The following is a 55,044-nucleotide window of genomic DNA, read 5'->3' on the forward strand; positions in this document are numbered from 1 at the left end:
GAGGTCAGCCAGCAGATCTCCACCGCCGGCAAGGAGGCCAGCGGCACCGGCAACATGAAGTTCATGATGAACGGCGCTCTGACGATTGGAACCCTGGACGGTGCCAACGTGGAGATGCACGGCGTGCTGGGCGACGAGAATATGTTCCTGTTCGGTCTCCACGCCGACGAGGTGACCCAGCTGAAACGGGAGGGCTATGTGCCTCAGCGGCTGTATAACCGCAACGAGACGCTGCGCCGCTGTCTGGACGCACTGCGCCGCGGCTTCCGGGACGGCGTCAGCTACGACGACCTGTACCAGCGCCTGCTGTACGGTGCCGGCGGCAGCCCCGCCGACGAGTATCTGTTGCTGGCGGATTTCCAGGCCTACTGCGACGCGGAGAAGCGGATGGCGGCCACCTATGCCGATGCGGAGAAGTGGAACCGCATGAGCCTCCACAACATTGCCCGCAGCGGCATCTTTGCCGCCGACCGGGCCGTGGCGGAGTATGCCGACAATATCTGGCATGTGCCCCATAAGTGAATTGTTCAAAAAGGTTCCCGGCGTTCAGCTGGGAACCTTTTTGGCAAAAATCAGAATTTTGTGAGATATTTTTCCGCTCCAATGGATATTTTCTATAGAAAGGTATCATCGCTGGTGTAGGCGGAGGTATAGGTATCGCCGTCCTCATCTGTCACTGTCTCCGTCAGGGTCCACTCCTCTGGCGTCCCGGCAACATCCACCGCTACAATGTGGTGCTTCAGGGCCTTTTCATAGTGATAGGCACCTGTTTCCGCCAGCTCGTCGGTGATGTCGATATCTTCGCCGGCGGCGTGGAGCATCAACCGGCCATCTTCCTCCGTCAGGACGGCTCCTTTCCGAGTGGAGAGCTCATACTGGACGCCGTCCCCGTCCACGGCCTCATAGCGGGTCTCATAACCGTCGGTCCACACCTGCCGCAGGCTTCGGAAAAACGCGCCGCCGGCGGCCAGATCAGCCGCCCCGGCACTGACGGCCAGGGGATGCACACCATGGCCGCCGCGATGGCCGACGTCTGCAGGAACTTGGGCATTTTCCGCTGGGTATTCTTCTCTTGCATGTTTTGAAAGACCTCCTTTTTGGCTTCCTCGGAGGCATGCAGCTGGGAAAAGGTCTCACAATATAAATTTTTGTCGATCATAGGCTCTCCGCCTCCTTCAAATTTGTTTTCAGCTGTCCCCTGGCCCGCATGAGCCAGGTCTGGATGGTGGCCGGATTGGCCCCATGAGGGCCGCGGCCTCCTGGACGGCATTGCTTTCGTGGTGACCGATGTGAATGTAGCAGGCATAGATATGGGAACTGTTTTCGTCAAAGAGGATGGCGAGGATGGCGGCGAGGAGATCGTAACGGTCACCACCACGGAAAACAGCATGGAATCCGCTGTTATGACGGCGCAGGACGTGGAATAAGCGCCCGGAGCCTGCCATGGAATGGGCCTTTTTGTCCAGCCAGGACTGGTAAAAAAACACGGACAGGAATGATTCCTGTCCGTGTTTACCGTTCTTTGCTGAGACCCAGCAAATAGTCCGTAGTGACACTATAATACTTGCTGAGGGTTATCAGATGATGGATGGGCAATTCATTGGCACCGCGTTCATACCTGGCATACATGGTTTGGGATGTGCCCAGCACCTCAGCGATCTGGGTCTGGGTTTTGTCCGCGTCCTCTCGTAGATCACGCAAAATGCGTACATACTCCATTTCACCCATATTTGACACCTCCACGCTTCAAGTGGTTTCCGCAGAAATAATTTAGCATAAATTTGGAAATCCAATGTTGACACAATAAACAATTTTACTACAAATATACAGAAATTTTACAAAAATCGTGAAAAAATGGACAAATTAACCAAAAATTTACTAAATTCTAAAACTTCTGAGTGAACACTCCGGCTGGAAAATATCCTGAAAAGATTTGGCTGGGGCTACGGGCCGATCATTATTTTTGACATTTCCTTTATCGATGTGCTGAGGTAATGATTTGGCACATAAAACGCTCTCGTGGTTTCTCTGATACGCAGCCGCACAGATGTATACTGTGCGCATATGAGGGTCCGCATTCATCTATAAAAATTGTACCACATTTTCCAACTTTATACAAGTCCGGAAAACAGGCTAGAGACGGCTGGAGTGTTTTCAATGGCCGCCGGCTGCCGTGCTTATAATTTTTAAGAGGGGTGACTGGCGGTGCTTTACAAGTGAACGATTTCCGGGTATAATGAAAAAAATGTAAGCTGGCGGATCCCCGGCGGGGAGGACGCCGGCTGGCGATATTACGACAGAAGAGGAAACAAGCTATGGAATATACAGAAGGCGTCCGGTTCGACAGCCTGGAGCTGTCTCCGGAGATCATGCGGGCCGTCGCGGAGCGGGGGATACAGGTGTCCACGCCTGTGCAGGCAGGCTGCATCCCTCCCATGATGGCGTGGCAGGATGTGATCGCAAAAGCCCCCACCGGCACCGGCAAGACCTTTGCCTACGGCATCCCCATCGTGGAGCACGTCGATCCTCAGGACGAGAGTGTCCAGGCGGTGATCCTGGCACCGACCCGAGAGCTGGCTATCCAGATCACCGAGGAGCTGCGGGCCTTGGCGGCCTACAAACCCGGCGTGCGCAGCGTATGCCTGTACGGCGGCGCTCCTATCGGGCGGCAGATCGAAACGCTGAAAAAGCATCCACAGATCGTGGTGGCGACCCCCGGCCGCCTCAGCGACCACATGAAGCGGCGCACCGTCCGGGTGGACACTGCTCAGACCGTGGTGCTGGACGAGGCGGACCGGATGCTGGACATGGGCTTCATCCATGACGTGACCCGGCTGCTGGACCGGATGAATAAGCGGAAGAACCTGGGCCTGTTTTCCGCCACCATCTCCCGGGAGGTGATGGACATCGCCTGGGTCTACCAGCGGGACGCGGAGGAGATCACCGTTCGGGAGGATGAGCAGAACAAGCCGGACATCAAGCAGTTTCGCATGGATGTCAGCTATGATGGCAAGGCCGACGCCATCGAGAAGATCCTGAACGAAACCGGCTTTGACCGCTGCATGGCCTTCTGCAACACCAAGGGCACCACGGAGCGCATCACGAAATTCCTCCAGATGCGGGGCATCGACGCGGAGTGTATCCACGGCGACATTCCCCAGAAGAAGCGGGAGCAGGTGATGGACAAGTTCCGGCAGGGCAGGCTGCGGGTATTCGTCTCCACGGATGTGGCGGCCCGGGGCATCGACGTGGATGACGTGGATATCGTATTCAACTGTGATATCCCTGACGAGAATCAGGATTACATCCACCGCATCGGCCGCACTGGCCGGGCCAAGCGGCAGGGTGTGGCGGTGAGCTTTGTGGCGGATTTCCCCTCGAAGATCCGCATAGATGACATTGCCCAAAAGACCCGGAATGAGATCGTCCCGGTGAAATTTGGCGACGATGGGAAGCTGACCCCGGCTTGAATCAAAGTGTGAGCACGCAGACCAGATCTGGTCCGCGTGCTTTTCCGTCTGCGTGGTCCCATAGTATCCGACGCGGCCAAGGTCCCACGTGGGCGGAACGATCCTCGCGGATAGGGCGTGCATTGGGGAAGTTTGTCACTTTTTCGTCTGGGAGCCTTTACAAAAAGGGGGCGATTCAGTATAATAAATGTGCATTTACGTGATTTGCGGTGCTGCATCCCGGCGGCGCCGGTTTTTTAACCCTGAAAGGAGCGGGCTTGATATGCTGCGATGGAAACGACTGACGGCTCTGCTGCTGGCGATGCTGCTGTGCGTGTCCCTGGCGGGCTGCGCGAAAGACGGCGAGGGCGTGGCCCTGTCCGTATGCGCGGGACCGGCGGTGGAGACGCTGGACCCGATCTATGCTGAAAATACCGCCGATCAGACCATTTTAGTCCACCTGTATGAGAATCTGATGCGTGTGGCGGCGGATGCCTCCGGCGGCGCCGCGGTGGTGCCTGGAATGGCCAAAAGCGTGGACCGGGAGGAAAACCACGACGGGACCGTGACCTTTACTTTCCGCCTCCGGGCGGCAAAATGGTCGGATGGGGAGCCGGTAAAGGCTGGGGACTTTGTGTACGCGTGGCGGCGGCTGGCGGACCCGGCCAGCTATTCCCCCTATGCGGAGCTGCTGTCGGTGGTCAGCGGTTACGCCGAGGCCCGTTCCAGCGGCGACATGGAGCAGCTCCAGGTCAGCGCCAAGAACGACGATACCCTGGTGGTGGTGCTGAATGGCAATTATGACTGGTTTTTGACGGAGGTGTGCACCTCGCCTGCCACCATGCCTCTGCGGCAGGATGTGGTGCAGCGGTTAAAGACCGCTGCCCAGGAGGCAAAACAGAGCGGCGCCGAGGCTGGCGCGTGGTGGGAGGACCCCACAGCCCTGGTGACCAACGGGGCCTATCAAGCCACGGCCTATGAGGAGGGATCGTCTCTGACGGCGGCCTCTAACGAGCGGTATCATGGCGACTCCAATGGCCCTCGGGAGATCGTTTTCCGCTTCGCCGGTACGGCGGAGGAGGCTGCGGCGCTGTATGACAGCAAGGCGGTGGACGCTGTGTGGACCATGACGGAGGAGCAGCTTGCCGCCCTGTCAGCGGAGGAAGAGTGGACGGCTCTGCCGGAGCTGGGAGTCTATACCGTGGTGTTCAACTGCGCCCAGGAGCCTTTTTCCGATGCCATGATCCGCCAGGCCATGAGTTTGGCGGTGGACAGGAACGCGCTGGCCCAGGCGGCGGGCATCACTACCCAGGCGGCGGAGGGATTGGTGCCTCCCGGCGTGCCGGAGAATGAGGAGGGTGATTTCCGCACAGTGGGCGGCGCACTGCTGGACAACGACCCGGAGACCTATCAGCTGCGCTGCGACCAGGCCAAAGCCCTGCTGGAGGAAGCGGGCTATGGCAGCGGCGCCGACCTGGGCGAGCTGGAATACCTTTATGTGGACGAGGGGACCAACGGCCTGGTGGCCCAGACCCTGTGCCAGCAGTGGCGTGATACGCTGGGGACACGGGTGACTCCAGTGGGCGTTACGCTGCGGGAGCTGTGGAAAGCCCTGCGGACTGGAGCGTATACCCTGGCAGGGGTCGATCTGGACGCGGCCGGCAACGACGCAGAGTGCTTCCTGATGGACTGGACCTCCGGCAGTCAGGACAATGTGGCTGCCTATGCGAATACCGCTTACGATACCCTGATGGCGATCATTGCCAGCGCTGCCGACGGCACTGCCCGCATGGGCTGTCTCCACGATGCGGAGGAGCTGCTGCTGATGGACTATGCCCTATGTCCGCTGTATACCCGAGGCACCGCCTGGGAACTGCGGGACACGCTCACCGGCGCCTGCCGGGATCCCCGGGGATGGTTCAGCTTTGCCGGAGTCATGACTAGGGCCACTTGAAAAACAGCAGGAAGGCCAGACCCTGAAAAGGGTCTGGCCTTTTGTTCGGCTTACCGGCGCTTTTGCCGTTTTCTGCGCCGGATCAGAACTGTGAGCAGCACGGCCAGGACCAGCAAAAGGAGCAGCGCGCCCAGTACCGCCAGGGTCGAAGGGCCTGGGGAGGCCAGCAGCGCCAGCGGGCTCCAGCTGGCTGCCATGACTTTCCGGCTCCCACCGGGGGACACGGTCTCCTGCTCCTCCAAATAAGAGGCCAGGGCGTACCAGGCTTTTACCTCCCCGCCGCCATCGTCCTTCACGATACAGTCCTCCAGATCTGTTACTGGCGCGCCGGCCTCATCCCGGGGCGTTACGCTCAGCAGGCCCATGCTCTGACTTTCCACCGCGCCCAGCATCTGTCCGCTGTACAGGTCCGCCACGACCCGGTAGAGCCGGTCCGGCTGGATCTCCGCCGTGCCGCCGTCCGGCAGCAGCTGAGCGCAGCCAGTGACCCGGTCCAGGAACATCCGGTGAGGATTCCAGGTCCAGGTCATGCCCGCGCCGTACAGGGCGGCCGCCGGCATCAGACCTGAGATGGAGGCGTCCACCTCAAAGGCGTTTTTCAAATCACTGCCGGTGAGATACACCGACACCAGGGGATAGCCCGGCGTTCCGTCGGCACCGGAGCCAAGGGAGAGAATGTCAAAGGCGTTGGCCGTGGTGACGCCGCCCTGCCGCAGCACGTCTCGAATGACCCCGGCGGGGGCCACCGCAAAGTCCACTGGCGGCGCGTCGGGACCCTCCAGTCGCCGGATGGCGGCGGTGTAGGCGTCGCCGATCAGCTCCCCGGTCTCCGGCGTGGTGAAATCGCTGGACGCCTGGCAGAGCACTTGGTCATAGGCCAATCCGTAGGCTGCGAGATAGCTCCCGTCCACCTCTGCCTGGAAAGCCTCCGTCAGGGCTTCCAGCTCAGGGTCTGAGGGGCTGGATCTGTCAATGGGCAGCAACCGGTAGTCTGCCAGAGCCACGATGCCGTCCGTCTGGCTGACGGTCAGGACTCCCAGGTTCTGCGTATACTCTCCGCAGGAGACGATCAGGGTATCGTTGACCTGGATCGGCTCCAGCGTGGTGGAGTGGGTGTGGCCGGAGATGATGACGTCGATGCCATCCACCGCCTTTGCCAGAGCGTAGTCCTCACCCTTCCCGTCCTCGGTGCCGCTGTGGGACAGACAGATGATATAGTCTGCCTGTTCACGGGCCTCGATCTCCGCCACTACCCGCCGGGCGGCCGCTTCAATGGGCTGATAGGCCATGCCGGACATGGGGGCGCAGTCGTGAGCGTCCAAACCCAGCAGGCCGAATACGGCGATCCGCAGGCCCTGGCGCTCCAGCACCACATAGTCGGTCACCGGGTAGTCCGCCATGGCCTGGATCAGGTCCTGGCCCGCTTCGGCGTCCAGAGGCGTGGTGTAATTGGCCTGGACCAGGGCGGGCAGGGGATCGCCGCAGGCCCTGGCCGTCCGCAGCATTTCCGCCAGGCCACGCTGGCGGTAGTCGAATTCGTGGTTGCCCAGGGTCGTCACGTCATAGCCCATGGCTCCCAGGGCGCGCAGCTCCGGGGCACTGGAGGCGTAGATGGTCTGAAACAGCGATCCCATGGAGAAGTCGCCGCCGTCTACCGTCACCACGGCCCGGCCCGCTGATGCCGCTTCCGCCCGCTGCTCATCCAGCAGCGCCGAAAGGCGGCTGTATCCGCCTTTCCCGGCGGCGTCGGGATAGAAGTGGTCGTGGGTGTCATGAGTAAAGAGGATCGTCAGCGGCGGCGCTTCTCCCACCGCCGCGGCGGCAGGCGTACCCACCAGCACCAGCAGCAGGGCGCACAGCGCCCCCGCGCAGAGTCGTTTGCAGGATGTCATCCCTTGTTCTCCTCACTTTGCTTGAATAATTTGCCCAGATAAAACGATTATATCAAAAGCCGAACGATTTGCAAGGAACGAATACAGATAGAGAGCCGTCTATGACAGCTCTCTATCTGCTGAATGTATGGCGGTGTGGAGGATTAAACTGGATCGCTGATCCGCCCTTTCGATCATTTATGCCCAGGGGCGGATCAGACGGAGTACATCCCGCAGCGTGCGCCGGTAATTGACGGCGCTGTTGGGGGCCAGCTGTTCAAAGGTCTGCACCTCCCGGTCGATGTTGAACATCGCAGTAACGCCCAGGTCATAGGCCGCCTCCGCGCTGGGGTCGATGCAGCCCACAATGGCCACCAGAGGCACGTTCCGCGGGGAGGTGCGCCGGGCGATGCCGGAAATGACCTTGCCATGAACGCTTTGGGAGTCGATGCGCCCCTCACCCGTGATCACCAGGTCCGCTTCCTCCAGCAGACTGTCAAAGCCCACGATATCCAGCACAGCCTCGATGCCGCTTTTCAGTGTGCCGCTGAAAAACGCCATACAGCCGGCGCCCATACCGCCAGCGGCGCCAGCCCCGGGACAGCCGGCCAGATCCAAGCCCAGGTCCCGGCGGATCACTGCGGCCAGAGAGGCAAGCCCCTGATCCAGCCGCTTTACCATTTCCGGATCGGCACCCTTCTGCGGCCCGAAAACAGATGATGCGCCGGAGGGACCGCACAGCGGATTTTCCACATCGCACATGGCCGTCACATTTGTCCCCGCCAGCAGGGCCTTTGCTGCCGTTACATCGATGTGGGCTACACGGCCCAGCGTTTTGCCCACAGGGACGAATTCCCGACCGTCATCATCCAGAAAGCGTACACCCAGGGCGGCGGCCGCACCGCAGCCGCCGTCATTGGTGGCGCTGCCGCCCAAGCCCAGCAGGATCTCCTGGCAGCCGCTTTCCACCGCATGGCGGATCAGCAGGCCCACACCATACGTGGTGGTGCTTTCAGGGTCCTTTCGCTGGCCCACCATAGGCAGGCCGGCGGCCGCCGCCATTTCAATGACGGCGAGGTTGCCCTTTCGGGCATAGACCGCCTGCACTGGCTCGCCGTAGGGACCGGTGACATCCGCTGTCACCGGCTCCGCGCCGATGGCCTCCACAAAGCAGGCTACCGTACCCTCGCCGCCGTCCGCCACAGGCACAGGCACCACCTGACAGTCCGGAAAGACCTCCGCCACCGTCTCCCTGGCAATGCCGCAGATCTCCAGGCTGGACAGCGTGCCCTTAAAAGAGTCGGAAATAACAATACACTTCTTCATAAACACACTTCTCCATACTTACTTGTTTACCACATTCACAGGAGCACCGGCCAGAAAAGCCTTCAGGTTCTCCACGGAGGTGTCCATGATGCGCTGGCGGCTCTCCTTAGCGCCCCAGGACATATGGGGCGTGATGATGCAGTTTTTGGCTTTCAGCAGGGGATTGTCGCCGCGGATAGGCTCCGTGGATACCACGTCCAGCGCGGCGGCGGCCACCTTGCCGCTGTTCAGGGCGTCCGCCAGATCCTGCTCTACCACCATTTGACCGCGGCTGTTGTTGACGATGATGACGCCGTCCTTCATCTTGGCGATATTCTCCCGATTGATGATGCCGGTATTGAAGGGGAGCAGCGGCATTTGCAGACCCAGGACGTCAGACTGGGCAAACAGCTCGTCCAGAGACACATACTCCACGCCCAGAGCCTTGGCTTCCTTGGTCTGCCGCGCGTCGTAAGCAATGACGCGCATTCCCAGAGCCTTCGCCACCTCGGCGGTGTGGATACCGATATTGCCGCAGCCCAACAGGCCGTAGGTTTTGCCTGCCAGCTCGATCAGAGGATAATCCCAATAGCACCAGTCGGCGTTGTGCTCCCACTTACCGGCATGCACGGTATCGCTGTGATGACCAATGCGGTGACACACCTCCAGCAGCAGCGCGATGGCGAACTGGCTGACGGAGCGGGTCCCGTATACAGGCACATTGGACACGGGGATGCCTTTCTCCTTCGCATGGGCCACGTCGATCTCATCATAGCCGGTAGCCAGCACGCCGATGAATTTGATGCTGGGGCAGGCGTCTAAAACATTTTTGGAGATAGGGGTCTTGTTGGTATAAACGATCTCCGCGCCGCCGATCCGGCTGATGATCTCCGCCTCGTCGGTCAGGCTGGTGCGGTCATACACCGTCAGCTGGCCCAGTTCCTCAAAACCGCTCCAGCTCAGATCGCCGGGATTTTCCGTGTAGCCATCCAACACAACGATTTTCATAGCAGTTACTCCTTTTCTGCACAAATATGATTTTTTGATCTCAGATCCATTCTAACAGATTTCTCAATAAACACAACTGAAGATCGTCAGATATATTTTGATCGGCACATTATGGGAAATGTTCAGCACGGCGGCAGGCCCTCCTGCGGCTCAATGGCTGAAAGCCGATGCGGCTATTTCATCCAGCTGGAGCATAGGAGCAATATTTTAATCGGGGATCATAAAAACCGCTGGGAAAACTCTCGGACATAATGCGTCTGCCTGAATGGAGATGCTCTGTAAGCAGCATATATACGAGGCAGTTCAAACGCAGGACTTGAGGATACCGACGGCCGCCGCGATCAATAGGACAGGAAGCAGAAGGATGACGCCGCTGGCAAATAGGATACAGCCGATCAGCATTGGCAGCGCGATCACAAACAAGAGAGATGCGAGGATCTTCGCGGCGCACCAAGTCAGCTTGAGGGCCAAGCCAATGGCCTTGACGGAGAGCCAAATGAAAAGAACGATGACAATAAACTCGAACATGTTGATTCTGTGCCTCCTGACCAATATTTGCTGGGAGTGAAAAACCGGCTTGCTTATCTGTCGTATTTAACAAGTATACCATACGGAGCATCCAAAAGGAAGAACAGAAACGAGCTCTCTTTTTTACCGGAAGTGTTGCCGGTGTGAAACTCCGTCGATTTCACCAGGTAACCTTGTGATAAGAGCAGTGACATGATAAGATAAAAATAAGGAGTCAAAACATCGGGCGAAAAGGAGGCGTTGAAATGAATTGGCAGCCACTTAGCTCAGAGCTGATTTCTGCGATCTCTATGGAAATTCAGTATTATGATGGACTTCATGAGAAGCCGGGGGCTTTGTATCAGAGGATTTGATTTTCCGTGTGATATAGAATCAAGGGTTAAGTTTATATTATGGCATTGGGGATGGGACGGAGCGCGTAGGGAAGAAGCTGAGCACATGATATCAGCGATCAGCAATAACAGATTCACGATCCCGGAAAATATCAAGATATTTTATGAGCGGTTCTATGGCTCAACGTTTCCTATGAAGAAGAAAAAGATACCGGCAGATGAATATGGAGGGACTCTGCGTTTTCGGTTTTCTGAGAAAGGTGATTTACAATTAAAAGATTGGCTGATAGGCGTAGAATGTTTAAGCAGTAAATTTGATGATGACATTCTGCCGATCGGATATCGGATGAACTATAATGGATTTTCATCATCCGGGCAGCAAATCAATGGCTGGGAGGACCCCAATTACCGTTCATGTGGGGCCTGGGGGTATGAATTGTATCTTGGAAGCAGTGGGCGGGTTTATGTTTGGGACACGGAGGGATCTGATTATATAGGAATAGAGGCGGAGAATGTGATTTCGTTCTTTGCAAGTTCTTTTGGGCTGATCCCTGACACAGAACGTTATTATGGATACACTTCTGATACTGATTTTTCAGAAATTGAAAAAATAGAAAAATTATGGGATCAGGGGCAGTATACGCAGCACCGGCAACACCAAAGATAAAAGGGAGAGCGAACTGCTGCGGACTGTTTGGGAAACGGCCCAAGGCAGCATCGCTGCCAGAGAAAATGGTGCAAAGGACTGTCTGACCGCGCATGAGGGCTTATGGAAGCAGCTTGTCAAAGACGCAAAAAGAACGCCGCCCATTGGGCGGCGTTCTTGATAAGGCACAGGGAGAAATCAGCGCTTGCTGAACTGGGGAGCACGACGGGCGGCTTTGAGGCCGTACTTCTTGCGCTCCTTCATACGGGGATCGCGGGTCAGGAAACCGGCCTGCTTCAGGATGGGACGGTTATCCTCGCTGGCCAGCAGCAGGGCGCGGGCAATGCCGTGGCGCAGAGCGCCGGCCTGGCCGGACACGCCGCCGCCGGAGACAGTGGCAACGATATCCATCTTGCCAGTGTTGCCGGTGGCTTCCAGGGGCTGACGGACCACCATCTTCAGGGTGTCCAGGCCGAAGTACTCGTCGATATCGCGGCCGTTGATGGTGATGGAGCCAGTGCCGTTGGGGAACAGATGGACGCGGGCCACGGAGGACTTCCGGCGGCCGGTGCCATACAGATAAGGCTTCTTAGACTGATACATTCTCTTACTCCTCCTTATTCGACGTCCAGAGCGACGGGCTTCTGGGCCTGCTGCTCGTAGTTGGCGTCAGCGTAGATGTGCAGGCGCTTCAGAGAATCCTTGGCCAGGTTGTTCTTGGGCATCATACCCTTGATGGCCACGCGCATGGCCACATCGGGCTTCTCCTGCATCAGGATGCGGTAGGGGGTCTCCTTCAGGCCGCCCACCCAGCCGGAGTGGCGGCGGTAGATCTTCTGGGTGCCCTTGTTGCCGGTCAGAACGGCCTTGCCGGCGTTGATGATGATGACGTGGTCACCGCAGTCGGCGTTGGGGGTAAAGGTGACTTTGCCCTTGCCGCGCAGCAGGTCGGCGGCCCGGACGGCGGTTTTGCCCAGGGGCTTGCCGGCGGCGTCCAGGATGTACCACTTGCGCTCAATGTTGGCCTTGTTTGCCATAAAAGTGGACATGGTGTTTCCTCCATATGATAAATTTTGCTTTTGCTTTACAAATCAAGCGCTCCGGGGTAAAATCGGAGCAGATTTATTTATACCACGGGAAACAAATCCTGTCAATATCAAATTGATTTAGAACGGGAAAAGCTTTTGATATCTCTCAATATCTCTTGATATCTCTTGAAATCTAACTTTCTATTTTGAAACATGAGGAGGAAGCAATGGGAAAGACAGCGATGCAGCGGTGGGGATTTCTGCTTTTGGCCTTTGTGGTGATGCTCTGCGCGGCCAGCTGGAAGCCCACAGTCTACGGCAACGACGAGGCGTCCATCAAGCGGTACATCGTCCAGGAGATGGGCCGGAAGCTGGGGGACCATGTGGAGCTGCTGGCGGTGGAGGACCGGGGCGAGGACCGCATCGCTGTGTACCGTCTGGAGAAAAAAAGACCGGATGACCGTTACGTCATCCGGTTCCGGAGGAATGATGCGGGGAATTATGAGCAGTACGGACAGCTGCTGAAGGGCTTGCCCATGTACGGCCGCCGCGGCATCTGGTCGGAGCAGGTGCAGCCATGGGGATCAGACCGGCGGCTGTACGGCGACAAGAAGATGTACTATGTGGTCTGGAGCGAATCGGCGAAGCTGGAGGAGCTCCGGGTCCGGGTCGGCAGCCAGCCGGAGCAGACGGCCAGGCCGGGAGAAGTGCCCTCCCTGACGGTCCTGGAATTTGAGGCCCCCGCCGGGAGCTTTCGCACCACCAGCTCCTTCCGTGACGCTGAAGGGAACGAGCTGTGATATGTAGCCCTACAGCACCCACTGGGTCAGCAGGAGCAGCACGAATCCCGGCAGGCCCAGGACGCCAATGACCAGAGCGTTCAGCGGATTCAGCCCCAGGGAGATGCCGGTGAAGCCTGCCGTCAGGTTCACGGCCCACAGAGCCAGAAAGCCCAGCAGGGTGTTGCCCAGCAGCCGCAGGGCCAGCCGCAGCGGCGCGCTGAACACCCGCAGCAGGGCAATGAGGAAAAAGCCCGCCAGCAGAGCAGCCAGGATCTTCTGGCTCAGGTCCATGCGGCGCCCCCCTCACTGCCCCCACGGCTGGACAGGCTGCTGGCCGGAACGTCCCCAATAGCGTCTGCCGGCCTGCCGGCGGCGGGAAAGCGGTCCGGGACAGTCTCCGGGTTGTGCTCCTTGATGGAGCGGATCAGATAGTTGCAGCGGGCTTTCACAGCGCTGATCTGATAGATGCAGGATTCCACCAGTTCCGGGTCCAGAGCCTGATCAAACTGGCGGTAGGCCAGAGCCAGGTCTGCCTGGGCGGTCTGCAATTCCTCCTTTAGGGCCAGCAGCTCGGGGTCGGGTTTGGATTTTTTGGAAAACATCATACATGTCCCTCCTGTCTATACGTATATGGGGAGTTTGGACAAATATGCCAGGTTTCATGCAATGGGGAGGGAAGATCATGGAAACGCGGCAGGAATTTTTTATGGAACAGGCCTTGGCACTGGCCCGGGAGGCCGCAGCGGCGGGGGAGGTTCCCGTGGGCTGCGTCGTGGTGCGGAACGGCGAGATCGTGGGCCGGGGCCGCAACCGGCGGGAGGAGAAGCAGGCCACCGCCTCCCACGCGGAGATGGAGGCCATCGCCCAGGCCAATAAGACCCTGGGGACCTGGCGGCTGGACGACTGCGAGCTGTATGTGACGCTGGAGCCGTGCCCCATGTGCGCCGGAGCCATTTTGAACGCCCGGATCAAGCGTGTGTGGTACGGCGCCCGTGACACTGCCTGCGGCGCCTGCGGCGGCGTGACCAATCTGTTCTTGGAAAACTTCCCCAACCGGCCCGCCCTGGTGGGCGGCGTTCTGGCGGAGCCATGCAGAGCGGTGCTGGCGGAATTTTTCGCTGGTCTGCGGCGGAGCCGGGAGGACTGAAGCTCTGCGGGGCAGTACGCATGGGGGCGGAACTTCACGAACGCTGAAAGGTGACATAATAACATCGCCGCCGGATGGGAGAAATTCGGAAGGCATTGACAGCAAAGGAATTCCAGGTGTTTTTGGAAAAACTGGGTTGAAATAAAAAAATCGAAAGATTTAAGACTTTTGTAACAATTGATGCTGGTTTGCTTAATATCTCTCCGGTATCTTAATACTTGCAAGAGACAAAACTTCTTTTCATCCAATCTTCCAAACAATAGGGAACAGGGCCAACCGAAAGGTTGGCCCTGTTCCCTATTGCGGCAGAGGCGGCCATCGGAAAGGTGACTGCCTCGTCGAAGAATATAAAAGCGGATGTTAACCGCGTGGCGTTTCCTCCGCCGGGGGAGCGGCTTCCAGCCGCAGCAGCAGGAGGCCCAGCAGGGCCAGCGTTCCGCCGGCGTACAGCAGGATGGAGGAGAGGCAGCGGCCGTCTCCCAGAGCGGCGATGGACAGGATCGCCGCCAGTGCGGCATACAGGGCGAAGCGGCGGGTCCGCCCCGCCTTGAAGGCGAAGGAGGACAGCCGGTAAAAGCCCAGGGTCAGGAAAACCAGCGCCAGCAGCTCGACGTAGTAGGACGACAGGGCCGGGTCCACGGAGTCCACACGGTAGGTCAGCACCAGCCGCACCACCAGCGCCACTGGGGCCATGAGCAGCAGATCGCCTTGAAAACGCTTGGGCGCGGCATCGGCCTTCCGGCGGCAGGCCGTCAGGCCGAGGAACAGCCCGGCGGCGGCCAGCAGGCCCAAAGCTCCCAGCAGAAGCTGCGTTTTGGCTGAAAAGGCGGAGGACGCATAGAGCGCCGCATCTGGGGCGGCGTTACCATTGGCGGCGGTCTGCAGGGCCAGCAGCAGATTTTGCCCGCTGAGCCCCTCCAGCAGGTCCGCCAGGCCCGATAGGGCCATCAGGAACACGCCTGTCACCGGCAGGGTCAAAAGCCCGGCGCTGCCGGTGAAAAAGTCCGCGGGAAAGGCGGGACCAGGCTCCTGTTCCTTGGGGAGTCGCCGGACCAGCAGGATCACCAGGATCGCCAGCGCCGCCAGCAGGACCGCCAGGGCCAGCCCGGCCATATTGCCGGGGATAGGAAGGCCGGTGTCTGCCTCAAAGCCGGTGTGTTTGTGGAACAGCCGCAGTACAAAGGCGGCCGCGCCGCCCAGCAGAGCAGTCAGGGGGAGTATCCATTGCTTTTTCATGGGAGCAGATCCTTTCGGAGCGGATTTTTCTGTCATGGCAGGATTGATGACAACGCATTATATCACAGGACCGCCAACTTGTCCATGCCGGTCTCGCGGCGTTCCTGTTACCTTTGATGCTGCTCCGTGGCTGTTTCACAAATTGTTCGGTAGAATAACGGCAGAGAAAATTTCCTTTCCGATCATATATTCCGCTATGAGTATTTTTCTTTTGCATACGCATATGCCGCCTGTATTAGTGGTTTTAATGCTTCAAAACGCTCTTTAGACGGATCTAATGTGCAAATCCAACCCATCCACGCATAGACAGGATGGGCAGAATTGCCAAAGCTTCATTCCAGCGAAACTTAAGGTAAAAGGGAGCTTGTGACGTTCCGCCGTAGGGCGCATAAACAGGGTAGGTGCCGGGGATGGGCTGTGGAAGCTCTTGCCCTGGGTGGCTCCCGCATGGTATCATGGAACCGGACCGTCGAAATTTGCCGAAAGGGCGGCGAGGAGCGGAAAAGCGTCTCATGTTCTATGAACGCGGCGCATAGGATAGGCTGTCCCAGATCCACAGGACCAAAGAGGAGGAGACCATGAAGCATTCCAAGCAAGTCCGCCGGAGCGTGGCCGTGTCGGCGGTGTTGATGGCGGCGCTGTTCCTGCTGCCTCTGGCGGTGATCGCGCCCTTCCGCACGGCGCTGTTTCAGCGGGAGACACCAGTGGACGAGACGGAGCCGTTTGTCAGCGGCCAGTTGGACGGCCAGAGAGTGTTGAAGGTGCTGAACGGCGATCAGGTGGAGGAGATGGACCTGGGGACGTATCTGGTGGGGGTCGTCCGGGCGGAGATGCCTGCGTCCTTTGAGCTGGAAGCGCTGAAGGCGCAGGCCGTGGCGGCAAGGACCTATACCCTGTATAAGATGCAGTCCGGCGGCAACCATGGGGACGCCGCCGACATCTGCACGGACCACACCTGCTGTCAGGCCTATATCGGCGAGGAGCAGGCCAGAGAGAACTGGGGCGGGGACGCCGACGCGTATGAAGAGAAGGTCGAGACCGCTGTGAAGGAGACTGACGGGCAGATGGCGCTGTACGGCGGCGTACCCATCCTGGCGGTGTTCCACTCCTCCTCGGCGGGGCTGACCCGGCCGGCGGGCCAGGTGTGGGTCAACGATCTGCCCTATTTGCAGGCGGTGGAGTCGCCGGAGGCCCAGGACGCCATCCCCAACTATTACAGCCGTGTGGAATTCACAGCGGAGGACTTCAAAGCGAAATTCCTGGCGGCCCGGCCGGAGGCGGACCTGTCCGGCAGTATGGACAGCTGGCTGAAGAACGCTGTGACGGACACCGCCGGCAGTGTGGACACGCTGTCCGTGGGAGGCGTGACGGTGAAGGGAACAGAGCTGCGGACCATCCTGGGGCTGCGGTCCGCCTGCTTTGAGTGGGAGGTGCAGGATGGAAGGCTGATCTTTTTTGTCACCGGCTACGGCCACGGGGTCGGCATGAGCCAGTACGGCGCCAATGCCATGGCGGCGGCGGGAGCGGATTACCGGGAGATCCTGACCCATTACTACACCGGCGTCACCGTGGAGCCGTACAGGGGCTGAGGCGGCCTGCCTGAAAAAAGCACTTTCTAAATGGGCGGAGCTGTGGTATAATCAAATAACTTGAAAAGTGGAAAAATCATTTTTCAAAGGTCACAGCGCAGGCGCTGTGACCAGCTGCGGTACGCGGTCTTTATTTAGATTCCATAGTTAATCACCGTGTGCACCGCACATGGCGGGTGCAGCCCACTTGAAAAATCACAGGCGATTTTTCAAGTTCATTGACGATACAATAGAGGTACGGGGCGCGACTCCGCCCGGACAAACTGTCCGGGAACAGAGGAAAGGGAAACAGACAGGATGCGATTCGCTTATACGGAAGAGCTGCGGCGCTATATGCAGGAGACAGGCAGGCGGACCATCGTTGTGGAGGTGGCCAAGAGCGACGGCGATTTTGAGATCGTGGAGCTGCATGTCCACTTCACCAGCGACAAGCAGGCGGAGCTGTTCAAGGCCCGCCGGAACTTCCACGCTTTCTCCACGGAGCTGGGAGAGGTCCTGCTGCCCAACTATCGCCTGCGGTATGAGGACACGGTGACCTTCGGATTGAAAAAGGTCCTGTTTTGGCGGAGAGTCACGCAGACAGGGATCTTCCTTTGAAGCCGGTTCACGTTGATGCCAACCTTATCAGACGGGAGGGGACGGAATGAAAAAGAGAGCCGCGGCGCTGGCGCTGTGCGCCCTACTGCTGTTCCAGCTGGCGGAGCCGTCCGCCCAGGCGGCCGGAAACGTGTATTTTGTGGCCGCCCAGGAATACGTACTGCCTTTGTCGGACAGCACCATGCCCTTCTGGTACGGCGGATATCTGTACATCCCCAGCACCATGTTCACCAACGTGGCCCGGAAGGCTCTGGGCATCTCCTATGTGGCCTCCCGCAAGACGGCCATTCTGTACAGCGCGGGTGACCACTCTCTGATTTTTGACCCGGCGAAAAGCTATGTCCAGGACAATGAAGGGAACATCAGCTATCCCGGCGGCGTGACCAGAGGCGGCGTGGTATATGTCCCGGCGGCGGTGGTGGCCAAGTTTTTTGACCTGCAATACTCTGTTACCGAGGTGAGCCACGGCTATCTGGTGTGGCTCCGCAGGTCCGGCTTCGGCCTGTCGGACCGGGAATTTGCCAACGCGGCCTCCATGAGCATGGAGGACTGCTACAATACCTACCTGAAGAGCAAGGAGCCGCAGAACGCCGCTGAGGAGCCGCCCAGCGGTGGTACAGGCGTGGAGATCGAGGGCCGCAGCATCTACCTGTGCCTGGAGGCGGGCGATACAGCCGCCGCACTGCTGGACGCGCTGGACCAGTATCAGGCACAGGCCGCCTTCTTCTGCGATGGGGATTTTCTGACGGAGCGGGGAGACCTGCTGCGCCGCATGATGGTCACCGGCCAGTCGGTGGGCCTGCTGGCCGACGGCAGCGATCCGGAGCGGACAGTGCTGGAGCAGCTGGAAGCGGGGAACCAGGCGCTGGCCAGGGCCACCTGCGGCAAGACCCGGTTGGTGCTGCTGAAAAACGGCACAGAGCAGATGATGCAGGAGGTCCGGGACGAAGGCTACTGCTGCGTGACGCCGGATCTGGACCGGACGGAGCAGGGACTGAACAGCAATTCCAATGCCTCCAGCCTGCTGAAGCGCGTCTCCGCCTATCAGGGGGATGTGACAGTGTGGTTGGGGGACACGGCCGGCGCAGCCGGCCTGCGGGCTTTTCTGCTGGCGGCGGGGAACGCCGACGGCCGGTGCCTGGCCCTGACGGAGACCGCCTGAGGATTGAAAACAGGGGAGATTTGGCCAGTATTTACAGAAAATTCAACATCCCGCCGTCCAGACGGGTATAATGAGACCATTCCAAGGAAAAGACCGCCGGCTGCTGGGGAGGACTGTTCCCGGCGGGCCGCGGACAGAATGAAAACCGGGAGGGAACACTATGGGCCGCAATATTTTGGTGGTGGAGGACGATCACAACATCTCCGATCTGATCCACATGTACCTGGTGAAGGAGGGCTTTGATGTCCGCATCGCCGGTGACGGCGGACGGGCCATCGAGGAATTTCAGAAGCAGATCCCGGACCTGATCCTGCTGGATATCATGCTGCCGGTGATGGACGGCTGGGCCGTCTGCGCCAAGATCCGGGAGACCAGCAAGGTGCCTATCATCATGCTGACCGCCAAGAGCGAGGTCTTTGACCGCATCCAGGGCCTGGAGATGGGCGCTGACGACTACATCGTGAAGCCCTTTGAGATGAAGGAGCTGATCGCCCGCATCAACGCCGTGCTGCGGCGGACGGAGATCCCCAACGACACCAGCAAGTGCCTGACCTTTGACAAGCTGATCATCAATCTGGACTCCTACGAGCTGACGGTGGACGGTAAAAAAGTGGATACGCCTCCTAAGGAGCTGGAGCTGCTGTACCATCTGGCGGCGACCCCCAACCGGGTCTATACCCGCAACCAGCTGCTGGACGAGGTGTGGGGCTTCGACTACTTCGGCGACAGCCGCACGGTGGATGTGCATATCAAGCGCCTGCGGGAGAAGGTGGAGAACGTCTCCGACCAGTGGGCGCTGAAAACGGTTTGGGGCGTGGGCTATAAATTTGAGACGGTGGGCGCCCAGGCTGAGAAGGCGCGGGGATGAAAGAGCAGTTTCAAAAACAGTTTCAGGGCCTGTACTGGCGGCAGCTGTTCGTCACCGCAGGCACCGTACTGCTGACGCTGAGCTTGTTGGGAGCGTCCTTTTTTGCCCTGAGCTTCAATTACGCCAGGTCCCACCGGAGCGACGAGATCGTGGGCCGGGCCAGGGTCATGAGCCAGCTGTCCGTCAACTATCTGGAGACCGGCCGCTACCTCTCCATCGAGGAGCTGCGCAGCGACCAGAGCTTTCAGCAGCTGGCCACCTTCGCCGCAGCGGTGTCGGACGTCCACTTCATGATCTGCGACACAGAGGGCCATGTGCTGCTCTCCACCGACCCGGACCTGGAGGGCATGGTGCTGACCATGCCGGAGGATATGACCGCCGAGATTATGGAGCGGGGCGAGTCCGCCCGCCGGTCCGACCTGAACGGCTTGTATGACGGCAAGCGGTTCGTGGTGGGCGTACCAGCTGTGAATCCAGACAGCCAGGAGGTGGTGGGCGAGGTGATCGCCGTGTCCTCCATGGCCTCGCTGGACACCATGTGGCGGGGCTTCGTGGGCTTGTTCTTCATGACGGCCATGGTGTCGCTGATGATCGCCTTCATGGCCTCCTCCGTCACCGCCATGCGGCAGGTGAAGCCCATCCGGGAGATGGTGCAGGCGACCCGGCGGTATGCCGAGGGGGACTTTGATATCCGCATGAACGACTATGGCCGGAACGACGAGATGGGCGAGCTGGCGGCTTCCTTCAACAACATGGCGGAGACCCTGCAGCAGACGGAGCGCCAGCGGCGGGAGTTCATCGCCAACATCTCCCATGAGCTGAAAACTCCCATGACCACCATCGCCGGCTATACCGACGGCATTCTGGATGGCACCATCCCGCCGGAGAACGAGCGGCAGTATCTGCAGATCATCTCCAACGAGAGCCGCCGGCTCAGCCGGATGGTCCGGCGGATGCTGGACGTCAGCCAGCTGCAGGCCATGGATCCTCTGCGGAACGGCAGCCACTTTGATATCTGCGAGAGCGTGCGCCGGGTCTTGATCTCTATGGAGAAAAAGATCAATGACCGCAGCCTGGATGTGGACGCGGACATCCCCGAGGAGCCGATGCTGGTGCTGGGGGACAACGACATGATAACCCAGGTCATCTACAATCTGCTGGAAAACGCCACCAAGTTTGCCCGGACGGGGACGACCCTGTACTTGGGCGTGACCCCGCTTGACAGTAAGGTGCGGGTCACGGTGCGGAACCTGGGGGACACCATCCCGGCGGAGGAGCTGCCCCTGCTGTTTGAGCGGTTCCACAAGAGCGACAAGTCCCGCAGTGAGGATAAGGACGGCGTGGGCCTGGGGCTTTATATTGTCAAGACTATTTTGGAGCAGCACAAGGAAAAAATATGTGTGACCAGCGAGGACGGAGTGACGACCTTCTCCTTCTCTCTGGCCATGGAATGAGGATGTATGGAACCATACGGCGAGCATGACCGGCGCCTGCCCGGTGAGATCGTGGAAATTTACCGGCAGCCAGACCCCCGGGAGGTGGTGGAGACCTATATCCGCCCCCTGCCGGGCGTTTCGCGTGTTCGGACAGCCAGGCCCCTCCGGCGGAAAAAGAAGGGCCTGTGGATCTTTTTGGCGGTTTTGGCCGGGACAGCGGTTTTGGCCGCAGCGGCCTGGCTGCTGGAGAGCCGGCGGCCCTATCAGGATCCATTTGAGCAGTATTATGAGGACTTCCTGCCGGAAGAGACCGGCGGGGAGATCACCATCCCCACGTTTCCCACGGGACAGGGGATTGAACTGCCGGTGCTCCGGGAGCACGGCGGCGCCATGACGGCGCAGGAGATCTACCGCCAGGTGAATCCGGCGGTGGTGACGGTCATGGCCGATCTGGGGGAGCATATGTCCGTTGGAACGGGGGTGATCTTTACTGGCGGCGGCTACATCCTTACCAATTACCATGTGGTGGAGGGCGGCAGGGACTGCCTGGTGGCCTTGGACGTGGGCTACAGCTATGAGGCCAGCTATGTGGCCGGAGACGCGGAAAACGACCTGGCGGTGCTGAAAATCGACGAGACCGGTCTGCCCGCCGCCGAATTTGGAGATTCCGATCTGCTGACCGTGGGCGACAAGGTATATGCCATCGGCAATCCCCTGGGCGTGGAGCTGCGGGGGACCCTGACCGACGGCATCGTCTCCGCCATCAACCGGGATGTGGAGGTGGACGGCCGGACCATGACGCTGATCCAGACCAACGCCGCCCTGAACTCCGGAAACTCCGGCGGCCCGCTCATCAATGAATACGGCCAGGTGGTGGGCATCAACGTCATCAAAATGAGCTCGGAATACTCCAATGTGGAGGGCCTGGGCTTCGCCATCCCCACCGCCTCCATGCAGCGCATCGTCAACGATCTGCTGGCCTATGGCGAGGTAAAGCCGGAGCCGGTGCTGGGCGTGATGGTGCACAAGTTCAGCGTTCGTCTGGAGGAGGCCCTATGGGGCCTGGAGGTGGTGGAGGTCACGCCGGATTCCGCTGCAGACAAGGCGGGCGTCCAGGTGGGCGACTTCATTACCTCCGCCAGCGGAGAGACGCTGTATACCAGCCAGGACCTGCTGCGTGTCCGGCGGCTGCACCACATCGGCGACGAACTGGATATGACCGTCTGGCGGGATGGCGAGCTGCTGGAGGTCACGCTGAAGCTGGAGCAGTCCACGGACGATATGAGCGCGGCATCCGGCGGCGGGACCTTTGAGCTGCCGTGACGGCGGATATACAAAACAAACAGTGACCTGTTGTCAGGTCACTGTTTGTTTTCTTTCCGCGGCCAGATCAGGCTGATGCCGGACAGCAGCAGATAAATGCCGAAGGGTTTGCGGAGGATATCCACATCCACCGCCGTGGCGATCCAGGCGCCAAGGGCGGCGGCAATCACCGCCACGGGCACGGCGTTTTTCAGGGCGGGCTTGTCTAGATAGCCGTTTTTGGCATGGCACACCAGAGCGGAGATGGCGGTGGGCAGGAAAAACAGCAGGTTGATGCCCTGGGCGGTCCGCTGGTCCACGCCCAGGAACAGCGTCATTACCAGCAGCAGCAATGTCCCGCCGCCCACACCCCAGGCGGAGATCACACTGGCCCCCAGGCCGCACAAAAAGGGAAGCAGCCAGTCCGTCACAGCAGATATTTCACCCCCGCGTAAAAGAGAAAGGCGGCAAACAGCCATTTTAGAACCGTCGTGGAGACTCTGCCATACAGCTTGCCGCCCAAGGCTCCGCCAATGAAGCCGCCGCAGAGATAGGGCAGCGCTGCCAGCAGCGAGACGCCGCCCCGCCACACATATACCGCCGCGGACACCAGACACACCGGGAAAATAACGCCTACACAGGTGGCGTACAGCTTCCTCTGGGACAGCGCGCCCCACCGGGAGAGGATGGGCAGAAACACCATTCCGCCGCCGCCGCCAAACAAGCCGTTGGCTAGGCCCGCTGCTCCGCCGGCGATCCGCGCCGGCCATTTGCCTGCAGACAAAGCCCCCACCTCCTTGCTGTTTATGTATCCCCATCCCCGCGTCCGCAAACGCGGGAATGAGGGGCCAGTCTGCAGACTGGTGAGGGGGATCGAAAGGGGGAACCGCCCCCTTTACCTCATTTCAGCTTGAAGCTCTGGCAGTCGGTACACTCCACCATGGTGGGATTGGTCTCGTGGGTACCCACCTGGATCTCCGTCAGGCCGCAGTACTGGGTCTCCTGGCAGTGATGGGCGCAGTTGTTCACCGTGCATTTGATGCTCTGGTTAGGGGTGCATTCGCAGCCGCCGTTGGTGCAATCCTTCGTCATGTTCGATTCCTCCCGCATGAAAGATTTTGGCGTTTCGCCGGAGGTAGTGTGCGCAGGCAGACGCGGATTATGTATCCGGCCTGTCGGCACACGAAGATCCTTGCTTTTGGTCCTGATATCATATGGCGTCGGCGGCTCAGCGGCGTATTTTTGTTCCTTTTATCTTCAGTGTTGCTAAAACGGGGTATTGGTGAGTTTACATAATTTTATGTTGACGCTTGGAAGTGGCTATGATAAAATCAGTACAACAAGCTGGAAATTTTTAGAAAGGAGTGATTTTCATGAATACCGACTACGAGTTTTTAGCCGAAAAAGAAGCAATGTGGGCGGAAATGCTTATGCAGGTCTTAAAGAAAAATGATATTCCATATACCGCCATACCGGTATATGGTGTAGGGCTGGTTATGAAAGCAGGTATGCAGGAACGATTGAAAATCTATGTTCCAAGCGGAGAGAAAGCCAGAGCGGAAGAATTACTTGAAGAACTCTTTTCTGAGGGAAACGAGTAAGTCATCATCTGCCGGGCAGTTATCTATGATAGATGACTGCCCGTTTGGATATTTTGGCGAGGGATTTTGAGAACTGGACGGCTGAAAAGCAAAAGGAAGAATTTTTATTTTTGCACAAACGCATGCGAAAAAGACGAAGAGCTATGCTCTTCGTCTTTGCTTTTGCGTTTCAAATCGCCCGCTCAGATCCCCAGCAGCAGCGTGGCGAAGCGGAAATAGATCAGCAGGGACAGAGCGTCCACGATGGTGGAGATGAAGGGCGAGGCCATCACCGCCGGGTCGAAGCCCAGCTTTTCCGCCAGGATGGGCAGAGAACAGCCCACCAGCTTGGCGCACAGCACGGTGCCTACCAGAGTGCAGCAGACCACCAGTGCCACCATGGGCGTTACATCAGGATTGTGCAGCAGCCAGCGGTCCACCAGCATCATCTTCACAAAATTGGCCGCCGCCAGGCAGACGCCGCAGCAGAGGGAGACCCGCAACTCCTTCCAAAGCACCTGGAGAGTATCGGAAAAGCGGACTTCGCCCAGAGACAGGGCGCGGATGATGGCGGTGGAGGCCTGGGTCCCGCTGTTGCCGCCGGTACCGGACAGCATGGGGACAAAGGAGGTCAGGATGGCGCAGGACATCAGCGCTCCCTCAAAGTGGGTCAGGATGATACCGGTGAAGGTGGCGGACAGCATCAGCACCATCAGCCAAGGCGTGCGGGCCTTCCAGGTCTCGAACACGCTGGTTTTCAGATAGGGCTTGTCCGACGGCAGCATGGCCGCCATCTTCTCGATATCCTCGGTGGTCTCCTCCTCGATGACGTCCATGGCGTCGTCCACGGTGACGATGCCCACCAGACGGTTTTCGGTGTCCACCACCGGCAGGGCCAGAAAGTCGTATTTGCTCAGGGCCTGAGCAGTGCTCTCCTGGTCATCCAGGGTCTGGACGGAGATAAAGTTCCGGTCCATGATGTCGCCGATGATGTCGTCCTCCTCCGCCAGCAGCAGCGTGCGAAGGGACAGCACGCCCAGCAGATGGCGGTTGTCATCAATGACGTAGCAGACGTTGATGGTCTCTTTATCCAGACCGGTGCGGCGGATGCGCTTCAAGGCACCCTCCACCGTCATGGCGGCCTTCAGGTCCACGAACTCTGTGGTCATGATGCTGCCAGTGGAGTCCTCGGGATATTTCAGGATCTCGTTGATGCCGCGGCGGGTCTCCGGATCGGAGTGACGCAGGATGCGCTTGACCACGTTGGCGGGCATTTCCTCCACGATATCCACCGTATCGTCCAGATACAGCTCTTCCAGCACCTCTTTCAGCTCCGTGTTGGAGAAGCTGAGAATCAGCAGCTCCTGCTCGTCAGACTCCAGCTCCACGAATACCTCCGCCGCCAGCTCCTTGGGCAGCAGGCGGAACACCAGAGGCACCTTCTCGTCCAGATTGGCGCACAGGGAGGCGATATCCGCCGCCTCCATGGGCAGCAGGAAGTCTCGTAGCTCGGCATATCGTTTTCGGGAGATCAGCTCCTCGATTTTTTCCAATAATTCCGCCCGTTCGTTTTCCAATTCAAACACCGCGCGCGACCTCCTTTCCACTGTCTTTGCAGTCTTTCCCAAAATAAAAAGCCCCACTCGTTCCATCCGGTACAAGTGGAGAAAGTGCGCCTGCCAGGAGGACATGATACAGAGTCCCCCCCCCCAACCGTTCAAGCTTTAGCCTCACAAGGCGGTGAAATCGCGTTAGATGATACCTTCCTGTTCGATATCGCCTGTTCAAACCCTCTGATGATGTCTCCATCACTTCGCGGCAGCGATCCATATCCCTGTGGTAGCCTTACCTACCGGACATATTCGATTACATATTTATATTATGCCAAAAAGACGAGCATGTCAACCCGGACGGACAGAAAGATAAATGGAATTTTGAGACAAAGAAAGCTCTTGTGAGCCTATGGGAAATATGGTATAATATAATATTCCAGTAAAATGGAAAGCCAGCGCGTTTTTATAGAGAAGGGGGACAGGATATGGGGATCCACGACGGACACCGGGAAAAGATGCGGAAGCGCTTTCTGCAAAGTGGACTGGACGCCTTCGCGGACCACGAGGCATTGGAGCTGCTGCTCTATTATGCGATCCCCCGGCGGGACACCAATCCCATCGCCCACGCGCTGATGGAGCGGTATGGCTCTTTGCCGGCGGTACTGTCTGCCCCGGTGGAAGATCTGCGGAAGGTGGAGGGGATCGGGGAGAGCGGGGCGATCCTGCTGAAGCTGGTGCCCCAGCTGACCCGCAAGGCCCGGCTGGCATCCGCAGCCCAGGAGACGGTGCTGAATTCCTCAGAACGGGCGGGGGCCTACCTGATGGAGCGGTTCAGCGATGAGCGGAATGAGGTTATTTATCAGCTCTGTTTGGATCGGAAGGGCAAGCTGATCGCCTGTAAGCGCCTTAGCGAGGGCAGTGTTACCAATGCGGAGCTGAATACCCGTCAGGTGGTGGAAAACGCCATCCTGACCTCCGCCAGTGTAGTGATCCTGTCCCATAACCATCCCAGCGGCCTGGCTTTGCCATCCGAAGAGGATTATGCCGCCACTAACCGCATCCGGGCGGCCCTGGCCGCCATCGGCGTGGAGCTGGCAGACCATATCATCGTATCGGACGGGGATTTTGTGTCCATGGCGGACAGCGGGTATCTGGGCTAAAGGGGACAGATTTCTGGCCCACTGAGAAGAAAGCCAAACAAATGTTTGATTTTTGCGGAGCGATGTGGTAGAGTATGCGGGAGAGGTAAAGACTATTTTGGGCGGAGCCAAAGCGTTTGAACACCGCTGACGCGGCGTGGCGTCTTTAGCCCTTGGCTGATCGCTGCCCGAAATACGAGAACGCTCACGGAGAATAGACGTATGCCGAAATTTGAAGTCGTTTCTGAATATCAGCCCTCCGGCGATCAGCCGGAGGCCATCGCCGCACTGGCGGAGGGCATCGAGAACGGACTGAAGGAGCAGGTGCTGCTGGGCGTCACTGGCTCCGGCAAGACCTTCACCATGGCCAAGGTCATTGAGGCCGTCCAGCGGCCCACGCTGGTGTTGGCCCATAACAAGACCCTGGCGGCCCAGCTCTGTGCCGAATTCAAGGAGTTCTTCCCCAACAATGCGGTGGAGTATTTCGTCTCCTATTACGACTATTACCAGCCCGAGGCTTATATCCCCCACACCGACACCTACATCGCCAAGGATGCTTCCACCAACGAGGAGATCGACCGGCTGCGGCTGTCGGCCACCTGCGCCCTGCTGGAGCGGAGGGACGTCATCGTGGTGGCCTCCGTCTCCTGCATCTACGGCTTGGGCGAGCCGGATGATTTTGCCAATTTGGTAGTATCCCTTCGGGTCGGGGCGGAGTGGGACCGGGACGAGCTGCTGCGGCGGCTGGTGGAGATTCGGTACGAGCGCAACGACATCGCCTTCGAGCGGAACATGTTCCGGGTCCGGGGGGACACCGTGGAGCTGTATCCCGCCTATTACAAGGACCACGCCATCCGGGTGGAGTTTTTTGGCGATGAGATCGACCGTATCAGCGATTTCAACCCTGTCACCGGCGCGGTGAACCGGGTCCTGAACCACATCGCCATCTACCCCGCCAGCCACTATGTCACCACCAAGGACAAAATGGACCGGGCCATCAGCGAGATCCGCCGGGAGCTGGAGGAGCAGGTCCAATACTTTACAGATAACGACCAGTTGGTGGAGGCCCAGCGCATCCGCCAGCGGACGGAGTACGACATGGAGATGATGGCGGAGCTGGGCTACTGCTCCGGTATCGAGAACTATTCCCGCATCATCTCCGACCGGCCCGCCGGGTCGGCCCCCATGACGCTGCTGGACTTCTTTCCAGACGATTTCCTGCTGTTCGTGGACGAGAGCCATGTGACACTGCCCCAGGTCCGGGCCATGTACAACGGCGACCACGCCCGGAAGGACTCTCTGGTGAAGTACGGCTTCCGCCTGCCCTGTGCCTATGACAACCGTCCTCTGAAATTCGAGGAGTTTGAGAGCCGCATCGGCCAGGCGGTGTTCGTCTCCGCGACCCCCGGCCCTTACGAGCGGGAGCGGGCAGACCAGGTGGTGGAGCAGGTCATCCGTCCCACCGGCCTTCTGGATCCCCGGGCTGAGGTTCGCCCTGTCACCGGCCAGATCGACGACCTGATGGACGAGATCCGAGCTCGTGCCGCGAAGAACGAGCGGGTCCTGGTGACCACCCTGACCAAGAAGATGGCAGAGGACCTGACGGAATTTTTCCGAAACGCCGGCATCCGGGTCCGGTACATGCACTCCGACGTGCAGACCATCGAGCGGATGGAGATCATCCGGGACCTGCGGCTGGGGGAGTTTGACGTGCTGGTGGGCATCAATCTGCTGCGGGAGGGCCTGGATCTGCCGGAGGTCAGCCTGGTGGCCATTTTGGACGCGGACAAGGAGGGCTTCCTCCGGTCTGAGACCAGCCTCATCCAGACCATCGGCCGTGCCGCTCGGAACGCCGAGGGCCTGGTCATCCTGTACGCCGACGAGATGACCCCCTCCATGCGGGCTGCCATTGACGAAACGGAGCGCCGCCGCGCCATCCAGGATGCTTTCAACAAAGCGCACGGTATTGTGCCCAAGACCATCATCAAGGGTGTCCGGGAGGTGCTGGAGATCTCCAAGACGGCGGAGGAGGATACCATTCGGGGCCGCAGGAAGCGCAAGCTCACCAATCAGGAGCGGGCCGCCGAGATCGCCAAGCTGGAAAAGGAGATGCGGGAGGCCAGCAAGATGCTGGAATTTGAGTACGCGGCTGTTCTCCGGGATCGGATCATCGAACTTAGAGGAGAAAAATAGTGTTCTTCATTTTCTGAGGTCCTGCCCGCCGGGCAGAGAACAGGTGTTGAGATCGAAAGGAGGCTGGCTATGAAATACGAATGGCTGGATGGATACCTCCTATCCCTTCCTGGGGCGGAGAAGGACTATAAGCCGGAGTGGGCCTGGTTCCGGTACATGATCCGGGGCAAGCTGTTTGCTGCCGTTTGTTCGCCGGAGGCCAAGTACCGGACCTACGGCGGCCACGATCTGGTGAACCTGAAATGCGAGCCGTCCAGGGCAGAGCTGCTGCGGGCGGAGTATCCGGAGATCTTGCAGGGTTTCTATTGTGACAAGCGCACCTGGATCGCCTGCCTGCTGGATGGGGAACTGCCCGGCGAAGTCCTGCGGGACCTGTGTGCAGAATCCCATCGTCTGGTGCTGGAGAAGCTGCCGAAATACGTTCAGCGAGAGATCTTGAACACGAAGGAGAAGTGATTCCATGGCCTTCAGCAGTATGGCGTTTCTGTTCGGCTTCCTGCCCCTCTGCCTGCTGTGCTGTTTCCTGATGCCGGCCCGTCTGCGGACCGGGCGCAACGCCGTTCTGCTGCTGTTCAGTTTGTTTTTTTACGCTTGGGGCGGCCTCCGGCTGCTGCCGGTGCTGCTGACATCCTGCCTGGCGACCTGGGCGGCGGGCCTGCTGGCTGCGCCGGGGCGGAAGCGCCGGAAGGCGGCGTTGCTGGCGGCGCTGGTCCTGGAGCTGGGGATGCTGGGCTATTTCAAGTATACCGGCTTCCTGCTGGGCAATCTGAAGGCTCTGGGGCTGGATGTACCGGTCCCCGCCATCGTGCTGCCTGCAGGCATCTCCTTTTTCATCTTTCAGGCCGTTTCCTATCTGACGGATGTGTACCGGGGGACGGTCCCGCCGGAGAAAAGTCTGTTCCGCCTGACGCTGTACATGGCCTTTTTCCCCCAGCTGCTGCAAGGCCCCATCGTCCGCTACGGCGACTTTGCCCCGGCCCTGACGGACCGGCGGGAGAACAGCGCCGACGCGGCGGCGGGCGCGGTGCGCTTCTGCTTCGGCCTTGCCAAAAAGGTGCTGCTGGCGGACGCCCTGGGACAGATCGCCGACGGGGCTTTTGCCGCCGGAGACCGGCTGACAGTGGCCCTGGCCTGGCTGGGTGCCATTGCCTATACCCTGCAGCTGTACTTTGACTTTTCCGGCTACACCGACATGGCCCTGGGCCTGGGCCGGGTGTTCGGCTTTTGCCTGCCGGAGAACTTCAACTACCCCTACGTTTCCCGGTCCGCCGCGGAATTCTGGCGGCGGTGGCACATCACGCTGTCCTTCTGGTTCCGGGACTATGTGTATATCCCTCTGGGCGGCAACCGCTGCTCTAAAGGACGGCAAGTCTGCAATCTGCTGGCGGTGTGGCTGCTGACGGGCCTTTGGCACGGCTCTGCCTGGAATTTTGTGCTGTGGGGCTTGTATTATGCGCTGCTGCTGATGGGGGAGCGGTTCCTCTGGGGCCAGGCGCTGGACAGGCTGCCTGCCGCCCTGCGGCATTTGTACGCGCTGTTCCTCATCACCATGGGCTGGGTCCTGTTCCGCTGCACCAGTCTGGCCCAGGTGGGGGAGATGGTCTCTGCCCTGTTCGGCTTTGCCCCCGGCGGAGCCTGGAGCGGCGAGGCGCTCTATGATCTCTGCCAGTTCCGCTGGGAGCTGCTGGCGGCCATCCCCGCCGCCCTGCCGGTGAAGAACTGGCTTCAGGGCAGGCTGGCCGCCAAACGGGCCCGGGGGAGCCGCACCGCCGCCCTGGCCCTGGCTCTGGCGCCGAAGGCGCTGGCAGTTCTGCTGCTGGGCCTGTCTGCCGTGCGGCTGCTCAGCTCCACCTTCCGCTCCTTCCTGTACTTTCAATTTTAAGAGCTTATCCGAAATTAGCCGTGCGCCGATCGTGCCGCAGATTTTTCGCCGAACAAGGCGGTTTTCCGCAGGCAGACTGACACCTGGCAAGGGAAACCAACGAAGTCCTGGCGGATAATATGTGGTGCGAGCGGCGTGCGAGTAATTTTGGGATAAGCCCTAAGGAGGACTTGTGATGGGAAAAATGCTCGACCGGGCCTTTCTGGCAGTCCTGCTGGCGGTCCTGCTGGCGGTTCCGGGATGGGTCGCCCTCCGGTCCCACCGGGAGACCACTGCCTATTACGAAAACCGCACCCTGGCGGAGCGGCCCGCCCTGACCTGGACCAGTCTGGCGGACGGCAGCTTCGGTTCCGCCTTTGAGAGCTGGTACTCCGATCATTTTCCCGGCCGCGCGACCCTTTTGAAAATGGATACCAAGGTCCAGATGGATGTTTTGAAGCGCCCGGTGGTCAACGATACCGTGGTGACGGAGCGCGCTCTGCTGCCCTTTATGGCATACGAAGAGCAGTCCCCGGAGGAATACGCCCGGCAGGCGGCGGACATCGCGGAGGACCTGGGAGAGCTGGATGCCCACATCAGGGCCAACGGCGGCAGCTTTTACTATGTGGGCATCCCGGAGCAGCGGGTCTACTTCGGGGAACAGTACCCGGGATTTCTGGCCAGCCATGCCGGAGAATACCAGACGGCGGACGACGCCTTTGCCGCCGCCCTGGCGGGCCAGAACGTCCGCTTCCTGGATATGAGGCAGGTGTATGAGGACCTTGGGAACCCGGCGGAATACTACTCCGCTGTGGACCACCACTACAACTACTACGGCGCCTACGCCGCCTACCGGGCCATTCTGGACACGATGGCGGCGGACGGCTGGCAATTGCCGGTGCTGACGGAGGAGGACCTGGACTTCGTGGAGCTGCCCAACCCCTATATCGGCTCTCGGAACCGGAAGCTCTATAACCTGTGGCCCAACGGGGAAAAGGCAGTCATGGGCGTTCAGAAAGCGCCGGTGGCCTTCACCCGCACCGACAACGGCCAGCCCAGCGAAAAGCCCCTATTCGTCCTGCCTGCGGCGGCGGACCTGCCCACAACCTACAACTTGTATATGGGGGGCGATTTCGGCGAGACGGTGCTGGAGACCGGTCGCCCGGAGCTTCCGGATGCGCTGATCTTCGGCGATTCCTTTACCAACGCTTTGGAGACGCTGCTGTACGCCTCCTTTGACGAGACCCGCATCCTGGACTTGCGGCATTACACGGACAAGAGCCTGAAAGACTACGTCGCGGAGTACCGGCCGGACCTGGTGCTGTGCGTCCAGAACGACACGTTTTACTACACAACCACCGGCAACGGCGCGGTATGGGCTTCTTTTCCTTGAAAGAAAAAGAAGCCAAAAAGAACTTTAACAAGAAACACGACATGAGAAGGTATACGCCATGGAGAAGCAGGAAGCAATGAAAAAAAGCCCCCGGGGGGCTTACGCCGGCATCCTGGCGGCGGCCGCCCTGTGGGGCATGATCGGGCTTTGGAACCGGAGCCTGATGGCTGGGGGCTTTTCCCCCACGGATATTGTGGTGGTGCGGAACTTCGGCGGCATGGCGCTGCTGCTGGCGGTGTTCGCCGTCCGAGACCGCAGCGTGTTCCGTGTGCGACGGGCGCATCTGAAATACTTTTTCGGCACCGGCGTTGTCAGCGTGGTGCTGTTCACCTGCTGTTATTTTACCTGCCAGAAGCTGTGTTCCTTGTCGGTGGCCTCCATCCTGCTGTACACGGCCCCGTCCTTTGTGGTGCTGCTGTCGGCGGTCTTGTGGAGGGAGCCGGTGACAAAGAAAAAGCTGCTGGCCCTGGTCTTGACCCTGGTGGGCTGCGCCCTGGTGTGCGGCGTGTTCGCCGGGGACCTGACCGTGACCCTGCCGGGGCTTCTGCTGGGCCTGGGCGCGGGCTTCTTCTATGCGCTGTACAGCGTTTTCGGCCGTTATGCCCTGGCCCATTACAGCTCCATGACCGTCACGGTGTGGACCTTCATCTTCGCAGGGCCTGCCGCCCTGGCGCTGCTGCGGCCGGCGGAGATGGCGGCGGCGCTGGCCGCGCCCCGCATGTGGCTGCTGTGCCTGGGGCTGGTGGTGTTTTCCACCGTGGCCCCCTACATCCTATACACCTGGGGCCTTTCCCAGGTGGAGGCCGGCAAGGCGGCCATCATCGCCAGCTTTGAGCCGGTGGTGGCGTCCCTGGTGGGCGCGCTGGCGTTCGGCGAGCATTTGGGCCTGACGGCGCTGGCCGGTATTCTGTGCGTCCTGGCGGGCGTGTATATCCTGAGGTGAAGCATGGCAAAAAAGAAAGAGGAAAAGACCAATGTGATGCGGATACTGGATCAAAAGAAGATCCCCTATACCGCCCATTTTTATGAGGAGGGCGAAGGCCCGGAAAACACCCGGGAATACGGCGTCCATGTGGCACAGGCCCTGGGCCAGGACCCTGCCCGGGGCTTCAAGACCCTGGCGGCCCGTGGCGCGTCCAAGGGCGTTTATGTATTCGAGGTCCCGGTGGCGGAGAACCTTGACCTGAAAAAGGCCGCCAAAGCGGTGGGGGAGAAGTCCATCGAACTGCTCCACGTGGCGGAGATCAACGCCGTCACCGGCTATATCCGGGGCGGCTGTTCCCCAGTGGGGATGAAGAAGCAGTACCCCACCGTGTTCCACCGGACGGCCCTGGACTATGACACCATCTACATCTCCGCCGGAAAGATCGGCGCCCAGGTGGAGGTGCCGCCCCAGGCGCTGCTGGACCTGCTGGGGGCCGCCACGGCGGACATCACCGTGGAGTAGGGAAGCTCTGGCCACTCAAAGATAGTCCCAGGTGCAGGCCCAGGGCGAAGGCGTCCACGGACCAGCGGTAGTGGTATTCAAAGAACAGGTCTTCCAGCCGGAGACGGGCCTTTTTGTCCACGGGAAACTCTTCCAGCCGGGCGGCGATCTCTTTTTCGTCATAATCCCGGTCCAGGTCCTGCAAAACCGACGCGCCGTAAGAGGCAAAGAGCTTTTCAAAAAGAGAATTCATGTGCGATACCCCCAAAAATTGACTTTTAATGTCATATATGTATAATATGACATTTGGTGTCAAATGTCAAGGAGAACTTTTATGGAGACACTGGAGATTTTAGGTCAGCGGCTGCATATATTGCGAAAAGAGAAAAAATTGCGCCAAGAGGATATGGCGGAGTTGCTTCAAGTAACGCTCCGGCACTATCACCGCATCGAGCATGGAAAAGTCAACATCCCCACCTTGACATTGTGTGCTCTGGCGGATTATTTTGAAGTGACGACAGAGTATCTGCTGGGCCGGAGCGACCGGCGGTGAGCCGCCCCGCGGCTCCGCGCCGCAGCTGGAATCATTTTTTGAAGGAGAACAGGATTTTTCATGCAGGATAAGATCATCGTCAAAGGCGCCCGCGCCAACAATCTGAAAAATATCGACGTCACCATCCCCCGGGACAAGCTGGTGGTGATGACTGGTCTCAGCGGCTCCGGCAAAAGCTCCCTGGCCTTCGACACCATCTACGCCGAGGGCCAGCGGCGGTATGTGGAGAGCCTCAGCTCCTACGCCCGGATGTTCCTGGGCCAGATGGACAAGCCGGATGTGGACTACATCGAGGGCCTCAGCCCCGCCATCTCCATCGACCAAAAGACCACCAGCAAGAACCCCCGGTCCACTGTGGGCACGGTGACGGAGGTGTACGACTATCTCCGCCTGCTGTGGGCCAGGGTGGGGACCCCCCACTGCCCCAAGTGCGGCAAGGAGATCAAACAGCAGACCATCGACCAGATCATCGACCAGGTGCTGGCGCTGCCGGAGGGGACCCGCATCCAGGTGATGGCTCCTGTCATCCGGGGCAAAAAGGGCGAGCACGCCAAGGTGTTTGAGGACGCCAAGCGCTCCGGCTACGTCCGGGTCCGGGCCGACGGGAATCTGTACGAGCTGGATGAGGAGATCAAGCTGGAAAAGAACAAAAAGCACAGCATCGAGATCATCGTGGACCGGCTCATCATCCGTCCGGACATCCAGCAGCGGCTGACGGACAGCGTGGAGACTGCCGCCGCCCTGTCCGGCGGCACGGTGATCGTGAACCTCCTGCGGGAGGAGCGAGACCTGATGTTCTCCCAGAACTACGCCTGCGAGGACTGCGGCATCTCCATCGAGGAGCTGACGCCCCGCATGTTCTCCTTCAACAATCCCTTCGGCGCCTGCCCCACCTGTACGGGCCTTGGCAGCCAGCTGAAGGTGGATGTGGAGCTGGTGGTCCCGGACCCGAAGAAGTCCATTTTGGAGGGGGCCATTCAGGCCAGCGGCTGGGGGAATATCCGCTCCGACGGCATCTCCCGCATGTATTTTGACGCGCTGTCCAAGAAATACCGCTTTTCCCTGACGACTCCCTGGTGCGAGCTGAGCGACGAGGTGAAGAACATCATCTTTTACGGCACCAAGGGCGAAAAGCTGGAGCTGCACTACGATCAGCCCCGGGGCAAGGGCGTGCTGTACCAACCCTTTGAGGGCATCTGCAACAACATCGAGCGCCGGTACACCGAGACCCAGAGCGACGCCAGCAAAAAGGAGCTGGAGGAGATGATGGCGGAGTGCCCCTGCCCTGCCTGCCAGGGCCGCCGGCTGAAAAAGGAGTCCCTGGCGGTGACGGTGGGCGGCATGAATATCCACGACTATACCCAGATGTCCGTGGTGGACGAGCTGGCGTGGGTCGAAAAGCTGGAACTGACCCACCAGCAGCATCTCATCGCGGACCGCATCCTGAAGGAGATTCGCTCCCGCCTGGGCTTCCTGCAGTCCGTGGGCCTGGGCTATCTGACCCTGAGCCGCAGCGCCGGGACCCTCTCCGGCGGCGAGAGCCAGCGCATCCGCCTGGCGACCCAGATCGGCTCCAGCCTGATGGGGGTCCTGTATATCCTGGACGAGCCGTCCATCGGCCTCCACCAGCGGGACAACGACAAGCTGCTGGCCACGCTGAAGGAGCTGCGGGATCTGGGCAACACCCTGCTGGTGGTGGAGCACGATGAGGACACCATGCGGGCCGCCGATTACCTCATCGACATCGGCCCCGGCGCCGGCATACACGGCGGCCATGTGGTGGCTGCCGGAACCCCGGAGGAGGTCATGGCGAATCCGAATTCCCTGACGGGCCAGTACCTCTCCGGCAAAAAGAAGATCCCCGTCCCGGCGGCGCGCCGCCCCGGAAACGGCAAATTTCTGAAAGTGGTGGGCGCGGCGGAGAACAACCTGCGCCATGTGGACGTAGAGTTCCCCCTGGGGACTTTCACCGCCGTCACCGGCGTATCCGGCAGCGGCAAATCCTCCCTGGTGAATGAGGTGTTGTTCAAGCGCCTGGGGGCGGAGCTGATGCGGATGAAGGTCCATCCCGGCAAATGCAACCGCATCGACGGTCTGGAATACCTGGACAAGGTGGTCAACATCGACCAAAGCCCCATTGGCCGCACGCCCCGGTCCAATCCCGCCACCTACACGGGCCTCTTCAACGATATCCGGGACCTGTTCGCCTCCACCCAGGAGGCCAAGAGCCGGGGCTATGGCCCGGGCCGGTTCAGCTTCAACGTCCGGGGAGGCCGGTGCGAAGCCTGCTCCGGAGACGGCGTGCTGAAGATCGAGATGCACTTTTTGCCGGATATCTTTGTCCCCTGCGAGGTCTGCAAGGGCAAGCGGTACAACCGGGAGACTTTGGAGGTCCGCTACAAGGGCAAAAACATCGCGGAGGTCCTGGACATGACGGTGGACGAGGGCGTAGAATTTTTCTCCGCCCTGCCCAAGCTTCGCAAAAAGCTGCAAACGCTCCAGGATGTGGGCCTGGGCTATGTGAAGCTGGGCCAGCCCTCCACGGAGCTGTCCGGCGGCGAGGCCCAGAGGGTCAAGCTGGCCACGGAGCTGAGCAAGCTGGCCACCGGCAAGACCATCTATATCCTGGACGAGCCCACCACCGGCCTCCACACCGACGATGTGCGCAAGCTCCTGGAGGTCCTCCAGCGGCTGGTGGACACCGGCAACACTGTGGTGGTCATCGAGCACAATCTGGACGTTATCAAGTGCGCCGACTTTATTGTCGACCTGGGTCCCGAGGGCGGCGACGGCGGCGGCACCATCGTCTGTACCGGCACGCCGGAGACCGTGGCGGCCTGTGAGCAGAGCTATACGGGGCAGTATTTGAAAAAAATGCTGGAGAAGTGAGATATGGAACAGCGGGAAGAAACCATTCGCCGTTGGTTCGATATGTGGCTGCGGGGAGAGGACCTGGGGATTCGTTCGATCTTCTCTCAGAACACGGTCTATATCGAGAGCTGGGGACCGGCATATCACGGTGCGGATGAGATCTGTCACTGGTTTACGGAATGGAATACCCGGGGAAAGGTCCTGACATGGGAGATCAAACAATTTTTCCATCGGGACAGCCAGACAGTCGTGGAGTGGTTTTTCCACAACCGCATGAACGACGGCAGGGAAGAGGCATTTGACGGCCTTTCCCTGGTGAAGTGGACGGCAGACGGCAAAATCGCGTTTTTGCAGGAGTTTGGCTGTAATCTGGAACGGTATGATCCCTATGCGGATGGTCCTGTTCCGAAATTCCAGGATAAGGCCGCTCTGTGGTTTTGAAAAAGCTGGATCGAAGGAGGGACCGTCATGCCCTGGTGGATTCTGACACTGTTGAACACGGCCTTCTGGCTGGGCCTGCACTTTGGTTTCGCGGGCCTTGTGACGCACCTGCCTCCGGCGGTCCAGGCCCGCAGATTCGATCACCGGCGGCCCCGGTTCACTGTGAGCGCCGGAGAGATGCGCTTCTACCGCCGTATCGCCCTGCCCAAGTGGAAGGACCGGCTGCCCCAGTGGAACAATGACTTCGACAAGCGGCACCTGCGGAAGCAGATGTCTGCGGAATATCTGGAAGAATTTATTTTCAACACTTGCCGGGCGGAGGTTATCCACCTGGGCATTGCATTGCTGGGCTGGCTGTCCCTGCTGTTCTGCCTGCTGTGTGAGGACCCGGCGGCCAATCTGCCGCTGTTCGCGGCTATCGCCGCCGTCATCGGCCTGTGCAACCTGCCCTTTGCCATGATCCAGCGGTATAACCGCCACCGGCTGGAAAAGCTTTTGTATACCTGCCGGAGGACCGGCAGACTGTAACATGATAAAAAACGCTCAAAAGAAAGTTGAGGATCACCTATGTCAACCATCAAAAATGTCGCCATGATCACCGTCTGCGGCCGCCCCAACGTGGGCAAATCCAGCCTGACCAATGCCCTGGTGGGCGAAAAGGTCGCCATCGTTTCCAACAAGGCCCAAACGACCCGGAATCGCATCTACGGCGTGGTGAACCGAGAGGATACCCAGTATATCCTGCTGGACACCCCTGGCCTCCACAAGCCCAAGTCCGCCCTGGGGGACTACATGGTGAAAGTGGTCACCTCCAGCCTCAGCGATGTGGACTGTGCCCTGCTGCTGGTGGAGCCGATCCCCCATGTGGGCGGCCCGGAGCTGGCGCTGATCCAGCGCATCCAGGAGGAACACATTCCCGCCATCCTCTGCATCAACAAGATCGACACTGTGGAGCCGGCGGCGCTGCTGCCGGTGATCGCGGCTTACAACGAGGCCTGGGACGGCTTTGACGCCATCATCCCCATCTCCGCCCACAGCGGCAGCGGCCTGGATGATCTGATGAAGGAACTGTGGAAATACGCCAGCGAAGGCCCCCAGCTCTTTCCCGACGGTCAGACCAGCGACCAGCCGGAGCGGCAGGTCATGGGCGAGCTGCTGCGGGAAAAGCTGCTGCTGTGTCTGGACAAGGAGATCCCCCACGGCACCGCCGTGGAGATCACGAAATTCTCCGAGCGGGACTCCGGCATCATCGACGTGGACGCCACCATCTACTGCGAAAAGGCCAGCCACAAGGGCATCATCATCGGCAAGCAGGGGGCCATGCTGAAAAAGATCAGCTCCCTGGCCCGCCATGACATGGAGAAATTCATGGGAACTAAAGTCTATCTGGAGACCTGGGTGAAGGTCAAGGAAAATTGGCGGGATAACGTGAATTATGTAAGATCTTTTGGCTATCATGATGACTGACAGATAAAAAGAAGCCTGCCAAGGCCAATTTTCCGCGAGCGGAAGCGAGCCGCGCCGTCAGGCGCGTATAAGCGTTTTGCGGCGCAAAACCTTAGAGCGGGCGGGCTTCGCCTGGCCGCTCAGGTCTGATTCTGGGGCCCCCATAAAATGGAGGATTTTATGGGGCAAATTGGCAGGATAACGTGAATTATGTAAGGTCTTTTGACTATCATGATGACTGACAGATAAAAAGAAGCCTGCCAAGGCCAATTTTCCGCGAGCGGAAGCGAGCCGCGCCGATAGGCGTGTGCAGGGAGCATGCGATGAAGAAAGCAATTTTATATATCCACGGGAAAGGCGGAAACGCTTTGGAAGCGGAGCGGTATCGGGAAAGCTGGCCGGACTTCACCGTGACTGGCGTCGATTACCGGGGAGAGTTCCCGTGGCTGGCGGGGGAGGATATCCGAAGGGCGTATGACCTTCTGCGGAAAGAGCATACACGGATCACTGTTCTTGCCAACAGCATCGGCGCATACTTTGCGATGCACGCTCTGGAAGACCGGGAAGTGGAAAGAGCGCTTTTCATATCGCCCATATTGGATATGGAGCGGCTGATCCTGGATATGATGAGCTGGGCGCATGTGACGGAGCGGGAGCTTCGGGAAAAAGGCGAGATCCCCACGGAGTTTGGCGAGACGCTCTCTTGGTCATATCTGCGCTTCGTTCGGGAGCATCCGATTCGCTGGAAGCCCCATACGGAAATCCTGTATGGGGATGGCGACCATTTGACGTCCCGGGAGACGGTGGAGGCTTTTTTGAAAACGCATGACGCCGCACTGACCGTTATGAAGGGCGGCGAGCACTGGTTCCACACGGAGGCGCAGCTTGCCTTCCTGGATGACTGGATGCGGAAGGCGCTCTGACAGCTTCCAGCCTGCCCGCATTTTTCCATCCATATTTTTCGACGATTTCCGCAGACTAATCCCAAAAGGAGGTCTGCCCCATGGAATCCGAGCCTTTCTGGGAATTATTCTGCATGACCGGTGAGCCGCTGGCCTATATGCTGTACCGGTCCATTGAGGGGGACAGGGAGCTGCCGCCCCTGCTGTGATCCGTTCCGGGGCGTGCCAGCGGCCGCGCCCCTACATAGGGGAAATACGAGGGGAGGGACTGGCTTGCCGTCCACGCCGTACATCGTCATCCGGGGCGTCGTTCTGCGGGAGACTGAGACAAAGGAATCCGACAAGATCCTGACGCTGCTGACAGCGGAGCGGGGCAAGCTCTCCATCATAGCCCGGGGCGCCCGGCGGAAGAGCTGCAAATACGCCGCCTGCGCCCAGTCCCTGGCGTATTCTGAGTGGACGCTCTACCAGAAGGGCGACTGGTACTATGCCAACGAAGGCTCTACCCTGGAGCTTTGGAACGGCCTGCGGACCGATCTGGATGCGCTGTCTCTGGCCTTCTACTTCGCGGAACTGACGGAGGCTGTTACCACCGAGGAGACTCCGGCTTCGGAGCTGCTGCGCCATCTGCTGAATGGGCTGTATGCCCTTTCCACCTTACACAAGCCGCCGACACTGGCGAAGCCCGCCTTCGAGCTGAAGCTTCTATGCCTGGCAGGCTATGAGCCGCTGGCGGACAGCTGCGCCTACTGCGGCTGTCCTGCCCCGGAGCAGCCTCTGCTGGACGTGGTCCACGGTGTGCTCCGTTGTCGGAACTGCGGTGTCAAGGAAAGCGCCTTGTCAATGCCCCTGTGCCGGGATTCTCTGGCGGCCCTACGGCATATCATTTACGGGGATCCCAAGCGCCTGTATGCCTTCCGCCTGGGGGAGGAGCCGCTGCGCCGGCTCTCCGCCGCAGCGGAGGCCTTCGCCGCGGCCCAGTTGGAGCGGGGTTTCAAGACATTGGATTTTTACAAGAGCCTGCGGCCGGCGGAAACGATGTCGAAATAGGATACATTTTGTATATTTCTGGCGGATTTATACAAAAAGGAGAGAATTATGGCGGAAATTACCTTTGGCGCTTATCGTCTGTTGGTGGACGTGGAGACTACCCGGGCCTATTATGATGCCCATCCGCTGCCGTGGATCACCTGTGACTGCGCCGGATGCCGTAACTTTGCCCAGGCGGTGAAAAACCTGTCCCGACCGGTGCGGGAGGTTTTCGATACCTTGGGCATAGACCCGGAGAAGCCGGGGGAACTGGACTATTATCAGGGTACGGCGGAAATGCTTTCCGGCGGTGGGTGGTATCATTTGGCTGGGACGATCCTGGAGGGAGCCGCCGGGCCGGGAGAACGTGAGATGTTCCCGGCGGGGTGGTACGAGGTGGATGAAAGCTTTTCCGTGGCCTTTCGAACAGAGTGCTTTCTGCTACCGGAGGATTTTCCAAGGCCCTGCTTCCAGATGGAGATCAACCACCGGCTGCCCTGGCTGCTGAAAGAGAAGAATCCCTACTGAGAACCCGTATGCACAACCGTTGGACACTGGATGGGCGGGTCTTTTTCCGCCTGGACTGCGTCGATTTCCCATGCCATACGACAGTATGCCTGCGGAAAATCTCCTTGCCTGACGAAAAAGTTCCCTCGTCCATCCGGCATCCCCCGGTTATGAATACGGGTTCTAAAAGGGCGGCTTGGCCTTTGAAGCTCCGCCCATACACTTTCGGACGGGGCCAGGTCGTTCTCCGCGGCTGCTGCCCTTGTCCACTGAGAGTATCCACTCTGAATATCTCGCCGGTCTCAAGCTCTGAGCACCGTTTATAGATACCAACGCCGCCTCAAAGGGAGGAAATACCATGAGCGATTTATTTGAAAAATCCATCAGGACCCTGGAGCTGCCCCGGGTGCTTCAACTTCTCTCCGACCAGGCGGTCTGCGCCGAGGCCAAGGAAAAGGCTCTTCGCGTCCGGCCGGAGATAGAGCCGGAGGAGGTTCTGCGCCTGCTGGACCAGACTGACGCGGCCCGGACCATGATCGGCCTTCACGGAAGCCCATCCTTTTCCGGCGTGAAGCCGGTGGCAGAGGCTCTGGACCGGGCGGACCGGGGCGGCGCGCTGAACACGCGGGAGCTGCTGACCATCGCGGACCTGCTGACCGCCGCCCGCCGGACCAGGGAGTATTTCAACAGTGACGCGGTGGAAAAGACCGCTATTGACCACCTGTTCCTGTCTCTCCACGGCAACCGCTTTTTGGAGGAGAAGATCAAACGGTGCATCACCGACGAGGACACCATCGCCGACGCTGCCAGCACGGAACTGGCGGATATCCGCCGCCATATGCGGGCGGCCCAGGCCAAGAGCCGCCAAATACTGCAAAAGATCATCTCCTCACCCGCCTACGGAAAAATTTTGCAGGAGACCATCATCACCCAGCGGGACGGCCGCTTCGTGGTGCCGGTCAAGGCGGAACACCGGGGGGACCTGCCGGGCCTGGTCCACGACATTTCCTCCTCCGGCGCCACGCTGTTTGTGGAGCCGATGGGCGTCGTCCAGGCCAACAACGAATACATTGAGCTGGAGGCCAAAGAGCAGAAGGAGATCGAGCGCATCCTGGCGGAGCTGTCCGCCGACAGCGCGGCCCACCGGGAGGACATCCAGTGGGACTACGATACCCTGGTGCATCTGGACTTGATCTTCGCCCGGGGGCAGCTCAGCTACCGGATGGACGCAGCGCGGCCGGAGATCCGCCGGGACGGGGCCATCCACCTGCGCAGGGCCCGCCACCCGCTGCTGGACCCTAGAAAGGCGGTGCCCATCGACATTGAGCTGGGCAATACCTTTGACACCCTGGTCATTACCGGTCCCAACACCGGCGGCAAGACCGTCAGCCTAAAGACCCTGGGCCTTCTGACACTGATGACCCAGTGCGGCCTCCATATCCCCGTGGCGGACCGCAGCGCCGTTTCCGTCTATGAGCGGGTCCTGGCGGATATCGGCGACGAGCAGAGCATCGAACAAAACCTGTCCACATTTTCCGCCCATATGGTGAATATCGTGGCTATTTTGGCGGAAGCGGATCAGCGGAGCCTGGTGCTGTTCGATGAGCTGGGGGCAGGCACCGACCCGGTGGAGGGCGCGGCCCTGGCCATCGCCATTATCCAAAACGTCCGGCAGGCGGGGGCCAGGATCGCCGCCACGACCCATTACGCTGAGTTAAAGACCTTCGCCATGACCACTGCGGGGGTGGAAAACGCCTCCTGCGAGTTCGACGTGGAGACCCTCAGCCCCACTTACCGGCTGCTGATCGGCATTCCCGGCAAGTCCAACGCCTTTGCTATCTCCAAGCGGCTGGGCCTGCCGGATCAGGTCATCGAGGCCGCCAAGGTCCAAATGAGCGGCGAGAGCGTCCGCTTTGAGGATGTGCTGACCCAGCTGGAGGCCAAGCGCCAGGCGTTGGAAAAGCGGGAGCAGGAGGCCGAGCGTCTCTATCAGCAGCGTGAGGAGGATGCCCGCAAGGCCCGGGAGTTCCGCCAGCAGATGGAACGGGCCAAGGAGAATGCCCGGGGCCGGGGAGAGGCGGAGGCCAAGCGTATCCTGCGGGACGCCCGGGCCGCAGCCGACCAGGTGTTTGCGGAGCTTTCCGAAATGCGGAAGGCCCAGGCCCGGGCCGAGCGGATGCAGAACGAAAACGACGCCCGGGCGGAGCTGCGGCGGAAGCTGAACGAGGCGGAAGACGCCGTGACCAAACACGACGCCCGCCAGGAGCCGATCCCCAAGCCCAGCCGCCCCATTCGGGCGGGAGATCTGGTGGAGATCCCCGGCGTCCGCCAGCCTGCCGAGGTGGTGTCCGTGGGCAAAGACGGCACCCTGCAATTAAAATCCGGCATTTTGAAGATGAAGGCCAGGGCGGATGAAGTGCGCCTGATCGAGGACGACGAACGGGCAGCCCGGAAAAAGACTGCCGCCGTCCCTGTCCGGCAGAACGCGGACCGGGCTCTGCGGACCTCCGCCGCCCGGGAACTGGATATCCGGGGCCTGGAGACGCTGGAGGCCGAGGGCGTGGTGGAGAATTTCCTCTCCGCCGCCGTCATGGGCCATCTGGACACCGTGACCATCATCCACGGCAAGGGTACCGGCGCCCTGCGAAAGGCCGTCCACGATATCCTCCGCCGGAACAAGGCGGTCAAGGAGTACCGCCTTGGTGTCTACGGCGAAGGCGAGAGCGGTGTCACCGTGGTGACGCTGAAATGAGCCGCCGCCCCGCCGTAAAGCGGTAGGCAAGCATTTTTCATTTGGAAAAGAACTGGCATGGAATTTTAGAAAACAGTCTGTCATAAAAGAAAAAATGAGGTGCCTGATATGCAAGAACTGGAAAAGCAATTCCACATCCACTGCGTTCCCGGCGACGTGGGCCGATACTGCATCCTGCCCGGCGACCCGGGCCGGGTCCCGGCCATCGCCGCGCTGTTTGACGACGCCCGTCCCGTGGCCCAGAATCGGGAGTTCAATGTCTGGACCGGCACGCTGCTGGGGGAGAAGGTGACGGCCTGTTCCACCGGCATCGGCGGCCCTTCCGCCGCCATCGCCATGGAGGAGTTGCACAAGTGCGGCGCGGACACCTTCCTGCGGACCGGCACCTGCGGCGGCATCGACCTGGATGTGCAGTCCGGTGACATCGTGGTGGCCACCGGCGCTATCCGTTATGAGCACACCAGCCTGGAATATGCCCCCATCGAGTTTCCGGCGGTGCCGGACCTGGGCGTCACCAACTGCCTGGCCCAGGCGGCCAAAGATCTGGGGCTGTCTCTCCACACCGGCGTGGTCCAGTGCAAGGACAGCTTTTACGGCCAACACAGCCCAGAGGCGTCTCCAATTTTCTATGAGCTGAAGGCCAAGTGGGAGAGCTGGAAGCGGCTGGGGGTCAAGGCCAGCGAGATGGAGTCCGCCGCCCTGTTCGTGGCGGCGGCGGCCCTGGGCTGTCGCTGCGGCTCCTGCTTCCACGTCATCTGGAACCAGGAGCGGGAGGCCGCCGGACTGGACCAGAAGATGAGCGAGGATACGTCCGCCTCTGTGAAGGTGGCGGTGGAGGCGCTGAAGCTGCTGATTCGGAAGGACCGGGGAGAGTAAGCGGAGACCGGCCGCGTTTCGCACGGAACAGAATATAGATCAAAGCTCCCACATGCGGCTTTGTTTCCGCATGTGGGAGCTTTGATGCGTTGGGGAAGCAGAGATCAGATGTCCGTCCGGAACGGCGGCTGAATACGGATTCTTATGGCTGCGCTTCGCCGTTCTCCTGCTCTTTGAGCTGCTGGAGATAATCCTGTTCCGCCGTCTTCTTGCTGGGAACGAAGCTCAAAGCCGCGTTTTTCTTCCGCCCCTTGCTGCGGGCGTAGAAAAAGCCTGCCACGGAGAACACCACCGCGCCGATGAAATTCACGAACAGGTCCTTCATGGTGTCGATGAGGCCGATATCCAAATAGCCCCCCAGTCCCAGGCTCCTTCCGTTGACGGCCACGTCTTGGATGCCCGGGATGGCGATGACTTTGTTGGTGTTGGTGGTATCCAGCGCCACGGTGTAGATGGCGTGGATGACGGTATCCTTCTGCATGTCCGTGTGGAAGAACCAGTCCATGCTGAACTCGAAAAATTCCCACAGCACGCCGATGGTCATGGAGAAGCAGAAGGCTACCAGCGCCAGAAAGAAGGGGGACAGATCGAAGGTCAGCCGCTCATCGTCATTCAGCAGCAGGACCAGCGAGAAGCCCACCGCCGCAGCCAGGAAGCCGTTGAGGGTATGGAGCATGGTGTCCCAGCCGGGGATGAGCTGGTAAAAGGCGTTGACCTCCCCCAGGATTTCCGCCGCGAAGATGAAGCACAGAATGGTGATCTCCAGCGGCGGCGGCAGCTCGATGTGCAGCTTCACCTGGATCCAGCTGGGAACGTAGAGCAGCAAAATTGTCAGAACGCAGAAGAACGCACCCTCAAAGTTCTGTAACATCATCTGGCGCACCAGCGCCACGATCACCAGGACCCGCAGAGTATAAAATACGATAAAGGAGCTTCTGTGCTCTCGCAGCTCTTTTTCCATGGCCTGACGAAAGTTCCTTTTCTCCCGTTTTTTGACTTGTTTTCGCTCTGCCTTTGTAGCTTTTTTCAAAAATGCCACCTCCTGTGGACAAGATAGACTCTCAATATGTTGTCATCATATCATACAACGGCCCCGCTGACAAGCGGGGCCGTTGTTACATTGCCTGCATGGAACGAGTTTTATACGTGTTTTTTGAGCGGATCATATGGAAATGAGGCGGCACAGACTGTCAGAACGGCGTCCGGAATAATAAACAGCGTCGTATCCATCAGCGCGAACCTCCCTTTTCCAGGCGGATGCATTCCAAAATATAGGCCGTCTGGGCCACGCCCCACACCAGCAATACCGTGAAGGCGGGCAGGGGGCCGAACCCGAAGATGAAGTCCAGCACCACCAGCGCAACCCACAGCACAATAGCCGTTTTGGCCGTCGCATTGTAGGCTTTGTAGGCTGCCTGACCGATCTGCGCTTTTTCCGCCTCGTCGCAGCTTTCAAACCACTTTTTCTGGAATTTCGTGTCATAGATGCTGCCCTGCTTCTCCGGGTTTATCTGGCGGGTCAGATCTACCACCTTCTGTTGGAGCAGCATCGTCAGCACGAGGATCAGAAGGAACAGGACCGTTACGATCAGAGGACTGCCAGGCAGCGTACAGTAGCTGCTGATGGAGATGGAGAAGAGGTTTAAAACCATGGCCAGGCTGCTCCACAGCAGACTCCAGTTCAGAATTCGGTCTGCCGTTTCCAGCGGCTCTTCATTACTGCCATCCCAGCCCTCAAACAGCTCTCTGGCCTTGCGGTAGCGCCGCCAGCTCTCCGCCAGCAGCGCTAGACACACAGCCGGGATGGCCCAGGGCAGAAAGCGGCTCACGATGTGATCCAAGACTTCCCGCACTGCGTCCGACACGCTGGAATACCCCATCCAGCCGGCAAAAAAGCCCAGCACGCCGCCGAACAATGCGGCTCCCAGCAGGATCAGCAGAAACTTTGGCAGGGCCTTGCGGTTGTCCTTTTTTACAGCGTTATTCTCCATGCTTTTCATCCTCCTCATAGGAAAAAATATCTTCGACCGTGACATGGCAGATCCTGGCGATTTTCAGCGCCAGCGTCACCGAGGGGGAGTAGTCCCCCCGCTCGATCTGGCTGATGGTCTGGCGGGACACCCCCGCCAGCGCGCCCATCTCCTGCTGGTTGACCCCAAGCCGTGCCCGGTACTCTTTCAGCCGGTTATACAGCGGCATGTGCTTCACTCCTTCCTTGACAACCTTTTGAGTCAAATTGACAACTATCTTTGTCATTACAATCATAGCAATGACAAAGATAGTTGTCAATAAAAAATTCACAAAACCTCCGGAAATGTTTCCGGAGGTTTTGTGTTCTGCGGCCCTCTCAAAAGCCGCGGCTGATATGCGGCGCCTTGAAGCAGCTATTTTTGCTTGATGTCCGGCGGCGAGTCCCTCCATTTTCGAACAGGGACCCGTTTTTCACCCAGCCGTCTCTTGATGAAGTCCCGGAACAGGGCATACAGCACGGAGCACAAAGGGATAAAGAACAGCATCCCCGCCACGCCCATCAGTTTGCCGCCCAGCGTTACGGCGGCCAGGACCCAGATGGAGGGCAGTCCCACGGAGGACCCCACCACATGGGGATAGATCAAATTGCCCTCCACCTGCTGCAGCACCAGGAAGAGGATAATAAAAAACAACGCCTTCCACGGGTCTGAGACCGCGATCAGCAGCGCACCCACACCGCAGCCGATAAACGCTCCCACGATGGGGATCAAGGCGGTGAGAGAGATCAGTACGCCCACCAGCAGGGCATAGGGCAGGCGGCACAGCGTCATGGCTACCACGAACATGGAGCCCAGGATCACAGCTTCCAGACACTGGCCGGAGAGAAAGCTGGAAAAGGTGCGGTTGGCCAGCCGAAGGATGTCCAGAGCGCGGTCTGCATTCTGCTCCGGCAGCAGGGCATACAGCACCTGCCGCCCCTGGCGGGACAGCTTTTCCTTTTGCAGAAGAATGTAGAAAGAGAAGATCAAACCGATGACAAAGGTGCTTACACCACTGACAACGCCGCCAATCAAACCACTGCCAGAGGAGATCAGGCTGCCGCCCCAGCTCTGGGCCATGGAGATGGCCTTTTGGGACAGGCTCTTCCAGTCGATGGCCAGGCCCTCCAATAGGTCCTGGAGCTGAGGCAGGTACTGCTCCAGCTCCGTCAGCTGCTCCTGGAGCCGCTCAAAGGCGGAGGGGGCCTGGCTGGCGATGGATTTGACTGCGTCCCTAACGCCGGGGCCGATAACGCTGGAGGCCAGCGTCAGCACGGCAGCCACGGCCATCAGGGTCAGTACCAGAGCCAGCGGCCGGCGAAGCTTTACGCTCCGTTTGCCCCGAAGGCTCAGATGCCGCTCAATGGCCCGCATGGGTACGTTCAGTACAAAGGCGATGGCGCCGCCCACCAGAAAGGGCGACAAGATCCCTGCCAACCAGGCGACAGCACCGGCCACCACAGTCAAATGCTGTAAAGCGCAGTAAAAGGCCAGACCGCCGCAGACCACCAGCAGCAGGCTTTTCACCGTTTGTTTATTCCACTCCATTCGGCATTCCTTTCCGGCGGTCCGCCGCCGTTTTTTCTGTGGCGGCTGTCAGCCCTTGCGGTACAGCTCCGCCGCGTGGAGATAGCCCCGGGCGGACTCCCGATTGCCCTCGATCTCCGCCTCTGTCAGGGCGCGGGCCACCTTGGCGGGACTGCCCAGCAGCATGGACCCGGCGGGGGCGTCCATCTTGCCGGTGACCAGCGCCCCGGCCCCCACGATGCAGTCGTCGCCGATCCGGGCGCCGTTCAGCACCACGGCGCCCATGCCGATCAGAACATTGTCCCCCACGGTGCAGCCGTGGACGATGGCGTTGTGGCCGATGGTGCAGCCCGCACCCACGTGGGTTTCCTCATGCAGCACGGCACCGTCCTGGATATTGGTGTTCTCGCCCACGGTGATGGCGCCCTCGTCGCCCCGGAGGACGGCGTTGTACCACACGCTGACTCCGGGGGCCAAAGTCACGTCGCCCGCGACCCTGGCGCCCTCACAGATCAAAACAGCCTCATCGGTCTCTCTCAGTTGATATGCCATGGTTTGTTCCTCCTATGTACGGCGGGACCGGCCCGCCTGTTTGGATTTGTGACTGCCCGCTCAACGGAGGCAGGGGAAAGTGGTCAGATCTCCGGGGCAAAGTTACCGTCCACGAACACCGGCACTTCCCGGTCGTCGTGGGTGGTGCCCACAATAGAGAGGTCCGGTGTGCCCACCATAAAGTCCACATGGGTTATGGAATCGTTGAGGCCCCTGGCCTTCAGCTCCTCCTTGGACATCTCCCGGCCGCCCTTCAGACAAGGGTATGCCTCGCCGAAGGCGATGTGGCAGGCGGCGTTTTCGTCGAACAGGGTGTTGTAAAACAGGATCTTTTGGTTGGAGATGGGGCTGTCATAGGGCACCAGGGCCACCTCGCCGAAAAAGCTGGCTCCCTCGTCCACGCTGACGGCGGCTTTCAGCGCTTCCTCGCCCTTTTCGGCGTGGGCCTCAGTGATCCGGCCATCCCTTACTACAAAGTGGAACTTGTCAATGATAGCGCCGTCGTTTACCAGGGGCATAGCAGAGTACACCACGCCATTGACGCCGGTCTTGAGAGGGGCCGTGAAGATCTCCTCTGTGGGGATGTTGGCGATGAAGGTCTGGCCGGAGCGGGTCACGTCGTCGCCTGCCTCCCAGATATGGTCTTCCGGCAGCTCCACCGTCAGGTCGGTGCCCAGAGAGTTGGTGTAGTGCAGGGATTTGAAGTTCAAAGCGTTCAGCTTTTCCATCCGCTCATGGAGGGTCGCCAGATGGGCCTCCCACTTTTCCACCGCTTTGCCGTCGCCGCTGATGCGGACGGCGGAGAAGATGGCGTCCCACAGCTTTTCCATAGCTTCGTCCGCACTGGAATCGGAGAACACGGTCCCGGCCCAGCTGGGAATGGGGATGGAGGCGATGCACCAGGGGAAGCCGCTGCACATCTGCAGGCGGTCGAAATCCTTCAGAGCCTTGCCGCTGGCCTGCTGGGCGCGGATGATGCGGCCGGTGTCAACCCCTTTGAAATTCTCCGGGTCGGAGGCGGAGATGGCCAGATAGGCCGCGCCCTCCAGGGCGTGGTCGTTGAAAAAGTGGCGCCGCCACAGGGGGACCTCGTCAAAGATCTCGTCGCCGGCGTGGAGGTATTTCAGCCGGGCCATGGCGTCGTCATGCCAGTTCATGACAACCTCTTTGCAGCCGGCGGCGTAGGCCTCCTCGGCGCACATCCGGGCGAAGTAGGCGCACTCCACCGGGGAGGAGATCACCAGCCGCTGGCCCTTCTGCACATGCAGGCCGATCCGCACCAGCAGCTGGGCGTATTCTTTCAGTTTTGCTTCCATCAAGTTCAGAACTTCCTTTCTTTGGGCGTTGCTTTAAACCCCAGCGGACAAAGGGCAACACGCCTGCCAGCGGCTAAAATCAACGCTGGCGGCATCATCGTCCTGGGTGGGCGTTAGGCAGCGAGGATAACGCCGCCAGCCGCTCAAGATGCCCCGAAAAACCGCGTTTCCCTTTGTCCACTGAGGGTATGATGTGTTATTTTAAAATATTTTACCACGGTTGTAAAGAAAAGGAGGGCGGGATTTCCAAAACGTTCATGATTTGCGATCCTTCCGCAGGCTGATGAGGGTCCCATTCAGCTCCGCTCCCATGATCAAAGTCACGGCGGTGAGATTCAGCCAGATCAGCAGCACGATCACTGTGCCGATGGAGCCGTACAGCAGGGAGTAGTGGGCGATATGTTCCACATACCAGGCGTACAGCCAGGAGAGGATCAGCCAGGCTCCCAGGGCCGCCAGGGTGCCGGGCCAGATGTTCCGCCAGGGCTGGCGGCTGTCCTGGGCCAGGGCATACAGAAAGAAGAGTGCGAAATAGCCGGCCACCGCCACTGCCGGAAAGCGCAGCCGCGCCCATAGCTCCGCCACAAAGACCGGCAGGCGGAAGTGGACCACTGCGTAGGTCAGCAGCCGGTCTCCCACCGTCATCAGCACCAGCGTCAGGGCGATGGCGACGATCAGCAGCACTGTGTACAGCAAGGTCTTTAACCAGTGGCCTACCGCCTCTCTCGGAGGACCCAGGTGATAGGCAGTCCGCACGGCCCGCATCAGGGCGTTGGCGGCCCGCATGGGAAAGTAGATGGAAAAGACCAGGCCGAACACCAGCAGCTGGGGGCTGGGATCCTGGCCCACATAGGTCAGGTAGACATCCAGCACCTCCACTACCGTCTCCGGCATGAATTCCCCCAGCACCTGCAAAATGCCCGCCACGTCCAGCCGCAGCAGGCCCAGCAGGGCGCTGATGAAGATCATCAGCGGAAACATGGTGAACAGCAGGTAAAACGCCAGTGCGGCCCCCTGGATACCCACATTATGCCGCATGAACCGCCGGGCCATCAGATACAGGCCCCGGAGGAAGCGGTTCTTCGGCGGAGTTGAAAACTTCATGAGGACTCCTTTCTGCCAATTAGGAATGAAGCATTAGGAATGAGGAATTGCCGGCTTCGCCGGCCGCGTTCTTCCAGTTCTCCGTGAAGGACAGATAAGGGGAAATTCCTGATCCCTCATTTCTAATTCCTAATTTCTAATGGTCACTCCCAGTTTGCCCACACATCGGGACAATAGCCCACCGTGGCCTCTTTGCCGTTGCGGACGATGGGGGTCATGAACAGCTCTGGATGCTCCAGCAGTTTTTCCTCTTGGGCGTCTGGCGTGATGTAGGCCATGAACAGGTCCTCGTAGGCCCGGCATTTGGTGTTCACCAGGGCAGAAAATCCCACTTTTTGCTTGACGGACTGGTACTCCCGGGGGGATAATCCCTTTGAAGGGACGTCGATATACTGGTATTTGATGCGGCGCTCCTTGAACCAGCGCTCCGCTTTTTTTGTGTCGAAGGATTTGGAGGAACCGAAGATCTGAATATTCATGGAAAATCTCCTTTTGTGAAGTGTGGGTTAGCTGTATGGAACGTGCTTTGCGGCGGGCCTTGCCTTTTGTGTGAACATGAGACTTTCCGGTACGGTGCCCGGGCGAGCTGCTGCTCTGGTCCACAGAATTGGCCGTATCTACTATACATGTTAAGGAGGGAGTTAAATGACGGAAACAGTCAAAAAATTAAAAGAGTGGGTCGATGGCTCCGACAACATCGTTTTTTTCGGTGGGGCGGGGGTCAGCACGGAATCCGGCATTCCGGATTTCCGCAGCACCGGCGGCCTGTACCACCAGGAATGGAAATATCCGCCTGAGGTCATTTTAAGCCATACCTTCTACGAAAGCAACCCCGAAGAATTTTTCCGATTTTACCGGGCCAAGCTGCTGGCCCCCGGCGCCAAGCCCAATGCCGCCCACTACAAGCTGGCGGAGTGGGAGGCACAGGGGAAGCTGAAGGCAGTCGTGACCCAGAATATCGACGGTTTGCACCAGGCCGCCGGCAGCAGGCGTGTTCTGGAGCTGCACGGCAGCGTACACCGGAACTACTGTGAGCGATGCGGAAAGTTTTACGGCTTTGACTTCATGCTCCACAGCCAGGGCGTGCCCCGCTGTGCATGCGGCGGTCCCATCAAGCCGGACGTGGTGCTGTATGAGGAGGGGCTGGACCAGCAGACGCTGAGCGATGCCGTCCAGGCCATTGCCGAGGCGGATATGCTCATCATCGGCGGCACCTCCCTGAATGTCTACCCTGCCGCCGGACTCATCAACTACTACCGGGGCCGCAAGCTGGTGCTGATCAACAAGTCCGCGGTGGCCCGAGACCTGGCCGCCGGACTGGTCATCACCGAGCCGATCGGCGAGGTACTGTCCCAGCTGTGATCCGCAGAGCAGCGGCGCCGCGCCCGGGCGGTGCCGCTTTTTCATGCCCTCCTCGGCGAAAATGCAAGAAAATATTTTATTCATGCAAAATTGAGAAAAAATTCCCGATTTTTCTGGCATAGTTGCCATTGAATATGAAAGAAAAACGTGTTAAGATTGCATTACACTTGAATGTCGGCGCTGAAAGGAGCCTTCTGCTATGATCTGGAAAGAAAATCGGGAAAACGCCTACTGTGAGATAACCCCTGCTATTCTGTCTTTGAAGGAGCAGTGGGAGAAGAAAAACTACATCGACCCGAGGCTGTATAAGGAATACAACGTCAAGCGGGGACTTCGGGACGAGGATGGCAGAGGCGTTTTGACCGGTCTGACCCGGGTCGCGGAGATCCAATCCTACAACGTGACGGCTGACGGCGCGGCAGAGCGGATCACCCCCGCAGACGGCGTGCTGTACTACCGAGGCATCGACTGCCGGGAGATCGTTCGAGGCTCCGCAGGGCGGGGACGCTTCGCTTTTGAAGAGGCGGCCTACCTGCTGCTGTTCGGCGAGCTGCCCACCGCGGAGCAGCTGCAGGATTTCTGCGTGCAGCTGGCCTCCTACCGCACGCTGCCCACCAACTTTTTCCGGGACGTCATCATGAAAGCGCCCCCCAGGGATCTGATGAACACCATGCAGCGGGGCGTCCTGACCCTGTTCTGCTACGACGACAAGCCCAACGACATCGGCCCGGAAAACGTGCTGCGGCAGTGTTTGCAGCTGACGGCCAACATGCCGGTGCTGGCTATCTACGCCTATCAGGCCTGGCGGTACAGCCAGGGGGAGAGTTTGTTCATTCATGTGCCGAAGCCGGAGCTGTCCACGGCGGAGAATTTCCTGCGGATGCTTCGGGAGGACCGGCACTACACCGAGCTGGAGGCCCGAGTCCTGGACGTGGCTCTGGTGCTCCACGCCGACCACGGCGGCGGCAACAACTCCACTTTCACCAACCATGTGGTCACCTCCTCCGGCACGGACACCTACTCCGCCATCTCTGCCGCCATGGCCTCCTTGAAGGGCCCCCGCCACGGCGGCGCCAACAGCAAGGTCATGGCCATGATGGATGACATCAAGACCCACGTCAAAGACTGGGATGACGAGGGCTGTGTGGCGGATTACCTGACCCGGATGCTGAACAAGGACGCCTTTGACCGCAGCGGCCTGATCTACGGCCTGGGCCACGCCGTGTATACCCGGACGGACCCCCGGTGCGAGGTGTTCCGGGATTACGTCCAGCGGCTGGCCAGGGAAAAGGGCCGGGATCGGGAACTGGCTCTGTACGCCAATGTGGAAAAGGTCGGAAAGGAACTGCTGATGGCCCGGCAGCACAAGCAGGCCATCTCCACCAATATCGACTTTTACAGCGGCTTCGTCTATGAGATGCTGGGGCTGCCCATGGAGCTGTACACCCCGCTTTTTGCCGTGGCCCGTATCGCCGGCTGGAGTGCCCACCGCATGGAGGAGCTGAGCGTGGGCGGCAAGCTGATCCGGCCCCGGTACGAGTGCGTGGAGGAGCACCGCGGCTATGTCCCCATGGAAAACCGGTGAAGATCCCACTTCCTGGGCGGTCAAACCGCCCAGGAAAATTTTTGACAAAATTTTTTAAAGAAACGGAAATTTCATCTTGACAGACGAACAGGTTCTGGCTATAATAATCAAGCAGTCTTTTCCGGGGGACAGTCATTTGCGGCTGTGCTGGAACTGGTAGACAGGCCAGCTTGAGGTGCTGGTGTCAATTCGACGTGTGGGTTCAAGTCCCGTCAGCCGCACCAATTTCCTCTTGAAAGACTTCAGAAAATGCGCGCGAGTGGTGGAATTGGCAGACTCGCTAGATTCAGGTTCTAGTGTCCTTTACGGACGTGCGGGTTCAAGTCCCGCCTCGCGCACCAGCTTGAAACATGGACTCCGCCGCAGGCGGCGGGGTCCGTCTTTCAGGACTTTTCTGAAAAGTACATATCGATACGCGCGAGTGGTGGAATTGGCAGACTCGCTAGATTCAGGTTCTAGTGTCCTTTACGGACGTGCGGGTTCAAGTCCCGCCTCGCGCACCAAAAGGAAAAGACAGGCATAGCCTGTCTTTTCCTTTTGGTGCTTTCCCATTTTGCACCTGGCAAAATGGGCTGCGGCGGCGGGCGGAAGACCGTGGGAATTTGACATCCCGCGTTCCCTCGCCTATAATAGACACAACAGGGGGCGGTGTCATGACGTTTCAGCAATTGACCTACGTGGTGGAGATCTCCCGGTGCGGCTCCATCAACAAGGCGGCGCACAAGCTGTTTTTGTCCCAATCCGGCATCTCTACCGCGGTGCGGGAGCTGGAGGAGGAACTGGGCATCCAGTTTTTCGTCCGCAGCAACCGGGGCGTGGAGTTCACA

The 55,044-nt window shown here is 59.6% G+C and carries 58 protein-coding genes, 3 tRNA genes and 1 riboswitch (1 of these 62 only partly in view); of the genes, 36 read left to right on the forward strand and 25 right to left on the reverse strand.

Annotation, left to right across the window (positions count from 1 at the left end):
• Positions 1-522, forward strand: a 522-nt coding sequence (locus tag Q0Z69_RS08000; protein ID WP_298031831.1) for a glycogen/starch/alpha-glucan phosphorylase, incomplete at its 5' end; no start/stop codon positions are given.
• 92 nt (positions 523-614) lie between these two features.
• On the opposite strand, the gene Q0Z69_RS08005 is transcribed toward Q0Z69_RS08000, so the two are convergent.
• Positions 615-1,007: a hypothetical protein gene (locus Q0Z69_RS08005; protein ID WP_298031834.1), complete on the reverse strand. Its 393-nt coding sequence runs from the start codon at positions 1,005-1,007 to the stop codon at positions 615-617.
• A 505-nt stretch (positions 1,008-1,512) separates the two neighbouring features.
• Complete coding sequence (locus Q0Z69_RS08010; RefSeq protein WP_367272266.1) at positions 1,513-1,728, reverse strand: helix-turn-helix domain-containing protein; 216 nt, start codon at positions 1,726-1,728, stop codon at positions 1,513-1,515.
• 587 nt (positions 1,729-2,315) lie between these two features.
• Between Q0Z69_RS08010 and Q0Z69_RS08015 the strand changes: the two genes are divergently transcribed.
• Both Q0Z69_RS08015 and Q0Z69_RS08020 read left to right on the forward strand, forming a co-directional pair.
• Positions 2,316-3,470, forward strand: coding sequence for a DEAD/DEAH box helicase (locus Q0Z69_RS08015; RefSeq protein WP_298031836.1), 1,155 nt, complete (start codon positions 2,316-2,318; stop codon positions 3,468-3,470).
• Between the two features lie 262 nt (positions 3,471-3,732).
• Complete coding sequence (locus Q0Z69_RS08020) at positions 3,733-5,403, forward strand: peptide ABC transporter substrate-binding protein (protein ID WP_298031838.1); 1,671 nt, start codon at positions 3,733-3,735, stop codon at positions 5,401-5,403.
• 50 nt (positions 5,404-5,453) lie between these two features.
• Here Q0Z69_RS08020 and Q0Z69_RS08025 read toward each other — a convergent pair whose 3' ends face one another.
• The 4 genes from Q0Z69_RS08025 to Q0Z69_RS08040 form a co-directional block, all read right to left on the reverse strand.
• Positions 5,454-7,295 carry a bifunctional UDP-sugar hydrolase/5'-nucleotidase gene (locus Q0Z69_RS08025; protein WP_298031842.1) on the reverse strand — a complete coding sequence of 614 codons (1,842 nt, stop codon included), beginning with the start codon at positions 7,293-7,295 and terminating at the stop codon, positions 5,454-5,456.
• 177 nt (positions 7,296-7,472) lie between these two features.
• Positions 7,473-8,600, reverse strand: coding sequence for a glycerate kinase (locus Q0Z69_RS08030; protein ID WP_298031845.1), 1,128 nt, complete (start codon positions 8,598-8,600; stop codon positions 7,473-7,475).
• A gap of 18 nt (positions 8,601-8,618) precedes the next feature.
• On the reverse strand, positions 8,619-9,587 hold the full coding sequence (locus tag Q0Z69_RS08035) for a D-2-hydroxyacid dehydrogenase (protein ID WP_298031848.1): 969 nt from the start codon (positions 9,585-9,587) through the stop codon (positions 8,619-8,621).
• A gap of 303 nt (positions 9,588-9,890) precedes the next feature.
• On the reverse strand, positions 9,891-10,115 hold the full coding sequence (locus tag Q0Z69_RS08040; RefSeq protein WP_298031850.1) for a hypothetical protein: 225 nt from the start codon (positions 10,113-10,115) through the stop codon (positions 9,891-9,893).
• A 306-nt stretch (positions 10,116-10,421) separates the two neighbouring features.
• Between Q0Z69_RS08040 and Q0Z69_RS08045 the strand changes: the two genes are divergently transcribed.
• Complete coding sequence (locus tag Q0Z69_RS08045) at positions 10,422-11,114, forward strand: hypothetical protein (protein WP_298031854.1); 693 nt, start codon at positions 10,422-10,424, stop codon at positions 11,112-11,114.
• A gap of 177 nt (positions 11,115-11,291) precedes the next feature.
• Here Q0Z69_RS08045 and rpsI read toward each other — a convergent pair whose 3' ends face one another.
• Positions 11,292-11,696, reverse strand: a complete 405-nt coding sequence (rpsI, locus tag Q0Z69_RS08050) for a 30S ribosomal protein S9 (RefSeq protein WP_298031857.1) — start codon at positions 11,694-11,696, stop codon at positions 11,292-11,294.
• Between the two features lie 14 nt (positions 11,697-11,710).
• Entirely contained in the window at positions 11,711-12,142 is a 432-nt protein-coding gene (gene rplM, locus Q0Z69_RS08055) for a 50S ribosomal protein L13 (protein WP_298031860.1), read from the reverse strand.
• Between the two features lie 206 nt (positions 12,143-12,348).
• Here rplM and Q0Z69_RS08060 point away from each other — a divergent pair, with 206 nt between their 5' ends.
• The gene (locus Q0Z69_RS08060; protein WP_298031863.1) at positions 12,349-12,921 is read left to right on the forward strand and encodes a hypothetical protein; all 573 of its coding nucleotides are present in this window, start codon (positions 12,349-12,351) and stop codon (positions 12,919-12,921) included.
• Between the two features lie 9 nt (positions 12,922-12,930).
• Here the strand turns inward: Q0Z69_RS08060 and Q0Z69_RS08065 are convergent, their stop codons facing one another.
• Positions 12,931-13,194, reverse strand: coding sequence for a pro-sigmaK processing inhibitor BofA family protein (locus Q0Z69_RS08065; protein WP_298031866.1), 264 nt, complete (start codon positions 13,192-13,194; stop codon positions 12,931-12,933).
• Positions 13,185-13,508, reverse strand: a complete 324-nt coding sequence (locus Q0Z69_RS08070; protein ID WP_298031869.1) for a DUF2508 family protein — start codon at positions 13,506-13,508, stop codon at positions 13,185-13,187. The genes Q0Z69_RS08065 and Q0Z69_RS08070 overlap by 10 nt, the downstream gene beginning before the upstream one ends.
• A 77-nt stretch (positions 13,509-13,585) precedes the next feature.
• On the opposite strand from Q0Z69_RS08070, the gene Q0Z69_RS08075 reads away from it, so the two are divergent.
• A complete protein-coding gene (locus tag Q0Z69_RS08075; protein WP_298031873.1) occupies positions 13,586-14,050 on the forward strand; it encodes a nucleoside deaminase in 465 nt (154 codons plus the stop codon).
• A 360-nt stretch (positions 14,051-14,410) separates the two neighbouring features.
• On the opposite strand, the gene Q0Z69_RS08080 is transcribed toward Q0Z69_RS08075, so the two are convergent.
• Both Q0Z69_RS08080 and Q0Z69_RS16870 read right to left on the reverse strand, forming a co-directional pair.
• The gene (locus Q0Z69_RS08080) at positions 14,411-15,286 is read right to left on the reverse strand and encodes a hypothetical protein (RefSeq protein ID WP_298031875.1); all 876 of its coding nucleotides are present in this window, start codon (positions 15,284-15,286) and stop codon (positions 14,411-14,413) included.
• A gap of 194 nt (positions 15,287-15,480) precedes the next feature.
• Positions 15,481-15,582: a DUF6194 family protein gene (locus tag Q0Z69_RS16870; RefSeq protein ID WP_367272268.1), complete on the reverse strand. Its 102-nt coding sequence runs from the start codon at positions 15,580-15,582 to the stop codon at positions 15,481-15,483.
• Between the two features lie 282 nt (positions 15,583-15,864).
• Here Q0Z69_RS16870 and spoIID point away from each other — a divergent pair, with 282 nt between their 5' ends.
• The 6 genes from spoIID (at position 15,865) to Q0Z69_RS08110 (ending at position 22,261) form a co-directional block, all read left to right on the forward strand.
• A complete protein-coding gene (gene spoIID / locus Q0Z69_RS08085) occupies positions 15,865-16,875 on the forward strand; it encodes a stage II sporulation protein D (RefSeq protein WP_298031878.1) in 1,011 nt (336 codons plus the stop codon).
• Positions 16,876-17,172: 297 nt separating this feature from the next.
• Complete coding sequence (locus Q0Z69_RS08090; RefSeq protein WP_298031881.1) at positions 17,173-17,472, forward strand: hypothetical protein; 300 nt, start codon at positions 17,173-17,175, stop codon at positions 17,470-17,472.
• 46 nt (positions 17,473-17,518) lie between these two features.
• Positions 17,519-18,634 carry a hypothetical protein gene (locus Q0Z69_RS08095; RefSeq protein ID WP_298031883.1) on the forward strand — a complete coding sequence of 372 codons (1,116 nt, stop codon included), beginning with the start codon at positions 17,519-17,521 and terminating at the stop codon, positions 18,632-18,634.
• Between the two features lie 160 nt (positions 18,635-18,794).
• The gene (locus Q0Z69_RS08100; protein ID WP_298031886.1) at positions 18,795-19,502 is read left to right on the forward strand and encodes a response regulator transcription factor; all 708 of its coding nucleotides are present in this window, start codon (positions 18,795-18,797) and stop codon (positions 19,500-19,502) included.
• Positions 19,499-20,956: a cell wall metabolism sensor histidine kinase WalK gene (locus Q0Z69_RS08105; protein ID WP_298031888.1), complete on the forward strand. Its 1,458-nt coding sequence runs from the start codon at positions 19,499-19,501 to the stop codon at positions 20,954-20,956. Before Q0Z69_RS08100 ends, Q0Z69_RS08105 begins: the two co-directional genes overlap by 4 nt.
• Before the next feature lie 6 nt (positions 20,957-20,962).
• A complete protein-coding gene (locus Q0Z69_RS08110) occupies positions 20,963-22,261 on the forward strand; it encodes a S1C family serine protease (RefSeq protein WP_298031891.1) in 1,299 nt (432 codons plus the stop codon).
• A 38-nt stretch (positions 22,262-22,299) separates the two neighbouring features.
• Here the strand turns inward: Q0Z69_RS08110 and Q0Z69_RS08115 are convergent, their stop codons facing one another.
• The 3 genes from Q0Z69_RS08115 to Q0Z69_RS08125 form a co-directional block, all read right to left on the reverse strand.
• A complete protein-coding gene (locus Q0Z69_RS08115) occupies positions 22,300-22,671 on the reverse strand; it encodes a sulfite exporter TauE/SafE family protein (RefSeq protein WP_298031893.1) in 372 nt (123 codons plus the stop codon).
• Complete coding sequence (locus Q0Z69_RS08120) at positions 22,668-23,024, reverse strand: TSUP family transporter (RefSeq protein WP_298031895.1); 357 nt, start codon at positions 23,022-23,024, stop codon at positions 22,668-22,670. The genes Q0Z69_RS08115 and Q0Z69_RS08120 overlap by 4 nt, the downstream gene beginning before the upstream one ends.
• A 116-nt stretch (positions 23,025-23,140) precedes the next feature.
• Positions 23,141-23,332 (reverse strand): DUF1540 domain-containing protein, encoded by a 192-nt coding sequence (locus tag Q0Z69_RS08125; RefSeq protein WP_298031896.1) that lies wholly within the window; start codon positions 23,330-23,332, stop codon positions 23,141-23,143.
• A 281-nt stretch (positions 23,333-23,613) separates the two neighbouring features.
• Here Q0Z69_RS08125 and Q0Z69_RS08130 point away from each other — a divergent pair, with 281 nt between their 5' ends.
• Positions 23,614-23,841, forward strand: a complete 228-nt coding sequence (locus Q0Z69_RS08130) for a hypothetical protein (RefSeq protein WP_298031898.1) — start codon at positions 23,614-23,616, stop codon at positions 23,839-23,841.
• Positions 23,842-24,023: 182 nt separating this feature from the next.
• Here the strand turns inward: Q0Z69_RS08130 and mgtE are convergent, their stop codons facing one another.
• On the reverse strand, positions 24,024-25,406 hold the full coding sequence (gene mgtE, locus Q0Z69_RS08135) for a magnesium transporter (protein WP_298031901.1): 1,383 nt from the start codon (positions 25,404-25,406) through the stop codon (positions 24,024-24,026).
• A 115-nt stretch (positions 25,407-25,521) separates the two neighbouring features.
• A riboswitch (M-box (ykoK) riboswitch) is annotated at positions 25,522-25,684 on the reverse strand.
• Positions 25,685-25,858: 174 nt separating this feature from the next.
• On the opposite strand from mgtE, the gene radC reads away from it, so the two are divergent.
• The 7 genes from radC (at position 25,859) to ybaK (ending at position 33,406) form a co-directional block, all read left to right on the forward strand.
• Positions 25,859-26,533, forward strand: a complete 675-nt coding sequence (gene radC, locus Q0Z69_RS08140) for a DNA repair protein RadC (RefSeq protein WP_298031903.1) — start codon at positions 25,859-25,861, stop codon at positions 26,531-26,533.
• A gap of 201 nt (positions 26,534-26,734) precedes the next feature.
• Positions 26,735-28,705, forward strand: coding sequence for an excinuclease ABC subunit UvrB (gene uvrB / locus Q0Z69_RS08145; RefSeq protein ID WP_298031906.1), 1,971 nt, complete (start codon positions 26,735-26,737; stop codon positions 28,703-28,705).
• A 69-nt stretch (positions 28,706-28,774) separates the two neighbouring features.
• A complete protein-coding gene (locus Q0Z69_RS08150) occupies positions 28,775-29,161 on the forward strand; it encodes an MmcQ/YjbR family DNA-binding protein (protein ID WP_298031909.1) in 387 nt (128 codons plus the stop codon).
• A gap of 4 nt (positions 29,162-29,165) precedes the next feature.
• Positions 29,166-30,587 carry an MBOAT family protein gene (locus Q0Z69_RS08155; RefSeq protein ID WP_298031912.1) on the forward strand — a complete coding sequence of 474 codons (1,422 nt, stop codon included), beginning with the start codon at positions 29,166-29,168 and terminating at the stop codon, positions 30,585-30,587.
• A 175-nt stretch (positions 30,588-30,762) separates the two neighbouring features.
• Positions 30,763-31,959, forward strand: a complete 1,197-nt coding sequence (locus Q0Z69_RS08160; RefSeq protein WP_298031915.1) for an alginate O-acetyltransferase AlgX-related protein — start codon at positions 30,763-30,765, stop codon at positions 31,957-31,959.
• Positions 31,960-32,017: 58 nt separating this feature from the next.
• Positions 32,018-32,902: a DMT family transporter gene (locus tag Q0Z69_RS08165; RefSeq protein WP_298031918.1), complete on the forward strand. Its 885-nt coding sequence runs from the start codon at positions 32,018-32,020 to the stop codon at positions 32,900-32,902.
• Positions 32,903-32,905: 3 nt separating this feature from the next.
• Positions 32,906-33,406, forward strand: a complete 501-nt coding sequence (gene ybaK / locus Q0Z69_RS08170; RefSeq protein ID WP_298031921.1) for a Cys-tRNA(Pro) deacylase — start codon at positions 32,906-32,908, stop codon at positions 33,404-33,406.
• On the opposite strand, the gene Q0Z69_RS08175 is transcribed toward ybaK, so the two are convergent.
• The gene (locus Q0Z69_RS08175) at positions 33,393-33,638 is read right to left on the reverse strand and encodes a hypothetical protein (protein ID WP_298031925.1); all 246 of its coding nucleotides are present in this window, start codon (positions 33,636-33,638) and stop codon (positions 33,393-33,395) included. The two genes, ybaK and Q0Z69_RS08175, sit on opposite strands and share 14 nt — an antisense overlap.
• Before the next feature lie 81 nt (positions 33,639-33,719).
• On the opposite strand from Q0Z69_RS08175, the gene Q0Z69_RS08180 reads away from it, so the two are divergent.
• The 10 genes from Q0Z69_RS08180 to udp all read left to right on the forward strand — a co-directional run bounded on the left by Q0Z69_RS08180 (position 33,720) and on the right by udp (position 44,762).
• On the forward strand, positions 33,720-33,938 hold the full coding sequence (locus Q0Z69_RS08180) for a helix-turn-helix domain-containing protein (RefSeq protein ID WP_298031927.1): 219 nt from the start codon (positions 33,720-33,722) through the stop codon (positions 33,936-33,938).
• A gap of 60 nt (positions 33,939-33,998) precedes the next feature.
• Complete coding sequence (uvrA, locus tag Q0Z69_RS08185; protein ID WP_298031928.1) at positions 33,999-36,827, forward strand: excinuclease ABC subunit UvrA; 2,829 nt, start codon at positions 33,999-34,001, stop codon at positions 36,825-36,827.
• Between the two features lie 3 nt (positions 36,828-36,830).
• Positions 36,831-37,250 carry a nuclear transport factor 2 family protein gene (locus tag Q0Z69_RS08190; protein WP_298031932.1) on the forward strand — a complete coding sequence of 140 codons (420 nt, stop codon included), beginning with the start codon at positions 36,831-36,833 and terminating at the stop codon, positions 37,248-37,250.
• Between the two features lie 27 nt (positions 37,251-37,277).
• Positions 37,278-37,778, forward strand: coding sequence for a hypothetical protein (locus Q0Z69_RS08195; protein ID WP_298031934.1), 501 nt, complete (start codon positions 37,278-37,280; stop codon positions 37,776-37,778).
• A gap of 39 nt (positions 37,779-37,817) precedes the next feature.
• The gene (gene era / locus Q0Z69_RS08200) at positions 37,818-38,717 is read left to right on the forward strand and encodes a GTPase Era (protein ID WP_298031937.1); all 900 of its coding nucleotides are present in this window, start codon (positions 37,818-37,820) and stop codon (positions 38,715-38,717) included.
• A gap of 302 nt (positions 38,718-39,019) precedes the next feature.
• Positions 39,020-39,619: a carboxylesterase gene (locus Q0Z69_RS08205; protein ID WP_298031941.1), complete on the forward strand. Its 600-nt coding sequence runs from the start codon at positions 39,020-39,022 to the stop codon at positions 39,617-39,619.
• A 252-nt stretch (positions 39,620-39,871) separates the two neighbouring features.
• The gene (recO, locus tag Q0Z69_RS08210; protein ID WP_298031944.1) at positions 39,872-40,648 is read left to right on the forward strand and encodes a DNA repair protein RecO; all 777 of its coding nucleotides are present in this window, start codon (positions 39,872-39,874) and stop codon (positions 40,646-40,648) included.
• 48 nt (positions 40,649-40,696) lie between these two features.
• Entirely contained in the window at positions 40,697-41,155 is a 459-nt protein-coding gene (locus Q0Z69_RS08215; protein ID WP_298031947.1) for a hypothetical protein, read from the forward strand.
• Between the two features lie 337 nt (positions 41,156-41,492).
• Complete coding sequence (locus tag Q0Z69_RS08220) at positions 41,493-43,886, forward strand: endonuclease MutS2 (protein WP_298031949.1); 2,394 nt, start codon at positions 41,493-41,495, stop codon at positions 43,884-43,886.
• Positions 43,887-43,994: 108 nt separating this feature from the next.
• A complete protein-coding gene (gene udp / locus Q0Z69_RS08225) occupies positions 43,995-44,762 on the forward strand; it encodes a uridine phosphorylase (RefSeq protein WP_298031951.1) in 768 nt (255 codons plus the stop codon).
• Positions 44,763-44,904: 142 nt separating this feature from the next.
• Here udp and Q0Z69_RS08230 read toward each other — a convergent pair whose 3' ends face one another.
• From Q0Z69_RS08230 to Q0Z69_RS08265, 8 genes are all read right to left on the reverse strand, one after another.
• Positions 44,905-45,792, reverse strand: a complete 888-nt coding sequence (locus Q0Z69_RS08230) for a hypothetical protein (protein WP_367272269.1) — start codon at positions 45,790-45,792, stop codon at positions 44,905-44,907.
• Positions 45,793-45,991: 199 nt separating this feature from the next.
• A complete protein-coding gene (locus Q0Z69_RS08235) occupies positions 45,992-46,753 on the reverse strand; it encodes a DUF3169 family protein (RefSeq protein WP_298031954.1) in 762 nt (253 codons plus the stop codon).
• Positions 46,743-46,961 carry a helix-turn-helix transcriptional regulator gene (locus tag Q0Z69_RS08240; RefSeq protein WP_298031957.1) on the reverse strand — a complete coding sequence of 73 codons (219 nt, stop codon included), beginning with the start codon at positions 46,959-46,961 and terminating at the stop codon, positions 46,743-46,745. Before Q0Z69_RS08240 ends, Q0Z69_RS08235 begins: the two co-directional genes overlap by 11 nt.
• A 185-nt stretch (positions 46,962-47,146) precedes the next feature.
• Positions 47,147-48,319 carry an AI-2E family transporter gene (locus tag Q0Z69_RS08245; RefSeq protein ID WP_298031959.1) on the reverse strand — a complete coding sequence of 391 codons (1,173 nt, stop codon included), beginning with the start codon at positions 48,317-48,319 and terminating at the stop codon, positions 47,147-47,149.
• Positions 48,320-48,367: 48 nt separating this feature from the next.
• On the reverse strand, positions 48,368-48,850 hold the full coding sequence (locus tag Q0Z69_RS08250; RefSeq protein ID WP_298031962.1) for a gamma carbonic anhydrase family protein: 483 nt from the start codon (positions 48,848-48,850) through the stop codon (positions 48,368-48,370).
• A gap of 83 nt (positions 48,851-48,933) precedes the next feature.
• Complete coding sequence (locus tag Q0Z69_RS08255) at positions 48,934-50,175, reverse strand: aminopeptidase (RefSeq protein ID WP_298032018.1); 1,242 nt, start codon at positions 50,173-50,175, stop codon at positions 48,934-48,936.
• Between the two features lie 246 nt (positions 50,176-50,421).
• Positions 50,422-51,270, reverse strand: coding sequence for a YihY/virulence factor BrkB family protein (locus Q0Z69_RS08260; protein WP_298031965.1), 849 nt, complete (start codon positions 51,268-51,270; stop codon positions 50,422-50,424).
• Positions 51,271-51,413: 143 nt separating this feature from the next.
• A complete protein-coding gene (locus Q0Z69_RS08265; protein WP_298031968.1) occupies positions 51,414-51,749 on the reverse strand; it encodes an arsenate reductase family protein in 336 nt (111 codons plus the stop codon).
• Positions 51,750-51,915: 166 nt separating this feature from the next.
• Between Q0Z69_RS08265 and Q0Z69_RS08270 the strand changes: the two genes are divergently transcribed.
• From Q0Z69_RS08270 to Q0Z69_RS08295, 6 genes are all read left to right on the forward strand, one after another.
• Positions 51,916-52,632: an NAD-dependent protein deacylase gene (locus tag Q0Z69_RS08270; protein ID WP_298031970.1), complete on the forward strand. Its 717-nt coding sequence runs from the start codon at positions 51,916-51,918 to the stop codon at positions 52,630-52,632.
• A gap of 199 nt (positions 52,633-52,831) precedes the next feature.
• Complete coding sequence (locus Q0Z69_RS08275; protein WP_298031972.1) at positions 52,832-54,217, forward strand: citrate/2-methylcitrate synthase; 1,386 nt, start codon at positions 52,832-52,834, stop codon at positions 54,215-54,217.
• A 138-nt stretch (positions 54,218-54,355) separates the two neighbouring features.
• Positions 54,356-54,441, forward strand: a tRNA-Leu gene (locus Q0Z69_RS08280).
• A 29-nt stretch (positions 54,442-54,470) separates the two neighbouring features.
• A tRNA-Leu gene (locus Q0Z69_RS08285) sits at positions 54,471-54,558 on the forward strand.
• 74 nt (positions 54,559-54,632) lie between these two features.
• Positions 54,633-54,720: transfer RNA gene (locus Q0Z69_RS08290), tRNA-Leu, on the forward strand.
• Positions 54,721-54,870: 150 nt separating this feature from the next.
• Positions 54,871-55,044, forward strand: the start of a protein-coding gene (locus Q0Z69_RS08295) for a LysR family transcriptional regulator (protein WP_298031973.1). Its footprint extends 789 nt past the window's final position; 174 of the gene's 963 nt are visible here — the first part of the coding sequence; its start codon is at positions 54,871-54,873; its stop codon lies beyond the right edge, outside the window.

Origin of the sequence: uncultured Dysosmobacter sp., assembly GCF_947631165.1 — a bacterium.
Lineage (GTDB): Bacteria > Bacillota > Clostridia > Oscillospirales > Oscillospiraceae > Oscillibacter.

What these genes read in the sequence shown, in the direction of transcription:
- Q0Z69_RS08105 (WP_298031888.1), top strand. Translation starts at nt 19,499, where the DNA reads ATGAAAGAGCAGTTTCAAAAACAGTTTCAGGGCCTGTACTGGCGGCAG.
- Q0Z69_RS08095 (WP_298031883.1), top strand. Translation starts at nt 17,519, where the DNA reads ATGAAAAAGAGAGCCGCGGCGCTGGCGCTGTGCGCCCTACTGCTGTTC.
- Q0Z69_RS08270 (WP_298031970.1), top strand. Translation starts at nt 51,916, where the DNA reads ATGACGGAAACAGTCAAAAAATTAAAAGAGTGGGTCGATGGCTCCGAC.
- uvrA (WP_298031928.1), top strand. Translation starts at nt 33,999, where the DNA reads ATGCAGGATAAGATCATCGTCAAAGGCGCCCGCGCCAACAATCTGAAA.
- Q0Z69_RS08020 (WP_298031838.1), top strand. Translation starts at nt 3,733, where the DNA reads ATGCTGCGATGGAAACGACTGACGGCTCTGCTGCTGGCGATGCTGCTG.
- Q0Z69_RS08090 (WP_298031881.1), top strand. Translation starts at nt 17,173, where the DNA reads ATGCGATTCGCTTATACGGAAGAGCTGCGGCGCTATATGCAGGAGACA.
- Q0Z69_RS08235 (WP_298031954.1), bottom strand. Translation starts at nt 46,753, where the DNA reads ATGGAGAATAACGCTGTAAAAAAGGACAACCGCAAGGCCCTGCCAAAG.
- ybaK (WP_298031921.1), top strand. Translation starts at nt 32,906, where the DNA reads ATGGCAAAAAAGAAAGAGGAAAAGACCAATGTGATGCGGATACTGGAT.
- Q0Z69_RS08240 (WP_298031957.1), bottom strand. Translation starts at nt 46,961, where the DNA reads ATGCCGCTGTATAACCGGCTGAAAGAGTACCGGGCACGGCTTGGGGTC.
- Q0Z69_RS08160 (WP_298031915.1), top strand. Translation starts at nt 30,763, where the DNA reads ATGGGAAAAATGCTCGACCGGGCCTTTCTGGCAGTCCTGCTGGCGGTC.
- udp (WP_298031951.1), top strand. Translation starts at nt 43,995, where the DNA reads ATGCAAGAACTGGAAAAGCAATTCCACATCCACTGCGTTCCCGGCGAC.
- rplM (WP_298031860.1), bottom strand. Translation starts at nt 12,142, where the DNA reads ATGTCCACTTTTATGGCAAACAAGGCCAACATTGAGCGCAAGTGGTAC.
- Q0Z69_RS08125 (WP_298031896.1), bottom strand. Translation starts at nt 23,332, where the DNA reads ATGACGAAGGATTGCACCAACGGCGGCTGCGAATGCACCCCTAACCAG.
- era (WP_298031937.1), top strand. Translation starts at nt 37,818, where the DNA reads ATGTCAACCATCAAAAATGTCGCCATGATCACCGTCTGCGGCCGCCCC.
- Q0Z69_RS08065 (WP_298031866.1), bottom strand. Translation starts at nt 13,194, where the DNA reads ATGGACCTGAGCCAGAAGATCCTGGCTGCTCTGCTGGCGGGCTTTTTC.
- Q0Z69_RS08195 (WP_298031934.1), top strand. Translation starts at nt 37,278, where the DNA reads ATGCCCTGGTGGATTCTGACACTGTTGAACACGGCCTTCTGGCTGGGC.
- Q0Z69_RS08010 (WP_367272266.1), bottom strand. Translation starts at nt 1,728, where the DNA reads ATGGGTGAAATGGAGTATGTACGCATTTTGCGTGATCTACGAGAGGAC.
- Q0Z69_RS08150 (WP_298031909.1), top strand. Translation starts at nt 28,775, where the DNA reads ATGAAATACGAATGGCTGGATGGATACCTCCTATCCCTTCCTGGGGCG.
- uvrB (WP_298031906.1), top strand. Translation starts at nt 26,735, where the DNA reads ATGCCGAAATTTGAAGTCGTTTCTGAATATCAGCCCTCCGGCGATCAG.
- Q0Z69_RS08265 (WP_298031968.1), bottom strand. Translation starts at nt 51,749, where the DNA reads ATGAATATTCAGATCTTCGGTTCCTCCAAATCCTTCGACACAAAAAAA.
- Q0Z69_RS08110 (WP_298031891.1), top strand. Translation starts at nt 20,963, where the DNA reads ATGGAACCATACGGCGAGCATGACCGGCGCCTGCCCGGTGAGATCGTG.
- Q0Z69_RS08190 (WP_298031932.1), top strand. Translation starts at nt 36,831, where the DNA reads ATGGAACAGCGGGAAGAAACCATTCGCCGTTGGTTCGATATGTGGCTG.
- Q0Z69_RS08260 (WP_298031965.1), bottom strand. Translation starts at nt 51,270, where the DNA reads ATGAAGTTTTCAACTCCGCCGAAGAACCGCTTCCTCCGGGGCCTGTAT.
- radC (WP_298031903.1), top strand. Translation starts at nt 25,859, where the DNA reads ATGGGGATCCACGACGGACACCGGGAAAAGATGCGGAAGCGCTTTCTG.
- Q0Z69_RS08180 (WP_298031927.1), top strand. Translation starts at nt 33,720, where the DNA reads ATGGAGACACTGGAGATTTTAGGTCAGCGGCTGCATATATTGCGAAAA.
- Q0Z69_RS08155 (WP_298031912.1), top strand. Translation starts at nt 29,166, where the DNA reads ATGGCCTTCAGCAGTATGGCGTTTCTGTTCGGCTTCCTGCCCCTCTGC.
- Q0Z69_RS08250 (WP_298031962.1), bottom strand. Translation starts at nt 48,850, where the DNA reads ATGGCATATCAACTGAGAGAGACCGATGAGGCTGTTTTGATCTGTGAG.
- Q0Z69_RS08215 (WP_298031947.1), top strand. Translation starts at nt 40,697, where the DNA reads ATGGCGGAAATTACCTTTGGCGCTTATCGTCTGTTGGTGGACGTGGAG.
- Q0Z69_RS08245 (WP_298031959.1), bottom strand. Translation starts at nt 48,319, where the DNA reads ATGGAGTGGAATAAACAAACGGTGAAAAGCCTGCTGCTGGTGGTCTGC.
- Q0Z69_RS08060 (WP_298031863.1), top strand. Translation starts at nt 12,349, where the DNA reads ATGGGAAAGACAGCGATGCAGCGGTGGGGATTTCTGCTTTTGGCCTTT.
- Q0Z69_RS08080 (WP_298031875.1), bottom strand. Translation starts at nt 15,286, where the DNA reads ATGAAAAAGCAATGGATACTCCCCCTGACTGCTCTGCTGGGCGGCGCG.
- Q0Z69_RS08075 (WP_298031873.1), top strand. Translation starts at nt 13,586, where the DNA reads ATGGAAACGCGGCAGGAATTTTTTATGGAACAGGCCTTGGCACTGGCC.
- Q0Z69_RS16870 (WP_367272268.1), bottom strand. Translation starts at nt 15,582, where the DNA reads ATGGGTTGGATTTGCACATTAGATCCGTCTAAAGAGCGTTTTGAAGCA.
- Q0Z69_RS08205 (WP_298031941.1), top strand. Translation starts at nt 39,020, where the DNA reads ATGAAGAAAGCAATTTTATATATCCACGGGAAAGGCGGAAACGCTTTG.
- Q0Z69_RS08045 (WP_298031854.1), top strand. Translation starts at nt 10,422, where the DNA reads ATGATGGACTTCATGAGAAGCCGGGGGCTTTGTATCAGAGGATTTGAT.
- Q0Z69_RS08025 (WP_298031842.1), bottom strand. Translation starts at nt 7,295, where the DNA reads ATGACATCCTGCAAACGACTCTGCGCGGGGGCGCTGTGCGCCCTGCTG.
- rpsI (WP_298031857.1), bottom strand. Translation starts at nt 11,696, where the DNA reads ATGTATCAGTCTAAGAAGCCTTATCTGTATGGCACCGGCCGCCGGAAG.
- Q0Z69_RS08035 (WP_298031848.1), bottom strand. Translation starts at nt 9,587, where the DNA reads ATGAAAATCGTTGTGTTGGATGGCTACACGGAAAATCCCGGCGATCTG.
- spoIID (WP_298031878.1), top strand. Translation starts at nt 15,865, where the DNA reads ATGAAGCATTCCAAGCAAGTCCGCCGGAGCGTGGCCGTGTCGGCGGTG.
- Q0Z69_RS08030 (WP_298031845.1), bottom strand. Translation starts at nt 8,600, where the DNA reads ATGAAGAAGTGTATTGTTATTTCCGACTCTTTTAAGGGCACGCTGTCC.
- Q0Z69_RS08015 (WP_298031836.1), top strand. Translation starts at nt 2,316, where the DNA reads ATGGAATATACAGAAGGCGTCCGGTTCGACAGCCTGGAGCTGTCTCCG.
- Q0Z69_RS08275 (WP_298031972.1), top strand. Translation starts at nt 52,832, where the DNA reads ATGATCTGGAAAGAAAATCGGGAAAACGCCTACTGTGAGATAACCCCT.
- Q0Z69_RS08165 (WP_298031918.1), top strand. Translation starts at nt 32,018, where the DNA reads ATGGAGAAGCAGGAAGCAATGAAAAAAAGCCCCCGGGGGGCTTACGCC.
- Q0Z69_RS08070 (WP_298031869.1), bottom strand. Translation starts at nt 13,508, where the DNA reads ATGATGTTTTCCAAAAAATCCAAACCCGACCCCGAGCTGCTGGCCCTA.
- Q0Z69_RS08175 (WP_298031925.1), bottom strand. Translation starts at nt 33,638, where the DNA reads ATGAATTCTCTTTTTGAAAAGCTCTTTGCCTCTTACGGCGCGTCGGTT.
- Q0Z69_RS08220 (WP_298031949.1), top strand. Translation starts at nt 41,493, where the DNA reads ATGAGCGATTTATTTGAAAAATCCATCAGGACCCTGGAGCTGCCCCGG.
- Q0Z69_RS08130 (WP_298031898.1), top strand. Translation starts at nt 23,614, where the DNA reads ATGAATACCGACTACGAGTTTTTAGCCGAAAAAGAAGCAATGTGGGCG.
- Q0Z69_RS08100 (WP_298031886.1), top strand. Translation starts at nt 18,795, where the DNA reads ATGGGCCGCAATATTTTGGTGGTGGAGGACGATCACAACATCTCCGAT.
- Q0Z69_RS08040 (WP_298031850.1), bottom strand. Translation starts at nt 10,115, where the DNA reads ATGTTCGAGTTTATTGTCATCGTTCTTTTCATTTGGCTCTCCGTCAAG.